54 protein-coding genes and 2 riboswitches (2 of these 56 cut by a window edge) are annotated in these 57,671 nt (G+C 33.8%); of the genes, 8 read left to right on the top strand and 46 right to left on the bottom strand.

What is annotated here, in order from left to right:
- From A8975_RS12725 to A8975_RS12695, 7 genes are all read right to left on the bottom strand, one after another.
- A protein-coding gene (locus A8975_RS12725) for an enoyl-CoA hydratase-related protein (RefSeq protein WP_208325373.1) crosses the window boundary here: on the bottom strand, positions 1-58 show its 5' portion. The gene continues 722 nt to the left of window position 1, outside the view; only the first 58 of its 780 coding nucleotides appear in the window; its start codon is at positions 56-58; its stop codon lies beyond the left edge, outside the window.
- A gap of 59 nt (positions 59-117) precedes the next feature.
- Positions 118-618: a 1,2-phenylacetyl-CoA epoxidase subunit PaaD gene (paaD, locus tag A8975_RS12720; RefSeq protein ID WP_134200955.1), complete on the bottom strand. Its 501-nt coding sequence runs from the start codon at positions 616-618 to the stop codon at positions 118-120.
- Positions 619-653: 35 nt separating this feature from the next.
- A complete protein-coding gene (gene paaC, locus A8975_RS12715; RefSeq protein WP_134200953.1) occupies positions 654-1,409 on the bottom strand; it encodes a 1,2-phenylacetyl-CoA epoxidase subunit PaaC in 756 nt (251 codons plus the stop codon).
- Between the two features lie 98 nt (positions 1,410-1,507).
- Positions 1,508-1,798 (bottom strand): 1,2-phenylacetyl-CoA epoxidase subunit PaaB, encoded by a 291-nt coding sequence (gene paaB / locus A8975_RS12710; protein WP_076620128.1) that lies wholly within the window; start codon positions 1,796-1,798, stop codon positions 1,508-1,510.
- Positions 1,799-2,076: 278 nt separating this feature from the next.
- Positions 2,077-3,033: a 1,2-phenylacetyl-CoA epoxidase subunit PaaA gene (gene paaA, locus A8975_RS12705; RefSeq protein WP_134200951.1), complete on the bottom strand. Its 957-nt coding sequence runs from the start codon at positions 3,031-3,033 to the stop codon at positions 2,077-2,079.
- Positions 3,034-3,104: 71 nt separating this feature from the next.
- Positions 3,105-4,178: a 1,2-phenylacetyl-CoA epoxidase subunit PaaE gene (gene paaE / locus A8975_RS12700; protein ID WP_134200949.1), complete on the bottom strand. Its 1,074-nt coding sequence runs from the start codon at positions 4,176-4,178 to the stop codon at positions 3,105-3,107.
- A 151-nt stretch (positions 4,179-4,329) separates the two neighbouring features.
- Positions 4,330-4,908, bottom strand: coding sequence for a TetR/AcrR family transcriptional regulator (locus A8975_RS12695; RefSeq protein WP_134200947.1), 579 nt, complete (start codon positions 4,906-4,908; stop codon positions 4,330-4,332).
- A 47-nt stretch (positions 4,909-4,955) separates the two neighbouring features.
- Between A8975_RS12695 and A8975_RS12690 the strand changes: the two genes are divergently transcribed.
- Entirely contained in the window at positions 4,956-5,261 is a 306-nt protein-coding gene (locus A8975_RS12690; RefSeq protein ID WP_134200945.1) for a rhodanese-like domain-containing protein, read from the top strand.
- Here the strand turns inward: A8975_RS12690 and A8975_RS12685 are convergent.
- From A8975_RS12685 to gldB, 3 genes are all read right to left on the bottom strand, one after another.
- Positions 5,256-5,870 (bottom strand): DUF4230 domain-containing protein, encoded by a 615-nt coding sequence (locus A8975_RS12685; RefSeq protein ID WP_134200943.1) that lies wholly within the window; start codon positions 5,868-5,870, stop codon positions 5,256-5,258. The genes A8975_RS12690 and A8975_RS12685 overlap by 6 nt on opposite strands.
- A gap of 143 nt (positions 5,871-6,013) precedes the next feature.
- Positions 6,014-6,349, bottom strand: coding sequence for a gliding motility protein GldC (gldC, locus tag A8975_RS12680; protein ID WP_134200941.1), 336 nt, complete (start codon positions 6,347-6,349; stop codon positions 6,014-6,016).
- The gene (gene gldB / locus A8975_RS12675) at positions 6,349-7,308 is read right to left on the bottom strand and encodes a gliding motility lipoprotein GldB (protein ID WP_134200939.1); all 960 of its coding nucleotides are present in this window, start codon (positions 7,306-7,308) and stop codon (positions 6,349-6,351) included. Before gldB ends, gldC begins: the two co-directional genes overlap by 1 nt.
- Positions 7,309-7,400: 92 nt before the next feature.
- Here gldB and nadE point away from each other — a divergent pair, with 92 nt between their 5' ends.
- The gene (gene nadE, locus A8975_RS12670) at positions 7,401-8,189 is read left to right on the top strand and encodes an NAD(+) synthase (protein WP_134200937.1); all 789 of its coding nucleotides are present in this window, start codon (positions 7,401-7,403) and stop codon (positions 8,187-8,189) included.
- A gap of 125 nt (positions 8,190-8,314) precedes the next feature.
- Positions 8,315-8,944 (top strand): response regulator transcription factor, encoded by a 630-nt coding sequence (locus A8975_RS12665; protein ID WP_129761061.1) that lies wholly within the window; start codon positions 8,315-8,317, stop codon positions 8,942-8,944.
- On the opposite strand, the gene dnaG is transcribed toward A8975_RS12665, so the two are convergent.
- Positions 8,941-10,911, bottom strand: coding sequence for a DNA primase (dnaG, locus tag A8975_RS12660; protein ID WP_134200935.1), 1,971 nt, complete (start codon positions 10,909-10,911; stop codon positions 8,941-8,943). The genes A8975_RS12665 and dnaG overlap by 4 nt on opposite strands.
- A gap of 173 nt (positions 10,912-11,084) precedes the next feature.
- On the opposite strand from dnaG, the gene A8975_RS12655 reads away from it, so the two are divergent.
- Positions 11,085-11,957, top strand: coding sequence for a WG repeat-containing protein (locus tag A8975_RS12655; RefSeq protein ID WP_134200932.1), 873 nt, complete (start codon positions 11,085-11,087; stop codon positions 11,955-11,957).
- Positions 11,958-12,175: 218 nt separating this feature from the next.
- Here the strand turns inward: A8975_RS12655 and A8975_RS12650 are convergent, their stop codons facing one another.
- The 4 genes from A8975_RS12650 to A8975_RS12635 form a co-directional block, all read right to left on the bottom strand.
- The gene (locus A8975_RS12650) at positions 12,176-13,252 is read right to left on the bottom strand and encodes a hypothetical protein (protein WP_131508945.1); all 1,077 of its coding nucleotides are present in this window, start codon (positions 13,250-13,252) and stop codon (positions 12,176-12,178) included.
- A gap of 37 nt (positions 13,253-13,289) precedes the next feature.
- Complete coding sequence (locus A8975_RS12645) at positions 13,290-14,081, bottom strand: hypothetical protein (RefSeq protein ID WP_134200930.1); 792 nt, start codon at positions 14,079-14,081, stop codon at positions 13,290-13,292.
- Complete coding sequence (locus A8975_RS12640; protein ID WP_243832985.1) at positions 14,068-14,643, bottom strand: RNA polymerase sigma factor; 576 nt, start codon at positions 14,641-14,643, stop codon at positions 14,068-14,070. Before A8975_RS12640 ends, A8975_RS12645 begins: the two co-directional genes overlap by 14 nt.
- Before the next feature lie 63 nt (positions 14,644-14,706).
- On the bottom strand, positions 14,707-15,684 hold the full coding sequence (locus A8975_RS12635; RefSeq protein WP_129761066.1) for a polyprenyl synthetase family protein: 978 nt from the start codon (positions 15,682-15,684) through the stop codon (positions 14,707-14,709).
- Between the two features lie 157 nt (positions 15,685-15,841).
- Between A8975_RS12635 and A8975_RS12630 the strand changes: the two genes are divergently transcribed.
- Positions 15,842-16,999 carry a T9SS type A sorting domain-containing protein gene (locus tag A8975_RS12630; RefSeq protein WP_129761067.1) on the top strand — a complete coding sequence of 386 codons (1,158 nt, stop codon included), beginning with the start codon at positions 15,842-15,844 and terminating at the stop codon, positions 16,997-16,999.
- Between the two features lie 55 nt (positions 17,000-17,054).
- Here A8975_RS12630 and rlmN read toward each other — a convergent pair whose 3' ends face one another.
- The 15 genes from rlmN to A8975_RS12555 all read right to left on the bottom strand — a co-directional run bounded on the left by rlmN (position 17,055) and on the right by A8975_RS12555 (position 33,400).
- Entirely contained in the window at positions 17,055-18,095 is a 1,041-nt protein-coding gene (rlmN, locus tag A8975_RS12625; RefSeq protein WP_129761068.1) for a 23S rRNA (adenine(2503)-C(2))-methyltransferase RlmN, read from the bottom strand.
- Between the two features lie 84 nt (positions 18,096-18,179).
- Positions 18,180-19,229 (bottom strand): tRNA preQ1(34) S-adenosylmethionine ribosyltransferase-isomerase QueA, encoded by a 1,050-nt coding sequence (queA, locus tag A8975_RS12620; RefSeq protein WP_129761069.1) that lies wholly within the window; start codon positions 19,227-19,229, stop codon positions 18,180-18,182.
- 73 nt (positions 19,230-19,302) lie between these two features.
- On the bottom strand, positions 19,303-20,529 hold the full coding sequence (locus A8975_RS12615; RefSeq protein WP_134200928.1) for a 3-phosphoshikimate 1-carboxyvinyltransferase: 1,227 nt from the start codon (positions 20,527-20,529) through the stop codon (positions 19,303-19,305).
- A 51-nt stretch (positions 20,530-20,580) separates the two neighbouring features.
- Positions 20,581-20,907, bottom strand: a complete 327-nt coding sequence (locus tag A8975_RS12610) for a nucleotide pyrophosphohydrolase (protein WP_129761071.1) — start codon at positions 20,905-20,907, stop codon at positions 20,581-20,583.
- A gap of 2 nt (positions 20,908-20,909) precedes the next feature.
- Positions 20,910-22,931: a DUF3857 domain-containing protein gene (locus A8975_RS12605; protein ID WP_134200926.1), complete on the bottom strand. Its 2,022-nt coding sequence runs from the start codon at positions 22,929-22,931 to the stop codon at positions 20,910-20,912.
- A gap of 3 nt (positions 22,932-22,934) precedes the next feature.
- Positions 22,935-24,854, bottom strand: a complete 1,920-nt coding sequence (locus tag A8975_RS12600) for a DUF3857 domain-containing protein (protein WP_134200924.1) — start codon at positions 24,852-24,854, stop codon at positions 22,935-22,937.
- A 50-nt stretch (positions 24,855-24,904) separates the two neighbouring features.
- A complete protein-coding gene (locus A8975_RS12595; RefSeq protein WP_134200922.1) occupies positions 24,905-25,429 on the bottom strand; it encodes a metal-dependent hydrolase in 525 nt (174 codons plus the stop codon).
- The gene (gene dtd / locus A8975_RS12590) at positions 25,429-25,881 is read right to left on the bottom strand and encodes a D-aminoacyl-tRNA deacylase (protein ID WP_134200920.1); all 453 of its coding nucleotides are present in this window, start codon (positions 25,879-25,881) and stop codon (positions 25,429-25,431) included. Before dtd ends, A8975_RS12595 begins: the two co-directional genes overlap by 1 nt.
- Before the next feature lie 3 nt (positions 25,882-25,884).
- Complete coding sequence (rsgA, locus tag A8975_RS12585; RefSeq protein WP_134200918.1) at positions 25,885-26,835, bottom strand: ribosome small subunit-dependent GTPase A; 951 nt, start codon at positions 26,833-26,835, stop codon at positions 25,885-25,887.
- Positions 26,836-26,915: 80 nt separating this feature from the next.
- On the bottom strand, positions 26,916-28,577 hold the full coding sequence (locus A8975_RS12580) for a hypothetical protein (protein ID WP_134200916.1): 1,662 nt from the start codon (positions 28,575-28,577) through the stop codon (positions 26,916-26,918).
- A 144-nt stretch (positions 28,578-28,721) separates the two neighbouring features.
- The gene (locus A8975_RS12575) at positions 28,722-29,354 is read right to left on the bottom strand and encodes a T9SS type A sorting domain-containing protein (RefSeq protein ID WP_134200914.1); all 633 of its coding nucleotides are present in this window, start codon (positions 29,352-29,354) and stop codon (positions 28,722-28,724) included.
- Between the two features lie 129 nt (positions 29,355-29,483).
- A complete protein-coding gene (locus tag A8975_RS12570) occupies positions 29,484-30,566 on the bottom strand; it encodes a bifunctional 3-deoxy-7-phosphoheptulonate synthase/chorismate mutase type II (protein ID WP_129761074.1) in 1,083 nt (360 codons plus the stop codon).
- A gap of 13 nt (positions 30,567-30,579) precedes the next feature.
- A complete protein-coding gene (locus A8975_RS12565; protein ID WP_134200912.1) occupies positions 30,580-31,431 on the bottom strand; it encodes a prephenate dehydrogenase in 852 nt (283 codons plus the stop codon).
- Entirely contained in the window at positions 31,428-32,576 is a 1,149-nt protein-coding gene (locus A8975_RS12560; RefSeq protein ID WP_134200909.1) for a pyridoxal phosphate-dependent aminotransferase, read from the bottom strand. The genes A8975_RS12565 and A8975_RS12560 overlap by 4 nt, the downstream gene beginning before the upstream one ends.
- Complete coding sequence (locus A8975_RS12555; RefSeq protein ID WP_134200907.1) at positions 32,573-33,400, bottom strand: prephenate dehydratase; 828 nt, start codon at positions 33,398-33,400, stop codon at positions 32,573-32,575. Before A8975_RS12555 ends, A8975_RS12560 begins: the two co-directional genes overlap by 4 nt.
- Positions 33,401-33,682: 282 nt before the next feature.
- Between A8975_RS12555 and gldA the strand changes: the two genes are divergently transcribed.
- Positions 33,683-34,576, top strand: a complete 894-nt coding sequence (gldA, locus tag A8975_RS12550) for a gliding motility-associated ABC transporter ATP-binding subunit GldA (protein ID WP_134200905.1) — start codon at positions 33,683-33,685, stop codon at positions 34,574-34,576.
- Between the two features lie 45 nt (positions 34,577-34,621).
- Here the strand turns inward: gldA and A8975_RS12545 are convergent, their stop codons facing one another.
- From A8975_RS12545 to A8975_RS12470, 16 genes are all read right to left on the bottom strand, one after another.
- Positions 34,622-35,365 carry a head GIN domain-containing protein gene (locus tag A8975_RS12545; protein WP_134200903.1) on the bottom strand — a complete coding sequence of 248 codons (744 nt, stop codon included), beginning with the start codon at positions 35,363-35,365 and terminating at the stop codon, positions 34,622-34,624.
- A 1-nt stretch (position 35,366) separates the two neighbouring features.
- Entirely contained in the window at positions 35,367-36,458 is a 1,092-nt protein-coding gene (locus A8975_RS12540; protein ID WP_134200901.1) for an acyloxyacyl hydrolase, read from the bottom strand.
- Positions 36,459-36,492: 34 nt separating this feature from the next.
- Positions 36,493-37,446: a methylenetetrahydrofolate reductase [NAD(P)H] gene (gene metF / locus A8975_RS12535; protein ID WP_129761081.1), complete on the bottom strand. Its 954-nt coding sequence runs from the start codon at positions 37,444-37,446 to the stop codon at positions 36,493-36,495.
- Positions 37,447-37,641: 195 nt separating this feature from the next.
- Positions 37,642-40,374, bottom strand: a complete 2,733-nt coding sequence (gene metH, locus A8975_RS12530; protein ID WP_410504200.1) for a methionine synthase — start codon at positions 40,372-40,374, stop codon at positions 37,642-37,644.
- A 9-nt stretch (positions 40,375-40,383) separates the two neighbouring features.
- The gene (locus tag A8975_RS12525) at positions 40,384-41,394 is read right to left on the bottom strand and encodes a homocysteine S-methyltransferase family protein (protein WP_134200897.1); all 1,011 of its coding nucleotides are present in this window, start codon (positions 41,392-41,394) and stop codon (positions 40,384-40,386) included.
- A 48-nt stretch (positions 41,395-41,442) separates the two neighbouring features.
- A riboswitch (SAM riboswitch) is annotated at positions 41,443-41,561 on the bottom strand.
- A gap of 59 nt (positions 41,562-41,620) precedes the next feature.
- A complete protein-coding gene (gene cysM / locus A8975_RS12520; RefSeq protein WP_134200894.1) occupies positions 41,621-42,511 on the bottom strand; it encodes a cysteine synthase CysM in 891 nt (296 codons plus the stop codon).
- A complete protein-coding gene (gene epsC / locus A8975_RS12515) occupies positions 42,508-43,239 on the bottom strand; it encodes a serine O-acetyltransferase EpsC (RefSeq protein WP_134200892.1) in 732 nt (243 codons plus the stop codon). The genes cysM and epsC overlap by 4 nt, the downstream gene beginning before the upstream one ends.
- A 134-nt stretch (positions 43,240-43,373) precedes the next feature.
- A complete protein-coding gene (locus tag A8975_RS12510) occupies positions 43,374-44,423 on the bottom strand; it encodes an NAD(P)/FAD-dependent oxidoreductase (protein WP_134200890.1) in 1,050 nt (349 codons plus the stop codon).
- Between the two features lie 2 nt (positions 44,424-44,425).
- Positions 44,426-45,013 (bottom strand): bifunctional precorrin-2 dehydrogenase/sirohydrochlorin ferrochelatase, encoded by a 588-nt coding sequence (locus A8975_RS12505; protein WP_134200887.1) that lies wholly within the window; start codon positions 45,011-45,013, stop codon positions 44,426-44,428.
- Between the two features lie 2 nt (positions 45,014-45,015).
- Positions 45,016-45,786, bottom strand: a complete 771-nt coding sequence (gene cobA / locus A8975_RS12500; protein WP_134200885.1) for a uroporphyrinogen-III C-methyltransferase — start codon at positions 45,784-45,786, stop codon at positions 45,016-45,018.
- Between the two features lie 2 nt (positions 45,787-45,788).
- Positions 45,789-47,879, bottom strand: a complete 2,091-nt coding sequence (locus tag A8975_RS12495; RefSeq protein ID WP_134200883.1) for a HEPN domain-containing protein — start codon at positions 47,877-47,879, stop codon at positions 45,789-45,791.
- A 15-nt stretch (positions 47,880-47,894) separates the two neighbouring features.
- Positions 47,895-48,521 (bottom strand): phosphoadenosine phosphosulfate reductase family protein, encoded by a 627-nt coding sequence (locus A8975_RS12490; RefSeq protein WP_134200881.1) that lies wholly within the window; start codon positions 48,519-48,521, stop codon positions 47,895-47,897.
- Between the two features lie 150 nt (positions 48,522-48,671).
- Positions 48,672-49,079, bottom strand: a complete 408-nt coding sequence (locus tag A8975_RS12485; protein ID WP_131509000.1) for an RrF2 family transcriptional regulator — start codon at positions 49,077-49,079, stop codon at positions 48,672-48,674.
- 27 nt (positions 49,080-49,106) lie between these two features.
- Positions 49,107-50,276: a trans-sulfuration enzyme family protein gene (locus A8975_RS12480; protein ID WP_134200879.1), complete on the bottom strand. Its 1,170-nt coding sequence runs from the start codon at positions 50,274-50,276 to the stop codon at positions 49,107-49,109.
- A gap of 19 nt (positions 50,277-50,295) precedes the next feature.
- Positions 50,296-53,691, bottom strand: coding sequence for a bifunctional aspartate kinase/homoserine dehydrogenase I (thrA, locus tag A8975_RS12475; RefSeq protein WP_134200877.1), 3,396 nt, complete (start codon positions 53,689-53,691; stop codon positions 50,296-50,298).
- 111 nt (positions 53,692-53,802) lie between these two features.
- A riboswitch (SAM riboswitch) is annotated at positions 53,803-53,954 on the bottom strand.
- A gap of 98 nt (positions 53,955-54,052) precedes the next feature.
- On the bottom strand, positions 54,053-55,597 hold the full coding sequence (locus A8975_RS12470) for a hypothetical protein (RefSeq protein WP_134200875.1): 1,545 nt from the start codon (positions 55,595-55,597) through the stop codon (positions 54,053-54,055).
- Between the two features lie 145 nt (positions 55,598-55,742).
- Between A8975_RS12470 and A8975_RS12465 the strand changes: the two genes are divergently transcribed.
- Entirely contained in the window at positions 55,743-56,918 is a 1,176-nt protein-coding gene (locus A8975_RS12465) for a 2-isopropylmalate synthase (protein ID WP_134200873.1), read from the top strand.
- Positions 56,919-56,952: 34 nt separating this feature from the next.
- Positions 56,953-57,671: the 5' portion of a 3-isopropylmalate dehydratase large subunit gene (gene leuC / locus A8975_RS12460; RefSeq protein ID WP_134200871.1), read on the top strand. Its footprint extends 682 nt past the window's final position; the window shows 719 of its 1,401 coding nt (coding positions 1-719); it begins with the start codon at positions 56,953-56,955; its stop codon lies beyond the right edge, outside the window.

The raw sequence follows: 57,671 nt of genomic DNA, 5'->3' as shown, positions 1-57,671 counted from the left end.
ATCGATTTAGTGTGATGTAGGCTATGTTGTTTTCTATTTTTAGTTCTATTGAACTCATAATTTTATAATTATTAATCTTAATGAGATCCTGAAACGAGTTCAGGATGACAAAAGTTGTCACTTCAAACATTTAAAATAATCAAATGGTTCTTGGCAGTCGTTGCACTGAAATTGTGCTTTGCAAGCTGTTGAACCAAATTGACTTATCATTTTTGTATTTGTGCTTCCGCATTGCGGACATTTTACTAATTGTTTTCCTTCCAGCAACACGGACTTGTCAGCTTCTTCATCTAATGGTGCTGCGATTCCATAATCTTCGAGTGCCTTTCTGCCTCTTGGTGTAATCCAATCGGTTGTCCAAGCTGGATGCAAAATCAAATCTACTTCAGCTTTATAACCTGCTTTTTGCATTGCGCGTTTGATATCGTCTCCGATAACATCCATTGCAGGACAGCCACTGTAAGTTGGTGTGATTTCGATTTTTACAATATCATTTTCGATAACAGCAGAACGCACAACACCCATATCCATAATGGATAACACTGGGATTTCTGGGTCTGAAATAGACTCCAGAACCTTTACCAGTTTTGGATTGATATGTTGCTCTGTTGTTGTCATATTTTAAAAGAGATTCCTGCTTTCGCAGGAATTGGTTACCATTCCATATTTGGATAGGTACGTTGCATATATTGTAAATCGGCTAGCAAGTAACCCATATGTTCGGTATGAATGCCTTGCTTTCCTCCTTTTTGAAAATATTTGCTTTCTGGAACGCTTAACGTTGCTTCTTCTAAAACTGCATTTACTTCTTCGTAATAAGCATCTTTTAATTTAGTGACATCTACTCCAACGCCTTCAGCAACCATAGCTTTATCAGCTTCGGTTTGATGGAATAATTCATCGGTATACGTCCATAAATCATTTATTGCGGTTTGAATACGCTTATGGCTTTCTTCGGTTCCGTCTCCTAATCGCTTTATCCAATCTGATGAGAAACGCTTGTGGTAACTCACTTCTTTAATAGATTTTTTTGCAATTGCAGACAGATTTAAATCGGTACTCTTTTCTAATTCGGTTAGCATTAAAAAATGATATACATCGAATAAGAATTGTCTTGCCATTGTGTACCCAAAATCGGTATTTGGCTGTTCCACCAACAAAACATTGAAGTATTCGCGTTCTTTACGAAGCATCGCGATATCATCTTCTGTTCTGCCGTCTCCTGCTATCTTCGCTCCATATTGATAATAACTACGCACTTGTCCTAATAAATCCAGTGACATATTAGTGCACGCGATATCGGTTTCTAAACTTGGTCCGTGACCGCAAAGCTCTCCTAATCTCTGACCGAGAATGAGGCTGTTGTCTGCGATTCCTAGGATGTAGTTGTATAGGTTTTTATTTTTCATTTTTAATCAAATTGAGACCTTTCGACTGCGCTCAAGGTGACATTTAACATAAATAAAGAGATCCTGAAACGAGTTCAGGATGACAAAGCCTTGCTTTGTTACATATGTTTTACGTCGTCTGGTAAATCATAAAATGTTGGATGACGATACACCTTGTCTTGTGCTGGTTCAAATAATTCGCCATTATGCTCTGGATTTGATGCTGTAATATGCTTACTTTCTACAACCCAAATGCTTACGCCTTCGTTACGTCTTGTGTAAACGTCTCTTGCATTTTCTAAAGCCATTTCTGCATCTGCTGCGTGAAGACTTCCGAAATGACGATGTTCTAATCCATTTTTACTTCTTACGAAAACCTCCCAAAGTGGCCAGTTTTTTTTGTTTGACATAATTTGTATGCCTGCGAAAGCAGGTATCTTATTATTTATACTTCTATTTTATTTCTTCTTACGTTCATTTTGTCTTGAAACAAAACGAACCAAAAATTCAAGTTAAAATGAGGAATTTTTCAATCTTGCTCTACAGATTGAAAACCTTAAAATGAAATCTAAATTTCTTCCAAGGCTTCAGAAATTTTTAACGATTTCATTTTCTTATTCTGCATTTCAACGTGCTGACATTTTGCCAACGTATTCTAAAAACCAATAAACACGTACATTTTTATTGATTAAGAGACCTCTTTTTTCAAAGAGGTTGCTTTCTTTTCTGCGTGAGCCATTGCTGCGTCTCTAACCCATTCACCACGTTCCCATGCGCCAACTCTTGCTTTCATTCTTGCTTTGTTCATTGGTCCGTGACCTTTTACGACTTGCCAGAATTCATCCCAATCAATTTCTCCGAAATCATAACTCTGACGCTCTTCGTTCCATTTTAAATCTGGGTCTGGAATTGTTAATCCTAAAATATCAGCTTGTGGCACGGTTTGATCAATAAACTGCTGACGCAACTCGTCATTGGTTTTTCGCTTCAGTTTCCATTTCATTGATTGTTCGGTATGAACAGACATATCATCAGTTGGACCTAACATCATTAAACTTGGCCACCACCAACGGTTAAGTGCATCTTGCGCCATTTCTTTTTGTTCTGGTGTTCCATTACAAAGCTTTAGCATAATTTCGTAACCTTGACGCTGGTGAAAACTTTCTTCTTTACACACGCGCACCATAGCTCTTGCATAAGGTCCAAAAGACGTACTACAAAGTGGCACTTGATTGATAATGGCTGCACCATCTACCAACCAGCCGATAGCTCCCATATCTGCCCAAGTTACTGTTGGGTAATTGAATATGGAAGAATATTTTGCTTTACCCGAATGCAATTGCTCGTATAACTCGTCTCGCGAGATGTCTAATGTTTCGCAAGCACTGTATAGGTATAATCCGTGACCAGCTTCATCCTGTACTTTTGCCAATAAAGCTACTTTACGACGTAAGGATGGTGCACGAGTAATCCAGTTACCTTCTGGTAACATCCCTACAATTTCGGAATGCGCGTGCTGACTAATTTGCCTAATATGCGTTTGACGATATTTTTCTGGCATCCAGTCTTTAGGTTCAATTTTTTCGTCGCGAGCGATACGCGCTTCAAATTGCTCTTCCAGGTTTTTTATTTGTTCTTCACTCATAATTTAGTATTTAGTGAATAGTTTTTAATGTTTAGTGGATTCCGCATCAAGTGCGGAATAACAAATTCTATTTACACGTCGAAATCGACCACCACTTTTTTAGTAGTTGGAACGGCTTGACAGCTTAACACATAGTTTTGTGCGACTTCATCTTCTTCTAGTGCGTAGTTGATTTTCATTTCAACTTCGCCTTCCATTACTTGGCACTTACAGGTACTGCAAACGCCTCCTTTGCAAGCAAATGGCAAATCTGCTCCGGCAGTTAGTGCACCATCTAAAATATTATCATCGTCTTGCTGCATTGTAAAACGGAATTCTTTTCCGCCATCGATAATAACAACTTCGACACCATCAATTTTTTGTTCTGATAAACGCTCAACACGTTTTTTATCTTCTTCGGTTAGACCTTTTACAAATAATTCGAAATGAATTAAATCTTTTGGCAAACCGGCTTCAGCTAGATAATTACTCACGTAATTAACCATATCTTCTGGTCCGCACAAAAACACTTCGCTTGTATCTGGAATATCAATGAATGTCTTGGTGAGCACTTTCATTTTTTCATCATCAAAACGACCATTAAACAACTCAATATCTCGCTTTTCTTTGGTTAGAAAATAATAGATTTCCAAACGACCGAAATAGGCATTTCTTAATTGCTCTAACTCTTCCTTAAAGATAATGGATTTTGCTGTTCTATTGACATAAAACAACTTACAAGTTGAGTTTGGCTCTGCTGCCAAATGCGCTTTAATCATTGAAAGAATTGGCGTAACACCACTTCCTGCTGCAAAAAACAAGTAGTTTTTAGCATTATCTGCATTACAATCTACGCCAAATGTTCCGCTAGGTGCCATAACATCTAGCTCGTCTCCTGCTTTTAATGTGCTATTGACAAAGGTTGAGAATTTTCCTCCTGGAATTTCTTTTACCGCCACTTTCCATTCGTTATCAAACGGACTAGAACATAGCGAATACGAACGACGTACATCTTCGCCATTAATTAATGCCTTAAGCGTTAAATGTTGCCCTTGCGAGAATTTAAATTCGTCTTGCAATGCTTCAGGAATATCAAAAGTTACAACTGATGTATCTTTTGTTTCCTTGTAAATATCTTTTATTCTTAATTTATGAAAATCTGCCATAAGCCCCTTCTGTCCTTCGGACATCTTCCCAAAAAGGGAAGAATTTATTTTATCTTTAATTAAGGTCTGTTTTACACAATTACCCGAAAACGATTTCGAGTCTTGATCTTAAAACTAACACTTGTTAGTTTGCTTGACAAATTTACAAAAATTAATCGATTTTTTTGTTAATACCGTTAATTAACACTTCACTTAATTGTTGAGACAACTCTTCAGGGTTTAAGTCTTCTTTTTTAGGAATCCAGAGATATAAAGAGCGTAAGGTTGATAAAATTGAAAAGAGCATGACTTCGATATTTTCATTAATTATCTCTTCCTTTTTGATGCCTTGTTGGATAATATTTCTGAATTCATCTTCATAATTAGAACGCAGTTGCAAGTAATACTCCAACTTTTCTTCAAGATGCATCCAATCGTTATTAAGAGAAGCCATTCCGTAGGTGTTATGAGAGGTAATGTTCACATGCAGTTTAACAATATCTCTAAGCTTTTCGATATTTGACTTATTGGATTTCTGGATTTCCTGCAATCCAGTAGTAAATTCTTCTGCCAAGGAAATTATTATCTCTTTCAGAATTTGTTGCTTAGAATTTATATGATTGTAAAGACTTGCCGCTTTCATGCCCATTTCAGTTGCTAAATCGCGCATAGTTACAGCACTATATCCTTTTTCTTTAAATAGTTTAGCTGCAGTTTTTATGATTTCGTCTTTACGAGTTTCGTTTTTCAATTTCAAAAGTTAATATTTAACCGTAAATTTATACAAAAAGAAAAACTATGGGATTTTTGGATTTTATTTTTGGCGCAAAAAAAAGACAAGTTGACTTTTACATGAAGAATGGTGCCCAAATACTAGACGTGAGAACGCAACGTGAATGGGACAATGGTCATATTGAAGGCTCCAGACACATACCTTTAGACGACTTAAAAAATCATGTTGACGAATTAAAAGCATTAAACAAACCTCTTGTTGTTTGTTGCGAAAGTGGAGTTCGTTCTGCTAAGGCAGCAAAATTTTTAAACCTCAATAACATTGACGCTACAAATGGAGGTGGTTGGGTTTCTTTGAAAAACAAGCTATAATTTAAGTTTACTGAACACTTCTAAACTTTCAATTGGTGTTTGATTGTACTCTAAAGTCCAACCTAAAGAGTTAGTTAAAATATAAAACTTTGAGAGTTCGCTTAGCAATCTATTCTGTGCATTAGACTTTAAATCGGAAACTTCAATTTTCTTCATTAATTGCTGCTTAACCGTTTTTTTAATTTCGTTATAGTCTTTTGCTTCAAATGGATTGAGATAATCAGCTTGTATATCGTAGTATTCGAAATCTGGGTTGATTTTTATTTCTTCTTTTGGGATAGTTAATATTTGAAGTGTTTTTGTAGTCTCGTCAATATTATATTCAATTTTAGACAAGTCGTAAGCTATAGTTACATCAGCATTTACAACTACCAAAGCTTTTTTTTCAACCTCAATTAAATCGCCAAACATACGCTTGGAATTTTCATATGAGAAGACTTCGCTAAAATGACCTTCGGTCACCACCAGTTTACTGACGTTTTTTAACTGCTCTTGTATTAAAGCTGAATTTTCCTTTAGGATTATTTGCTCTTCTTTTTTATCACCACAATACTTAAAGGTAAAAAGAACAATAAGCGTGATTATGACTCCAAATAAAATTTTTCTCATACCTCTAAAATACAAAAAAGCACTGGTTGCTTCGACATTGAAGCCTAACCAATGCTTTAAATACCTTAATAGATTAATAGCATTACAAACATAACTATTAACTTATTTTCTTAAGTTATAAAAAGATTAAAGTAGTATTAAATTTACTTTTTAAGTTCTAATTTTTCAGCAAAATAATCACAAAAATCTTTCATTGTCGCTGTCATTTTTTCATCTTGAGTTGCTCTATTAAAAGTATCACTCATCGCAACTAGGGTTTGATGGAAAAAGACTTTCATTTCATCAACAGGCATGTCTTTTGTCCACAAATCAATTCTTAGTGTTTCTTGAGCTTTACTATCCCAAACCGATAGCAACATTGCTTTTGCCTCTTCGTTTTCAACACCTCCATCCTTAGCAGTCCATCGAAGCGTTTCAGGAATGTGATTTTCGTCTAATTCAACACTTAACTCTATAGTTGATTTTTTATTTTCACTCATTATCTGTTCGGTTTATATTTTGCATTATTAAAAATTTCAACTGCATCTTTTTGCAGCATATCCATGAAGTCATCGTCATTATTCTCCATGTAGGATTTTACAATTTGCCAACCTATAAATTGCCCTAATTTACCAGGAGACTCAGTATCTAGTTCTAGATAAAACTTAGTAAAAGGCGCTGGCGCAGTAAATCTTGCAGGCAAGCTAGAATCGGTATTATACAATAATTCCTTTGAAATAAAATACCTCCAAATTTGATCTTCATTAGAAATTGCCCACTCTAGTTGCTCTTTGGTGTAACCAATTTTTTCTGCATCAGTTTTAAACGGAATTATCTTATCCATAAAATACAATGCCTTACCAAAATAAATCATTTCGTCTAACAGAGTTTTTCGTTGTGATTGATAAATATACCTGTCAGCATAAGCAGCAGCCAAATCTGGTGTGATTTGAGAAGGCTTCATGTTTTCTGAAATGTATTTTGGAATTCCACCATAAAATTCGTGGTCAGCACCCAAATAAGTATCAAGAGCCACCAGAGCGATTGTATCAGTTACATACACTTTGTCTCTATACCTTACATAATCAGAAAAAGTTACCACTCTTGGCGCTGAAAATGTTTTGTCGTAATACTTTAAATGCTGAAATAGTTTTTTGATTTCGTGCTCCTGAGGCGCAAAATTATTGAACACTTTATCAATCTCAACAAACAACTGCTGTTGTAAAGTATCAGACATTCTATGCGTTAAGACCGAATCGTTTTCGGTTTTTGAAAACATAAACGGAAAAGCCGCTTTTAACTTAGGTAAGTCTTCGGGTTTTGAACTAGCAAACGCTTTATCAAATCGTTCTACAACAACATCAACATCTATCGCAGCAATTTCTTTTTCAACTTTGCTTTCATCTGCACATGAAAACACAAAAGCAAAACCCACAAAAAGTAAAATCAATTTCTTCATAAAAACTTAAACCTTGTTTATTTTTATTACTAATGCGATTAGTTTATTTTTGTTTGCAAAGGTACTATTCTTAGAATTAAATCGTATACAAAATGCAAACAGAAAAAGTTGTCACTCACATTGTAAATTGGTTAAAGGATTATGCAACAAACGCAAAAGTAAATGGATTTGTTGTAGGTATTTCTGGCGGAATTGATTCTGCTGTAACTTCTACGCTATGCGCAAAAACAGGATTAGATATTTTGTGTATAGAAATGCCTATTCACCAAGCGCAAAGCCATGTAACTCGCGCACAAGAACACATAGCACAACTAAAACAACGTTTTTCTAATGTAAAAGACACTAGAGTAGACCTTACTCCTGTATTTGAAGAGTTTAAGACCGAAGTTTCTCTTGAAGGCAAACAAGCTACAGTTGACATGGCATTAGCAAACACCAGAGCTCGTTTAAGAATGACTACTTTATATTACCATGCTGGACTTTTAGGACTTTTGGTTGCAGGAACTGGAAATAAAGTTGAAGATTTTGGTGTTGGCTTTTACACTAAGTATGGTGATGGAGGTGTTGATTTAAGCCCAATTGCTGATTTAATGAAATCGGAAGTTTACAAACTAGGTGAATTATTACAAGTACCTGAATCTATAATGAATGCTGCTCCTAGCGACGGACTTTTTGGTGATGCTAGAAGTGATGAAGATCAAATAGGTGCATCTTATCCAGAACTAGAGTGGGCAATGCAAATGAAAGACGAAGGAAAAACAATTGCTGACTTTGAAGGTCGTGAGCAAAAAGTGTTTGAAATCTTTATGAGATTTAACTCTTCGAATATGCATAAAATGATACCGATTCCTGTTTGCGAAATTCCTAAAAATTTAAAATAATTTTTAATGATTTAACCTTAAAAATGTTAAAGTTGTTGATTTTTTCCTTATTTTTATATCATAAATCTCCCCTTATAGAGCTTAACCATCTTAAGTTCTAACACGAATTTATAATTCAACTCATTATGATAAAGGTATTAGTTGTAGACAATCATCCTATTATTAGAACTGGCTTAAAATTACTTTTTGAGCACAGTCATGAGATTGATGTTATTGGTGGTGTTGGAAGTGGAATCGAGATTTTTGAATTTGTGAGACGCTATCCTGTTGACGTTATTATCTCAGAAATTGACCTTCCAGAGCTTAATGGTATAACTGCGTTACGCGCCATAAAAAAAGAGCATCAAAACCTTAAGGTAATAATGTACAGTCATCATCCTGAAGAAATTTATGCTATAAGCGTACTTAAAGCAGGTGCATCGGCTTATGTATCTAAAACAGTAGATACTGACACTCTTAAAGAAGCTATTCTTAAAGTGCATCAAGGTGATATTTACTTAAGCAACAATATGGCTAAACATCTTACATTTGATGAAGCTAAAAAAACCACAAGCAGACTCTACAAGCGTTTATCTACAAGAGAAGTTGAAGTTTTAAAGTTATTATCTTCAGGTAAAAAGAATAAGGAAATTGCAATGGAATTGGACATTAACGAAAAAACGGTTAGCACTTATAAAGCACGTCTTTTTAAAAAATTGAAAGTTACCAACCTTGTAGATTTAATTCATCAAGCGAAACATTTGGAGCTTACTTAAATTTTACCTCCAACCACTTTTCCAAGTTTTCTAGACAGTAACATTTTAAGCCCTAAATAATCCCTAACATCTTCTAACACGCCTTTTACATTGACATCTTCTCGTAATGTATCGTTTTTATATTCAGCTACTTTTTTATCAATTAAATAACAACGTAAACTCAAAATGGTTTGACTCACCAATTGCGCTATAGTTTCATTTTTGTCTTTAGGTACAATATGGTTTCTTTCCCAATCATGAAGATTGTAACGCTCGTCGTTCATTAAAATAGTTGTGACTTCACTAGCCATATCCTGACTAAGTTTACTCACAAAATCGCGTGTTGAAAAGTCTTGGTTTTGATGTAAATTATCAATTAAAGTATAGTACAGACTTTTAAAGTTTGGGTTAGTAAACTGCATTTCGTCTTCCTGCAAATCGAGGTAAATCTTCTCAAATACTTTACTAGTATTAATTACAGGTTCTAGCTTTAACTCATTGGTATTTTCATCTTCCTTTAATACCAAATCTTCAAAATCTTCGGTTTCATTACCATACAAAAGTAGAATTTCAATAATCTTACGTTCTAGCTCATATTGAATATCAATTTTTTGTTTGGGTTGTTCTTGTCTTACAACTTCAAAAGCTTTTTGTTCCTTTTTGAAATCTTTATTGGCTTGCTGATGTTCTTTTTTACTTATTTGCGCCAAAGTACTAAACAGTACATTTTCGCTAATATCCATAATTCTAGAACACTCCTGGACATAAACTTCTCGCTTAATACTATCAGGAATTTTAGAAATACTATTTACAATATCTCTAATGGTTTCAGCTTTTTTTATTGGATCATTTTTAGCTTCTTCAACTAAAATAGAGGCTTTAAACTGAATGAAGTCTTTAGCATTTTCATTTAAAAACGTGTTGAGCTCTTCATAAGTATTTTGCTTTGCAAAACTATCAGGATCTTCACCATTAGGAAATGTGCAAACCCTTACATTCATTCCTTGTTCAAGGATTAAATCGATACCTCGAAGCGATGCTCTTATACCTGCTGCATCACCATCAAAAAGCACAGTTATGTTTTTTGTTAATCGGTTTATAAGCCTTATTTGCTCTGGTGTTAACGCAGTACCAGAAGAAGCCACTACATTTTTTATTCCTGTTTGGTGAAATTGAATAACATCAGTGTAACCTTCAACCAAAAAGCAATTATCTTCTTTAGCAATACTTTGTTTTGCATGATACAAACCATACAACACTTTACTCTTGTGATATATGGTACTCTCTGGCGAGTTTAGGTATTTTGCAGCTTTTTTATCGTTAGTGAGTATTCTACCTCCAAATCCTAAAACACGACCACTCATACTATGTATAGGAAACATCACACGACCTTTAAAACGGTCAAAAGTTTTATTGTCCTTTACAATGGTAAGTCCTGTTTTTTCCAAGAATTCCATTTGATAGCCTTTTTTTACAGCTTCGTCAGTAAAGGCTTGCCAGTCATCTGGTGAGTATCCTAATTGAAACTTTTTAATGGTTTCGTTGGTAAATCCACGTTCTTTAAAATAGCTTAATCCAATGGCTTGACCTTGGTCTGTTTTAAACATGACTTTTTGAAAATAGTCATTTGCAAACTCGCTAACCAAATACATGCTTTCCCTTTCGTTGGCTTCTTCTTTTTGCTCATTGGTTTGTTCGGTTTCTTCAACGTCAATATTATACTTTTTTGCTAAGTATTTTATAGCCTCAGGATAAGTGAAATGCTCGTGTTCCATCAAAAACGTTACTACATTACCACCTTTACCACTACTAAAATCTTTCCAAATTTGTTTTACAGGTGACACCATAAAGCTAGGTGTACGCTCGTCACTAAAAGGACTCAACCCTTTAAAGTTAGTGCCTGATTTTTTTAAGGTAACAAAATCGCCAATAACCTCCTCTACACGAGCGGTTTCAAAGACATGTTCTATGGTAGATTTTGATATCAACGTTGAAAAAAATTTGCAGACTGTAAATGTACTATAAAACTCCTTGTCTAAAAAATTTAAGCTGAGAGTAAAAACTTGACTTTATAAAATAAAAAACCGAACTTCGTTTAACAGACGATATAAATTATTAAAACAATTCATATCTTTATTTTGCCACACATTTGAGAAAAACATTGAGAACAATAATAGTACTTCTGATTTTAGTTTCGAGCCTTTCATTTGGACAAGGAAACGGACTATATAAGTTCCAATCCGAAAATAGCAAATACGGATTTATGGACAAAAACGGAAAAATTATAGTTAAAGCGGAATATCTAAATGTTGGAGATTTCAGCGAAGGACTTTGCTACGTTTCCAAAGAGGTCATAAAAAAAGGTTACAAATGGATTTTTATTGACACTTTAGGAAATAAAGTTTTCGACATTAAAGATAATTTTCCAGAAACAGAATTTAGCGAAGGATTTGCTCGAATTTCAAGCTTTGAAGAACAATGGTTTGTGAATAGAAACGGAGTTAATGAATTTGGAAAAACTTGGAAAGATGGACACGGAGAATTTAAAAACGGAATTGCATATGTGAGCGACAAAGAATTCTCTGATTTTTATCCAATAAATACAAAAGGAGAAAGAATCGGAACAAAAACTTTTTCAAGAGTAGAGATTTACAACTCAAGAAAAAAAGACAGTATGGGAACAAAAGATAAATCAGAATATAAATCTGATAATTATGTTCCATTTCAAGAAAATGAACTTTGGGGTTTCAAAGACAGTTTAGACAATGTCGTGATTAAGCCAAAGTTTTATAAAGTAGATAAATTTAAAAATGGAGTTTGTGGCGTTAGAGTAAATAAGCGTGATTTTGAAACTGCTAATGACTATTTCCTTGATGCTATTATAAATGAGAGTGGAGAAATTCTCAATGAAATAGAAATGCATTGTTATTTAGGATTTCAAGGAGAGTTAATTGAGTTTTATGGAGCACCTCATTTCGGTGGTGGAGTTCACTATCTAAATAAAAAAGGGGAAAAAATAAAACCAACCGAATAAAAAAAACGTGTGGCAACAACGTGTATAGCTCATTGCGGCTGAATTCCTAATCGGAATTCATTGCAATTTGCTATCTTTCGGTTTCGGCGGAAAATCCTCGCGGATTTCCCGCAACGAGCCATACACAAAACCGTTAAACGAAACCAAATCTTCAGCATTATCATATATTAAAAAAACCTCCAGTTAAGGAGGCTTTTTTACTAACTCAAATAATTGTTTTAATCTAAATCAAAGCGTAAACCCATTGATAAATTGTGTTGGTCAAACGCTTGGTCTTTAAATAAAGGGTTTAAATCGTATTTCATATATAATCCCATACTGCCATAACCAACATAAGCGCCAAGACCATATACAAAATCGGAAGTATTGTAGTTACGCTTTATTTTTTCTTTTACTCTATCTCCATCTTGCTTGTATCTTAGTTTTTGCTGCGTACCAATGTTAAATCCTGCGTAAGCACCAACACCAATTTTAAATTTGTTGTGTGTTGAATAACGGAAATAATCGTCTTTTTCGATTTTTTTAGATGGACCAAATTCAAAATACACTGGCACTACCAAATTAGTTACTCTAAATTCAGACTCTTTTAATTCATACGGAAATTCCTCTAATGTAGTTACGTTACCATCCTGCACAAAGTACCTATCATCTTTTGGCGATAGTTTGTTCCACTGAAAAGAGAATCCGTACTTTAAACGTAAGGCATTTGAGTTTTTAAATACTCTGGTTTTCCAAGCCCAACCTAACTCTACAAATCCTGAGTTCATAAAACCATATTCATCACCTATTTTTTGTCCGTCACCAATAGCGTTGTTAAAACCTGCTGCAAACACTAGGTCGCTAGTTGTGCGTTTGTCGTATTTTCGAAACTTTTTTCTGTTCTTTATTCTAAAACCTGCAAAGCTTTCGCCATCGCCTCCAAAACTGAATCCAAAATAATCTCCTTTATCGTCGTCCAAATTATCATAACCTATTTCATTACGCTTTAGCAACTCTATTTTGTTATCTATAATTGCAATACGATTTTCAATATTAAGCGCACGCTTTTTGGCTACTTCTTTTTTAAGCGCATCGGCTTTTTCTTGAGTAATTTCGCCATTTTCCAATCGAAGATTTATAGCCTCAACTTCTTTTTTAAGATACTCGCGTTCTTCTTCTTCAATTTTTTTCTTTAACTCATCAAGGCTCTCAATTTTAAACTGATTTTTAGACTTTTGAATTGTGTCTTGTGCGTTCATTTTACCTACAACTAGGCATAAGATTACTAGCACTACGCATTTTGTAATAGTGTTCATAACTGTTCGTTTTGTGATTAATGTTTCTTTTTAAGTGTTAATGATTTCGTTCAGCAACTGCAGTTTTTACTGTGTCGAAACTATTTTTAAGAGCATCAAATACTTTTGCTCTAAACGATTGCTCTAGCTCATCTTCAACGTCTTGAAGCAAAGCATCAGCACTTACCGTTCTTGTGGTTTCGTTGTATAATCTGTTTTTAAGCATTTCTCGTTCTGCTTGTTTTAAAAGCGAATCAATTTCGGCATTACTAACTGTAACATCTTCGAGGTTGAGCTTTTTTATTTCGTCAATTACATCGTTTATTTTAGCTTTTTCAAACTCTAGTGAGTTTAAAGGAGTCTCTAAGTGCTTAACTTTTTCTTGCTCTTTAGTAATGGTTGCAGCCACAGCTTCTTTAATTGTAACCGTTGTATTAGGACTTACAATTCTTGTTGACTTTTGCACTACTGCTCCACTTTTTGGGGTAGGAATTATTTTTTCAGTTGAAGTTTTTATGTCTTCAACTTGTTCTACAGCAACAGTATTTTCTTCTTTTTTGCTTTCAACAGGATTTAAAACTTCTTCTTTTACTTGTTCTTCTTTAGTTTCAGTATCTACAATTTCTGGTGTGCTGTTTTCAAATTCTGAATTATTAAAAAACAATGCCGTTACTAAAGCAACACCTACAATGCTTGCTGCAATACCAACCCAAAAATATACTGTTTTGGGTTTTCTTTTATCTTGATTGTCTAAACGTTTTGCCAAAACATCCCAACTTGCCTCAGATGGCTGTATGGTACGCTCCTCAATCTTCTCCTTAAAATTTTCCTCAAACTTAATTGGTGCCATAACTAGATGTGTTTAATTTTTTAATGTTTTCTTGAAGCATTTGTCTTGCTTTGAAGAGTTGCGATTTTGATGTTCCTTCTGATATATTTAATAGTTCTGCAATTTCGTGGTGCTTATAACCTTCTATAGCATACATTACAAAAACCATTTTATAACCTTCAGGTAATTCATCAATCAACTGTTGTAGTTCAGCCATTTCAATTTCGGTATTGATATTATTTGCATAATCGTGAGGCATTGTTACCTCTTCAACCGAAAACTCAATTTGCTTTTGCTGTCTTAAAAATGATATTGCTTCTCGTACCATTATTTTTCTCAGCCAACCTTCAAAACTTCCCAGGTTTTTAAAGCTCTTTAAATTTGTAAATGCTTTAAAAAACCCATTTAGCATTACCTCTTCCGCTTTTTGAACATCTTTTATATAATACCTACAAACACTCAACATTTTAGGCGCATGTATTTCGTACAACACATGTTGCGCTTCGCGATTGTTTTTCGCAGCTTTACTGATAAGCTCAGTGTTATTATTATGCAATTGAATAACTTTCAAAATAGCTTTCATAAGGTCTTCTATTTATAAAGACGAAAGTTTTTTTAAAATGGTTGCCTGAAGTATGAAAAAAAATTATTTTTTTCTGTCAATCACGTAATTCACCATAAGTTCTAGTGAATCTTTAAATTCAGATTTTGGATATGTATCAAGAATTTGAAGTGCTTCTGTTTGAAACTGTTTCATTTTATCAATTGCATATTCCAATCCTCCATTAGCTTTCACAAAAGCTATAACCTCTTTAACACGCTTTGTGTTTTTGTTATGATTTTTGATGGAGTTTATTAACCATTTTCTTTCCTTATCTGAACTGTTGTTAAGCACATAAATGAGTGGCAAAGTCATTTTTTGCTCTTTAATATCGATTCCTGTAGGCTTACCGATAGCTTCATCTCCATAATCGAACAAGTCATCTTTAATTTGAAATGCCATCCCAATAAGCTCACCAAATTTTCTCATGGTTTCTACTTCGGGTGAATTTGGTTTTACCGAAGCTGCACCTAAACTGCAACATGCCGCAATAAGTGTTGCTGTTTTTTGACGGATAATCTCGTAATAGACATCTTCAGTAATATCAAGCTGTCTCGCTTTTTCAATTTGAAGCAACTCACCTTCGCTCATTTCTCGAACAGCTACTGAAATAATTTTAAGTAAATCAAAATCATTATTATCAATTGACAGCAACAATCCTTTAGACAATAAAAAATCACCTATAAGTACTGCAATTTTATTTTTCCAAAGTGCATTTATAGAAAAGAAGCCTCTACGTCTATTACTATCATCAACAACATCGTCATGCACTAAAGTAGCAGTATGAATCAATTCAATTACCGAAGCACCTCTGTAAGTTCGCTCACTAACTTCGCCATTTTTAATCATTTTAGCTACTAGAAACACAAACATAGGTCGCATTTGCTTCCCTTTTCTATTAACAATGTAGTGTGTAATTCTGTTGAGTAATGCAACCTTAGAAGACATTGACAAACGGAACTTTTCTTCGAAAAGATCCATTTCATAAGCGATAGGTTGTTTTATTTGTTCTGTAATTTTCAATTAAAAAGCTACTAAAATTGATAACAACAAACGTACTAAAAAAGCTTGTGATATGCTATTTTAGGTGTTTTTTAGTTTTTCTTAACATAAAAGAGTAGGATAACTATTCATTATTTGGTAGCTTTAAAAATTCTATTAATCATATAAATACTAGCTTATGAAAAAAATTACTTTATTACTTACTTTATTTTTTACTTCCTCTATAATTTTTGGACAGGTATTAATATCTGAAGATTTTGAGGGCGGACTTACAGTACCTACTGGTTGGGTTAATAATGATATAAACGGAGGAGGAAATGTATGGACCTTTGATAACACAGGTCAAACTCCTGCTGGTTTTACAACTCCAAACAGCTACCTCTATGATCCTGCTGGCTTTTCTGGCTCTTATGCCATTTTTAATAGCGACGCTTATGGTGGTGGCCCAGAAGAAGCAGCATTAGAAAGCCCTACATTTGACTGTTCGACATTAACAACTATCAAATTAAGCTACAATCACTTTTACCTATCTGGATATAGTGGTTATGGTTATGTTGAAGTTTACAATGGATCTAGCTGGATAACAGTTGCAACATATGATGATGCTGCCGCCGCAACAGATGGATACCTTTATGGAAGCGAAATTATTGATGTTAGTACTGAATTAGCTGGCGTATCTAATGCCCAAGTAAGGTTTAGATGGGTAGGAGACTACTCTTGGTGGTGGGGTTTTGATAATGTTGTTGTACAACAACCAACTGTTTCAGCTCCTGATGCTGTTATCGAACCAAGTCCTGCAGATGAAGCAACTGATGTTCCTCTTGTACAAGATGACATTGATTATCCCAACAAAATATATTTCTCTTGGACAGAGCCTACTACTGGAGATCCAGCAACTAGCTACAGACTAGTTCTTGGTACAGAAAACCCTCCTGTACAAGAATTTAACAATTTCCCTAATGGAGATTTCATATACAATATTTCTTTCGACACAACTTATTACTGGCAAATTATTGCTGTAAATATTGGTGGCGAAACCGCTTCTGAAATTTGGAGTTTTACAACCGAAGCTGACCCTACCGCTTCTATTGATGAAGTTACAAACGATACTTTCTCACATTTCTACAACAAAGACACAGACGTTTTAACTTTAGAATCTTCTAGCACTCCACTAGAACATGTTGAAATTTTTAATATTCTTGGTCAACAGGTAATTAACAATAACTTAAGTTTAAATAGAGAGACAATTAATATGTCTGATTTAAAAGACGGAATTTATTTAACTAAAGTTACTATAAACGGAAACACCAAAACTATTAAAGTCTTAAAGCAGTAATGTTTTAAAACCTTATGAAAAATCAAAAGAGCGACTATTAAGTCGCTCTTTTTTTTTATGTTTTATTTGCTAATTGCCCACATGCTGCATCAATATCCTTACCTCTAGATCTCCTTACTGTAACAGTAATATTATTGGCTTCGAGCATATCAATATACATTTGCAATGCTTTATTATCTGCTTGCTGAAACTCACCGTCGTCAATTGGGTTGTATTCAATTAAATTGACTTTACTTGGCGCAAATTTGCAAAACTCAATAAGTGCATCTACATCTTTTTTAGTATCGTTAATACCATCCCAAACCACATACTCATAAGTGATTCTGTTTTTGGTTTTAGCATACCAATACTCTAATGCTTCACGTAAATCTTTTAATGGAAATGTTGCATTAAACGGCATAATAGAAGTACGAACCTCATCAATTGCTGAATGAAGTGAAACGGCTAGCTTAAACTTCACCTCTTCATCAGCCATTTTTTTAATCATCTTAGGAACTCCTGAAGTAGAAACTGTAATTCGCTTTGGAGACATCCCTAAGCCTTCTGGAGAAGTAATTTTATCAATTGCTTTTAGTACGTTATTATAATTCATGAGTGGTTCTCCCATTCCCATAAATACAATATTACTCAAAGGTCTATCAAAATACAGTCTGCTTTCATTATCAATAGCAACAACCTGATCAAAAATCTCATCAGGATTTAAATTTCGCATACGCTTTAATCTAGCAGTAGCACAAAATCTACAGTCTAAACTACAACCTACTTGCGAAGACACACATGCAGTAGTTCTTGTTTTGGTAGGAATAAGAACCGACTCCACAACCAAACCGTCGTGTAAACGCACAGCATTTTTAACTGTACCATCACTACTACGTTGCATTTGATCCACCTGAATATGATTGATAACAAAGTTATCCTCCAACATATTTCTGGTGTCTTTGGAAATATTGGTCATATCTTCAAATGTGTGAGCTCCTTTGTTCCAAAGCCACTCATACACCTGGTTTCCTCGAAATGCTTTATCGCCTTCTTTTACAAAAAAGTCTCTAAGCTGTTCTTTGGTAAGCGCACGTATGTCTTTCTTTTTAATCTCCATAGATACTGCAAAAGTAATAAAAGCTACATATAAAAAAGCCTTACATTTAGTAAGGCTTTAATAATTATCGATTTATATAATATATTAAAGAATTAACATGGCGTCTCCATAAGTGTAAAAACGATATTTTTCTTTAACAGCTTCTTCGTAAGCTTTTTTCATGAAATCATGACCTGCAAAAGCAGAAACCATCATTAATAATGTTGATTTTGGTGTATGAAAATTAGTAATCATACAGTTAGCAATACTAAAATCGTAAGGAGGAAAAATAAATTTGTTTGTCCATCCTGAAAACTCATTAAGCGTACCACTAGACGATACTGAACTTTCAATAGCTCGCATAGATGTTGTACCTACAGCACATACACGTTTTTTAGTTGAAATTCCCTTATTGATAGTCTCCACAGCATCAGGACCAATAAAAATTTCCTCGCTATCCATTTTATGTTTAGAAAGGTCTTCAACCTCAACAGGGTTAAATGTACCTAAACCAACATGAAGTGTAATTTCTGGCAACTCAACACCTTTAATTTCTAAACGCTTAAGTAAGTGTTTTGAAAAGTGAAGACCAGCAGTTGGAGCTGCTACAGCACCTTCGTTTTTAGCGAAAATAGTTTGGTAACGCTCTTCGTCTTCTGGCTCAACATCTCTTTTAATGTATTTTGGTAATGGAGTTTCACCAAGCTCAGTTAATTTATTTCTGAATTCTTTATAAGAACCGTCGTAAAGAAAACGCAATGTTCTACCTCTAGATGTTGTATTATCAATAACTTCAGCTACTAAAGTATCGTCATCACCAAAGTATAATTTGTTTCCAATTCTTATTTTACGAGCAGGATCAACAAGAACATCCCAAAGGCGTTGTTCTTCGTTTAACTCTCTTAACAAAAACACTTCAATTCTTGCTCCTGTTTTTTCTTTATTACCATACAAACGTGCTGGAAACACTTTTGTATTGTTTAAGATCATCACATCTCCTTCATCAAAATAATCGATAACGTCCTTAAATAGTTTGTGTTCGATTGTTTGTTCTTTTCTATTAAGTACCATTAATCTTGCCTCATCTCTAATATCAGATGGTCTGTCGGCTAGTAATTCTTCAGGGAGTTTAAAGTTAAAGTGCGATAATTTCATTTCAATGTTTTATTTTTTGCAAGTGGCAAATATACAATCTCAACATAGGGTTTGTCAAGTAATTCAAAGATTATTATTGGTTTATTTGAAAACCTATAGATTTTAAATCGTCCCAAAACGTTGGATAGGACTTTGAAACTACCATAGCATCTTCAATTTTTAGCTCAGTTTTTAACGCTAATGGAGCAAATGCCATTGCCATTCTGTGGTCGTTATATGTTTGTATAGTTGCTAGTTTAAAATTGCCATCAAACGGTTTTAGGTGAAGCGTTTCGTTGGTTACTTCTATATCTCCTCCTAGTTTTTCTATTTCATTTTTAAGCGCAACCAATCTATCTGTTTCCTTTATTTTTAGGGTATGCAATCCTTCTAAATCACATTTTACACCTAAACCTAATGCTGTTACTGCAATGGTTTGTGCTATATCAGGTGATTTTACAAGGTCAAAAGCAATACCTGGTTGATGCTGAGATGTTTTCTCTAAAACTATTGAAAGCCCTTTAAAAAGGGTTTTAACACCAAATGCTTGGTATAATTCAGCTAAAACTGAATCGCCTTGTAAAGAATCTTGTTTATATGAAGATAATTCAACTTGAGTTCCAATAGGACTTAACGCAACAATACTATAAAAATACGATGCTGAAGACCAATCGGACTCCACAACTATTGTTTTATCCCCTGAAACCTCCTTTAACGGATTTACTGTAATGACATTATTTTTGAAAGATGTTTCAACTCCAATTTGATTTAACAAATTCAAGGTCATGTTTATATAAGGAATTGAAGTGATTTCGCCATTTAAAGTCAACTCTAAACCTTGCTCTAGCTTAGATGCAATTAACAATAGTGCAGAAATATATTGACTACTTACATTAGCTTTTAAGCTAATTTTATTTTGAGTAAGCGCTTTACCTTTTATGAGCAATGGTGGACAACCAGAATTCTCCAAATAAGAAATATTAGCCCCTAACTGATTCAAAGCTTCTACAAGAATTTGTATTGGTCGTTCTTTCATACGTTGTGACCCTGTTAAAGTCACTTCTTTACCTTCTTGAGTGGCAAAAAACGCTGTAAGAAAACGCATTGCTGTACCAGCATGATGTATATCTATTACTGCATTCGAATTTGAACTCAGCGCTTTAGACATTACTACACTATCATCGGAATTGGATAGGTTTTCAATTTTTATTTCAGGATATAACGCTTGTAGTAGCAACAATCTATTAGATTCACTCTTTGAACCTGTTATTGTGATACTAGAAACTGTTTTTATTTGTGATTTGAGTAATTTGATGTTCATTTTGAACTGATAAAACACATCGAGAAAACTCGATGTGTCAATTATAAATTTTTATTTTAACTTTTGATTATTGTGATGTCTATCGTGGTCTCGCTTGGTTTTTTTATCCATTTTTTTATCAAAAGCTGCCTGCAAATCTATTCCTGTTTGATTTGCTAAACATAATACAACAAAAACCACATCAGCCAATTCTTCACCTAAATCTTTATCCTTATCGCTTTCTTTTTCGCTTTGCTCTCCATAACGACGTGCAATAATACGAGCTACTTCACCTACCTCCTCAGTAAGTTGTGCCATATTGGTAAGTTCGTTAAAGTAACGCACTCCATGTTCTTTTATCCAATCGTCAACTATTTTTTGAGCGTTTTCAATATTCATTGTTATATTTTTTTAAGCACTATTTGTTCATTTTGCTTTTCAATCATTAATTGATAAAACTCTTTAAACTGCTTGTATTCGGTTGGCAAAATTAAGGTTTTATTAAGTTCAAACGTTATAACAAACTGAATATAACTTCCATTTTTATTAGCCATGTAAGTAAATACTCCGTCTGAACCATTAAACTGATACTTAACACTTTCTGGCAATACATCTAATTCATAACCTTCAGGAATCATCATATTCACCATATATTTATCTGAAATTGGATACACAAAATCTATAGGATATATTCTTGTGTCTTGCTTAAATGGGTTTTCTTTAGAAGCTAAGAATAGCATTGGCTTTAAATACAAATCTCCTCCAACATCCTCTATAGCTTCATCAATATTAAAGTCATATGATAATAAAACTGGCTTATCTACTTCGTTTATTTGGCTAAGATTTAAATCTGAAATTTCAATAAGCCCTTTATTTTTCTCTAATGTTTCTATAACTTTCTCATCACCATATCCATCATATTTATTTCTTAACCTGTTGGCTTGATAGTTCGTATATTGATGTCTTATTTTGCCATTTATTGAAAGGTCTGTTTCTAATTTGGCGTTTAAAGAAACCATTTCGCTTGAGCTTACTTCTGGTATTAGGTTAATCCAATCAGAACTCCCATCCTCTTTTATTAATCTACCTAACCAGTTAAGAGTATTTGTAGGTAAAATATCAATGGTACCATGTTTTCTTGTAGCGTCTATTAAAATTATTTTGCCATCAACATTAACAGCAGATATAACATAATTAAATCCTGATCTTGTTGGGACTAATGGAATTCCATTATTTTTTGTACTTACTAAAACCGGATTAGCATCCATACCTGCATATCTTAGCATTGAGGTTAGCATTAAATTTATGTCAGCACTATTACCAACTCCATCTTTATATGCTTTTGATACACCTTGCTCAGCAGTATAACCATAATATTCATTCCATTTTACTTTTGACTTAACAAAATCTAAAATCATGGATACCTTTTCTATTTTATCATCCGTAGGCTTACTAGACATTAATGTCTCTAAATCTTTTTTAAAGTAATTATTTTTACTTAATTGATCTCCAAAATCTGAATCGTCATAGATTGTATTTGTTACCTTTTCCCATGTTGTAGAAAGGTATTCTATAGGCTGATTTGGAAGCTCTATACGCTCTAACTCAACCAATAATCTTGATTGGTAATTTGCCAAATTGTCCACATAATTCTCATCTTTTAATGGAGGAATATTAGAAAGATTTGCTTCAACCACATTATCGTTAAAATCAATTTTTGAAGAACTATAGTTAGCTAATCCACCACCTCTTGATTGAGATCTTTCTCTACTTGTTATAGTAACACTTCTACGCTTTTTTGTTTCAGTTAATTGCGGAATATAAGTTGCTCTTGGGTTTAAAAATGTCTTATAAATTAAATACTCAGGTGTGTTTAGTGACAGTTCAAAATTTTTGGTTGGTATCATTTGTTGAAATGCAATATCATCTATAGAAAACAATTGTGATTCTATAGTGTATTCTAACTCTATAACACAGCCTTCTTTAAGGTTTGGCATTGTAAACTTGGTTGTTTTACGATACTTATTGGTGTCTTCATCAAAAACATCACTATTCTTTAGTTTATCTTTTATGATTTTACCTCCTTCAATATTGTATGTGTAAGCTTTTAGTCCTATTAACTTTTCAGAGGAAGCACTACTTGCTCCATCATAAAGACTTATCATTTTTGTAGCATAATCAAAACCTTCTTTATTATAAATCTTTATTCGCTCTTGTATTTCTGTGCTTTGAATAAATCCCTTACCTTGTATGTAGTCAAACATTATCTTTTGTTTCTTATAGAGAATAGCTGCAGTTGCTTCAGGATATTCTGGGTGTTGAGTTTCTAAAAGTTCTTCTTCACTAACTTTCCCAAACTTATAGTTTTGACAATACGTTAATTGTCCTATAAATAACAAGAAAATAATAACTGTTTTTTTCATTTTTTATAAATTAGGTTTTAATACTATTTTTGCTTTATCATTTTTAGTTACTTCTATCCAAAAATCTCTATAATCATTATACTCACTTTGTGAATAAATCCCTTTATTTAGCTTAAGTTCTCTTTTGTAGAACAGCTCACTATCTGAATGTTTTGAAATTGACATTGAATAACTTCCAAATTTAGTTTCAATAGATACCGAATCAATTAATGCATCAGCCATAAAACCATTTGGGATAGTAATTATGTATGAATCCCTGTTAATGTAGCCTCTTTCAATTTCAAAAGGAAGCTTTCTTTTAGAATAACGCTTCGGAATTGATTGTTCTCTATTAAAAAAATTTGGTTGCAATAAGAGCCTATTCCCTACCTTAGTAGCATAACGCTCAGCTTTCATTTGAATAGTTTCAGTAAAAACAATGCTATCTCTGTCATCATTATAGCTCATTGAGTCTATGGTCAAATCACCTAAATATCCCCATTTTTCTTTATAAAAAAGCTTTTGGTCTTTTTCTAAAAGTCCACGAGTATGAGCTAGATAATCGTATCTAGCACCAAATGCACTAGAAGTAATTTTGGCATCAATAGATCCATTAGGGTTTAAATTGATGGTAGAATTTGTTTCTAAAAGATTTTTTTCTGCATCGTAAACCTGAGTATGAACTATTTTTCCTCCCTCTGGTGTAATGACAAATACATCTCTATCATCAGTAAAATTTGCATTATAACCAAATGGAGAGGTTTGACTTGTACATTCTAACCAAATGTCTCCATTTGGTGTTGGAAGATTTAATATTACATGATTTGTTTGACCCAAAAAAGTCACAAACTCCTTATCAATATCAACAGTACTTCTAGAAGCATATACTCTTGAATAATTTGTTTTTACACCCACTACATCCATAAGAGCTTTGGTGTAATTGGTTAGCCCTTTACAGTCACCATACTTAACCTCATCTACTTTTGAGGCTTCAATGGGCTGTATGCCTCCAATACCTTCTTGCACGCTTATATATCTTGTTCTTTGCTGAACATAGTTGTATACTACTTTGGCTTTTTCAATAGGATCATCTATTCCCATAACCAATGCTTTTATTTCAGATTTTGTTGTTTCAGGAAGTTCAGTTCTACCTACTAACAATTCATCATACATCCATTTCCCTAAGCTTGTCCAATCATTAGACTCTCCATAAAAACCTTCATAGTAAAACTTATTTAAAGCAACTCCTAAATGAGGGCTAATGTTCTTAAAATCAGGACTATAAATCTCTGATTTAATCGCTTTTATGTTATCTACTTCGTAAAGTAAATTATTGTCTTGGCTATTGTTTACTATTTCATAACCCTTAAAATTATACTCTTTTTGTTTAATATCAATCCCTGTTTCATAAGCAATTTCGTATACACTTTTTTGCGTACTTACATAATACCCTTCTAATGGATACCAACTAGGTATAAATGCAGTATTATTTGTGTTAGTCTCATAATAAAACTCTATGGTATATGGATATTCAGTTGGTGTGTAGTTTAAATATTTAACTCTACTATCTTCATAAAGTGAAAAATCGTTTGCTGCAGAAACATCTTCAAAATCAGATTTTTTAAACTTTTTTATTTGATTTCCAAATTGGTCATAAACTTTAGCTTCAATTTTTTTAATATCTATTCCTTTATCATAACTCACATAAGCTTCAACATTACGGTTACCAGCTTTATTTAAAATTGTAACTATTCTTTTATGAGCTACACTTAAACTTTTCAAAGAAGAAATCTCAATCTTTTTATGATTATATCTAACAACCGCATTTGCTTCAGTTGTAAGTTCAGATGGAATAGTTGCTACAACCAATAAGCTTTCGTTCTGCGCATTTGAAAAAAATGAAATAGAGAAGAAGGCAATGGCAAGAAGAATTTTTGTAGGCATAATAAATTGTTAAAAACCAAAAATATAAATATTTACCAAAGCGCAAAAGATTAATCTTCTTTTAATAACCTATTTATTAATAATTTAAAAATCAGTATTAAAGCACATGGTAAAAACACATATTTGAGTTCGCTAAAAATGACTTGTAATCCCCATTCTGAAAAAAATCTTTCCACTCCTATTGGAGATACTTTTATCACTTGATACGAAAAAAAATAACGCTCATTATCAAACGGAATAAAAAAACCAACACCTTTTCCACCTGTTGTTAATGCATCTAAAATCCCATGAGACAATGTACTGAAGAGTATCACTAAGAAATACAGCATTTTCCTTTGCTTACCAAACAACACGCAAATGCATAAAGCCCAAATAATTGCAAATAAAATGGAATGAGTAAATCCTCTATGTCCAAAAGGCGATTCGTATGGAACTCCGAAATTAAAAGCTAACACATCTATATCTGGAAGAATTGAAGACAATATTGCTAAAACCACCAAGCCAATTGAAGCTTTATTGGAAGCTACTTTTGCAATTGTAAATGCTGCAATACCATGTCCAAATATTGAAGCCATTACTCTTTATTCTTAGTATCTATAATAATTGTAACAGGACCATCATTGAGCAGTTCTACTTTCATGTCTGCACCAAATTCACCTGTTTGAACTGTTGTTCCTAAATCAGTTTCCATTTGTTTTACAAACTCCTCATACAAAGGAACAGCCACATCAGGTTTTGCTGCTTTTATATAGCTTGGTCTATTTCCTTTTTTTGTGCTTGCATGCAAGGTAAACTGGCTCACAACAATTACATTACCTTTAACATCCATGACAGACTTATTCATAACTTCATTTTCATCTGCAAAAATGCGAAGGTTAGCAATCTTTTTAGATAACCAATCAATATCTTCTTTGGTATCCTCATCAACAATTCCTAACAGAATTAAAAGCCCTTGATTTATATTGGCAACTTTTTCTCCTTCAATCGTTACACTTGCTTTAGATACTCTTTGTATTACTGCTTTCATAAACTATTCGTTATCCCAGTTATCAGTTCGGTAATGTTCGTCTTCACCTTCTAAAATCTGTAAATAACTTCGGTATCTTGAGTAGGCAATCTCATCATTTTCGAGTGCGTCTTTTACAGCACATTTAGGCTCTTCGAGATGTAAACAGTTATTAAATTTACAGTCTTGTTTCAACTCAAAAAACTCAGGAAAATAATCGCCAACTTCTTCCCTATCCATATCTACAACTCCAAACCCTTTGATACCTGGAGTATCGATAATTTTAGCTCCAAAACTTAAATCGAACATTTCAGCAAAAGTTGTAGTATGCTGACCTTGCATGTGTTGTGTTGAAATTTCTTTGGTTTTTAAATCCAAATCAGGTTCAATTGCATTAACTAATGTTGATTTACCAACACCTGAATGACCAGCAAACATGCTCGTTTTATCTTTCATCAAAGACTTAACCTTATCAATATTTTTTCCTGTAGTTGCCGAAATACCGATACATTCATAGCCTATTTTTCGGTACACATGCGCTAGGTATTTTACTTCGTCTAGTGTGTCGTCGCTATAAGAATCGATTTTATTGAAGAGTAAAATAGTTTTTACTGAATAAGCTTCGGCTGTTACCAAAAATCGATCTATAAAACTTGTAAATGTTGGTGGATTATCAATAGTTACTAATAAAAACACTTGGTCAACATTTGACGCTATAACATGTGTTTGTTTAGACAGGTTAACCGATTTACGGACAATATAATTTTGCCTATCGTGAATGTTATTGATAATACCTGTAGTTTCGTCGTTATTGGTTTCCAGTTCAAAATCTACAACATCGCCAACAGCTATTGGGTTAGTACTTTTTATCCCTTTTATACGAAATTTACCCTTTATGCGACATTGATAAGCTTCGCCTAAGTTGTTTTTTATGGTATACCAACTACCTGTAGATTTGTAAACTGTTCCTGTCATTAATACAAAGATAATCTATTCGTGTATCATTTTAATAAAGAAAGACTGCCAAATGACAGTCTTTATTAAGTAATGTGATTTTAATCAACTATCATTCTTCCTAACTTGTCTTTAGATTTTCTTGAAGAGTAAATGATATATTCTTTATTGTTTTTTAAATAAAAAACTCCAGGTCTTAAAATTAACTGGTCCTTTTGTAATTCTTCAGGATCAACTCTATTGATTTCTCCATTATCTTTATCAAAGACAAAGGCTGTTGGTATTGCTTTATTATAGTTTCCTAAGGCTCTTATTTTTTCAATATCGGTAATTCCCATATTTTTTTTATTATCATTAAAAACAACTATAAGCTCTCCATTAGTATAAATAGGAATTGCTCCTAAATATTCAGGACCTTTACCTAATACAGCTACTGGTATCATCACACCAACACCAACAGTAAAATTAGAATTTCCTGAAAAGCCATACACACCAACTGACATAGTAGTAAAACTTGCTTTTTGATCTTTTGCAATAACATTAGCCCACTCTACTGAACCATCAGCATTTAAAGATGTTACAATAATTTCATTTGTTATAAATGTAATAGGCGTAAAATTAACACCTAAACCTCCTATACCAATCCCTGAAGAACTTCCTATAATAGATTGCCTGTACTCAGCTAGAAAAATTAAGCCTCCATCTTCCTTTTCAATTAAACTGTGCGTAACATAAAATGGCGGAATGTCTTTATCCTTTTTAGCTCTTCGCTCACCTATAAGTTTTACTTTAGTATCAAAATCGAAAACATTAAACTTTAAATTGGTTACTGTATTTGAAGACATATCAATTGTGCCAGAATAAACACCTTTTAATTTCCAATTTGCTCTTCCTCTTTTATTAACACTAGAATAAAACCCTACAAGATTTAAGGTGTTATTTGCAGTCATTAACATTTCACAATTAATAACTTCTTTGCCTTCAAAGTCTACATTAATTACTTCTTTAGTATAAGCATTTTTCTTTTTGTATGCGTGAACTTCAAATTTTTCAATATTCTTTTTTGCCTTTTTATCTCTATAACTTTCGTTAATTACTAGAAATATATCTTCATCAAACGTCACATCAAAATCTGAAATTGTAAACTCTAAATCTCTTCTATCGGTAAACTCTACTTGTTCCAAATGAGACGTCACAACATGCATGTTTTGGTCAATTAGCTTAATTTCATATTGCATAATTTCTTCTTTATCGAACAATGATGCATGCATGATTAATAATTTATCTCCTAAAGGTGCATGTTTAAAATAAAACGCTCCTTTTTCTCTATTTTTAGTAACTTGAGTTGAAAATAATTTTTTCTTGTTTTTTGTCAACTTACCATCTTCAGAGATTTCAACTGATAATAAATTGTATACTTTACTTTTTTTATCGTAAACACTTCCAATGATATATACTTTATTGTTTAAAACCGCAATCTCTTCAAAAACAGGCTCCTTATTAATAAAATCATCCATTTCAATTTCATTTACAGAAATTAAAGCCATATCAGCTGAGTCAAATACTTTTATATAGAAGTTTTTCCCTTTTGTAGCTAAAGTGTAAATTTTACCATTTGTTTCACCAGCAATCCTAACTATTTTTTCTTTATCAGCTTCAATTTCTTTTCCATGAGTAATAGTAATAGGCCCTAATTTGCCTTGTGCATTTACTGAAAAACTAATGATAGCTAACAGCAAAAAAAGCATGTTTTTTTTAATCATAATGTGTAAGTCTAGTTGTTGAGTAGAAAGATTTTTCTTTCAGAGTTTCAAAAATAGTTTTTTTATTGAACTTAACAAGTTGAACAAAAAATAGTGCTTTGCTACATATTTCAATTAGCTGAAACGTAATTTTTAAGGTCTTTTTTATCCTTTAATTATCCTTTTGGTTTCTAGCCAAGTTCCATCGGCTTTTATGTTTACTAAATAAATTCCTGATTGATATCCTGATAAGTCGATTTGCCCTTTTTTGTTAAAGTTACTCCATTGCAATTTTTGTATTTGTCTTCCAGAAAAATCATGAATTAAAATCTCAACGGTTTGGTAGTCTCTTTGAGAAACAAAATTAAAAACACCAGTACTTGAAGGATTTGGATAAATTTTTGGTTCAACACCCTTAGCTTCTTCACAAATGTGTTCACAGCTAATATAACATACACAGCACGTAAGGATTGTTCTACAACTTGAATCAAATGCCGTTACTACAACCTCATCAAGAGATTCATAACCATCTAAAACCACATCAAAGTCTTTAATGTTTTGCAAATGCACGTCTTTAGGTAAGTAGCCTAAAAAGGAAACCTGTAATGTATCAGTAGGTTTAGCTTCAATTGTAAATTTACCGTTCTCATCAGCAATAACACCTTTAGAGGTCTGCTTTACTATAACATTGGCAAAAGGCAACACTCCTTCTGTATCATAAACGGTTCCGCTAATACTGTTTTGACCAAAAAAAGAGAAAGAAAGACTGAAAAATAAAAAGAATACTGTTGGTTTCATAATAGTGATAGTTTGATTAATGATTCAAACCTAATTGATATTACAACTATCTAAAACCCATAATGAGTAAACACTACTTTTGAATGAGAAAACGCATAAAAAAAGCCTCTTGATGAGGCTTTTTATTAATTATCCGTTAATGATTTTTTCCTGATGGTTAATCGATTCTTGGTGAATAGCTTTAAATACTCTTAAGATAAACTCTTCACTAAGATTTTTTTCTTCGCCTTGTAAAATCATTTTTCCTAATATTTCGTTCCATCGTTTAGACTGAAGTACTGCCACGTTTTTAGATTTTTTAAGTGCTCCAATTTCATCAGCAACCTTCATGCGTTTGCCTAACATTTCAATAAGTTGATGGTCCACCACGTCTATTTGCGTACGTAAGGTATTAAGCTTGTTATTAAACTCCGCAGCATCTTCAGATTCCTTTCTTATTTTAAGGTCCTTTGTGTACTGAACAAGCGTTTCAGGTGTAATCTGTTGTGCAGCATCACTCCAAGCGTTATCTGGGTCGTGATGTGTTTCAACCATAATTCCGTCGTAATTAAGATCTAATGCTGTTTGGCATAAATCGAAAATAATATCTCTTCTTCCAGCAATATGCGAAGGATCTAAAATTAATGGCAAATCAGGGAAACGATTTTGTAAATCTACTGCCAATTGCCACTCTGGATTGTTTCTGTACCTTGTTTTTTCATAAGTTGAAAATCCTCTGTGAATTACACCCAAGTTTTTAACATCTGCAGTGTAAAAACGTTCAACAGCTCCCAACCATAAAGCCAAATCTGGATTTACAGGGTTTTTTATCAATACGGTTTTGTCTGTTCCTTTTAAAGCATCAGCAATATCCTGAACAATAAAAGGACTAACAGTTGTTCTTGCACCAATCCATAAAATATCAACATCGTGCTTTAATGCTAAATCAACATGGTGTGCATTTGCAACCTCAGTTGTGGTTAACATTCCTGTTTCTTCTTTAGCTTTCTGTAACCATTTAAGACCCAAAGCTCCAACACCTTCAAAGTTTCCTGGTCGCGTTCTTGGTTTCCAAATTCCTGCTCTAAGTACTGTTGCATCACTGTCTTTAAGTTGGTGTGCAATTTTTAGTACTTGCTCTTCGGTTTCTGCGCTACATGGTCCTGCAATTACTAACGGATGGTCTAATCCGAAATTATCTAACCACGATCTTAATTCTTTCTTGTTTTCCATAACATTTCCTTTTTTATATAATTCCGTTTAAAATATCTTTTATATGATTTGTATTTTTCATTTCGCTGTGAATAGCCTCAAAATTGTCAGCTTCCATAAATTGTTTGAATTTTGACAGGTTGTTGATATACTCTTCTAGAGTTTCAACTACGTTAGCTTTGTTCTGCTTAAAAATGGGTGTCCACATATCTGGTGAACTTTTTGCTAAACGCACAGTACTTTCAAAACCACTTCCTGCCATATCAAAAATATCGCGTTCATTCTTTTCTTTTTCAATAACTGTTTTTCCAAGCATAAACGAGCTAATATGAGATAAATGCGACACATAAGCTATGTGTTTGTCATGCGCTTTTGGGTTCATATAACGAATACGCATACCAACATTAGAAAACAATTGCAATGCTTTTTCCTGTAGCTTAAATGCTGTTTTTTCTACTTCGCAAATAATCATAGTTTTACCATTGAATAAATGTTGTTTTGCAGCCTTAGGTCCTGAAAACTCAGTACCAGCAATTGGATGTGCAGCCAAAAAATTTCTACGATTTTTATGTGTATCTATAACTTCACAAATGGCTTCTTTGGTAGAACCTACATCAATAACCAATGTGGTATCTGACACTAAATCCAGCACCTTTGAAATATGCTTTACAGTAGCATCAACAGGAATTGAAACAATAACCAAATCGGCATTTGAGATTTCATTTAATTCTGCTTTTTTATCAATTACTTGAAGTTCTAATGCTTCGTCTAGATGCGTATCACTTTCATCAACACCATAAATAACAGCATCTTTGTAAACACGCTTTATATCTAGCGCAAAACTACCTCCTATTAATCCTACTCCTATTACAACTATTTTTTTCATTTTACTCTTGCAATTGCTTCTTCAATTTCTTCGGTTTCTGCACATAACGAAAACCTTATGTATCCTTCTCCATTACTTCCAAAAATGGTTCCTGGTGCAATAAAAATGGAATCGTTTTTTAAAACTGTGTCTATAAATTCTTCTGACTTTACAAACTCTGGTAATTTTGCCCAAACAAACATTCCTGTTGCGTTTTTATCATACGTACAGTTCAATGCTTCGGCTAGTTCCCAAACTAGTGTTCTTCTTTTTTCATACACACTATTTAGGCTTAAGTACCATATATCAGAACAGTTTAACGCTTCAATAGCGCCTTTTTGGATACCATAAAACATACCAGAATCCATGTTACTTTTCACTTTTATGATACTGTCTAAATACTCTGATTTTCCCATAACCATACCTACTCGCCATCCAGCCATATTAAACGTTTTACTCAACGAGTTAAGCTCCAAACAATGGTCTTTGGCATTTTTATATTTAAGAATGCTTCTTGGAAATTGGTTTAAAATAAAACTGTACGGATTATCATTAACTACAAGAATATTATGACGTTTTGCAAACTCAATAACATCTTCATAAAACTTATTAGGCGCAACAGTTCCTGTTGGCATGTGTGGGTAATTAATCCACATGATTTTCACTTTACTTAAATCGTGTGTTTTTTCAAGTTCAACAAAATCTGGCAACCAATTATTTTTTTCCTTTAAATCATAAAACAAAGGTGTAGCTCCTACAAGTTTAGTTACCGAAGTATATGTAGGATATCCAGGATTTGGTATTAACACGCCATCGCCTTCATTTAAAAATGCCATTGAAATGTGCATAATCCCTTCCTTACTTCCCATTAATGGTAAAATTTCGGTTTTAGGGCTTAACGACACACTAAAGTGTTTTTTATAAAAATCTGCCATCGCTTGCCTTAACTCTGGCAAACCTTGATAGCTTTGATATTTATGCGCTGTAGCATCATGCATACTATCAACAATAGCTGATACCACTCTAGATGGTGGTTGCAAATCTGGACTACCAATTCCTAAATTAATGATAGGCTTACCATGCTCTTTCAAAAGGTTAACTTCCTTAAGCTTTCTAGAGAAATAGTACTCTTCAACGGTATGCAATCTGTCAGCTACTGAAATCATAACTTTGCATTTTTATATTCTCCTAATATTTTTAAATCCTGTGCCATAATCTGTAAAATAGATTTTGCTTTTTTAAAGTCTTCGTATGCTTCAAAAGTTACATCCACAAAAAAGGCGTATTTCCAAGGTGAATTTATTTTAGGCAACGACTGTATTTTGGTTAAATTCAATTTACAATCGCTCATTACATTAAGCACAGTTGCCAAACTACCTCGTTTATGGTCTAATTCAAATTTGATAGACGCCTTATTGATATCACTTTCAGAAATCTCAGAGTTTTGCGTCTTTACAATCACAAAACGTGTTTCGTTATGTTTTATGGTTTGTATACTTTCTGCTAAAATCTCCAATTCAAACAATTCAGCAGCCAACCCACTAGCAATAGCTGCAACGCCTTTTAAATTTTGCTCTTTTATGCGTTGCGCAACCTCAGCTGTATCTTTATCCTCAATAAGCTTTATATGAGGATATGCTTTAAAAAACTCTTTACACTGCAACAACGCCATAGGATGCGAATACACTTCTTCAATAGCACTTAACGATTGGTTAGGTAATGCCATAAGGTTGTGTTGCACATCAAGATAATGCTCTCCAATAATGTGTAAATTATGAGTATCAATTAATGCATAATTGGGTATAATTGAGCCAGCTATAGAGTTTTCAATAGCCATAATAACCGTATCACTTTTTCCTGAAAGTAAGCTATTTACTGCTATATCAAACGACAAGCACTCATCGATAGCCACAGTATCATCAAAAAATTGTTTAGATACAATATGATGAAATGACCCTTTAATACCTTGTATTGCTACTGACTTTATCATAAAAAAAAATCCCGATTTTCATCGAGACTCATATTAAATTTAGTTACCTTAAATTATACATACAACGTCTCGCTCTTTTCGCTAAAAAAGAAATAAAACCAGTTGTAATATGTATAATTGTTTGTCTTCATTGTGTTTATGAAGTTGCTAATGTAATTAATATTTTCACAAATCAAAATACTTAAAAAACTTTTTTACAGTTATTATTTAACTTTTTAAAGATTATACAGTAATGTATTACATAAATTATATAATTGCTATTTTTGAATAAACATTTCTTTTATGTCTATAGAGGTTGAACACATTTCAAAAACTTACGGAAACCAAAAAGCGCTTAACGCAGTGTCTTTTAAAGTCAATAAAGGTGAAATTGTTGGTTTTTTAGGTCCTAATGGAGCAGGAAAATCGACGATGATGAAAATCCTTACGACATATATTGAAGCTTCTGATGGTGTTGCTAAAGTGAGCAATTTTGATGTAAACACAGCTTCTAAAGAAGTTCAAAAGCGCGTTGGATACTTGCCTGAGCACAACCCTTTGTATTTAGACATGTATATAAAAGAGTATTTAAGTTTTAATGCTGGTGTTTATAAAGTTGAAAAATCTAGAATTGACGAAGTTATAGCACTTACAGGTCTTACTCCCGAAGCGCATAAAACAATAGGTCAACTTTCTAAAGGTTACAGGCAACGTGTAGGTTTAGCCAATGCATTGTTGCATAATCCTGAGGTTTTAATTTTAGATGAACCTACTACAGGATTGGACCCAAACCAATTAATTGACATACGTCACCTTATCACGTCTTTAGGTAAAGAAAAAACAGTTTTCCTATCTACTCACATTATGCAAGAAGTTGAAGCAATGTGCGATAGAGTTATTATTATCAATAAAGGTGAAATTGTAGCCGACAAAACACTTAAAGACCTAAGAGACGAAAAAGTTCAAACGGTTATTGTTGAATTTGATTACAGAGTTGAAGAAGCGTTTTTGTTGAAGCTCCCAAAGGTTACAAAAGTTGAAAACACTTTTGATTTTATTTACGAAATCACGTTTTCAACTACTGAAGATATGCGCTCTCATGTATTTGACTTTGCGCATGATAACCAGTTGAAAATCCTTCAGCTTAACCAAAAAAATGCGAGTCTGGAAAGTTTGTTTAGGGAGTTGACGAGTTAAAAAAGCCCTTCCTAACCTTCCCAAAGGGAAGGAATTTAATACTACTCAAAAAATAAGCGCTCCTGTATACAACGTTTCCACCTCAACAATTGGTGGTTGATTTACTGAAATCAAATTTCCTGTACCAAGAAGTTTACCTGTTAACTCTACTTGCGGATTCACAATCATATCATTACTTCCACGATGATACACATCAACATTTTGAGCTATAAGTTGTTCGCCTTCAAAACGACCTGCTCCAGAATAAAAACCTACAAATAAATTGTTAGTTACTCCTGAAAGGTAAAAAGATGCGATATTGTTAGATGTAACTCTAACTTGGTTGCTATTAAGTTCCATTCTAAAATCGCCAACTGTAAACGTTCCTGGTGCGTTAAAATCTTCTGACAACAGCGATAAATTGTTATAGTTTAAAACACCTTCAGACTGTATTTCAAACTGAGTTGAGCTTCTTATTTCAGTAATATTTGGTGCAGTAACATACACTTTTGTTGCAGCGTAGTCTCTTACTAAATTGCAAGTATTATTATCTGAAAGTATAAGTTGTGCGTTTTCAACTTTTACTTCAACATCAGACAGTAAGTTTTCACCAGTTTCAATAATAATAGTGGTTTCAGCATCTTGTTTTAAAATCAACTGCACATTTCTATTCACCAAAATTTTATCAAAAGTTGCAACTTCTACAACTTCTTGCACAATGGTTCCTGTGGTTTGAAAACAGTCGCTCGCATCCTCTCTATCACAAGCAAAAAGCATTATAAAACTTACTATGTAAACTATTTTTTTCATCTTACAATCGTATTCCTACACCTAACTCAACAGCTTCGGCTTTTGCTCCATGAGATTTTAAAGTTAGTGCTCCAAATATTTTATCTCCAAAATAACGCTTCATTCCCACTCTAAAATAGGTTCTACCTTCAAAATCGTATGGATAATAAACATAATACCCTAACTGGGTTACTACAGACAGTTTATTAATAAACAACTCATGACCAGCAAAAACACCAATACGTTTCCAGTCTTCATCTCCACTAACGTTATCTTCAGGAAAAGCAACAGATTTATAGTAAATCAATTCTTCCAAGAATTGCGAGAAAAACACATCTACTCCTAACTGCACTGCACTTTTATGGCTTAAACGTTTATCAGCATAAGCAGACACAACTAAAAAAGGATATTGACCACTACCAACTACATCACTTTCGTTTATTCCACTTCTTAAAGCAAAATTAAACTTTATGGATTCTGTGAATTTTTCTTCTAAAAGGTTATAGATATACTCAGGAGTTTCTTCTTCTAAATTATACGTCAATCCAACATTAAAGGTTATGGAATTAACACTAGTATTTGGTGCTTTTACATTAGCGTTTGAATAATGAATAAGACTTAACCCTGTTTGAAACCCAAACCTATCAAACAAGCGTTCTTTTTTATAGTTGAGCATTAAATAGGTACTACTCAACAAACGAGAACCAAACGCTATATTTTTATGATTATCAACCTTATCATAAGGGTTGGTTGTATAGGCTAACCCTTGACCAATTCGCAACATTAAATTCCTTTTAAAAAAGTAAAAGTTATAATGCGCGTACAATGAATAATTATTTCCTAAGACCTCATTTTTTAAATTTTGATAAGCAAATGACACACCATAATCAGGATAGTTGTAACGTTGCTCCCAAGCTTGATGACCAAAGGTTTTTTTATTCCAACTTAAAATAAAACCTTCGGGATGCCCATTGATTAAATGAAGAATATCATCATTATGAAGCGCAATATTACCTTTAAAATAATTGACATCAAAAGTAGATGTTGTTTGCTTTTCCTGTGCAAAAATAAAAGCACAACAAAACAAAAAAGTATAGGTAACAAGCTGCTTCATAGTTTAATTTAGTGAAGCAAAAATAACAGAATATTTAGAACAACCGCTCCGCAATGGCTTTTATGTTATCACTTTTACCCATTGAGTAATAATGTAATACTGGTACACCTGCATTTTGTAATTCTTTAGATTGTTTAATTGCCCATTCTACACCTACTTGTCGCACAGCTTTATTGTCTTTACAATCCTCAACAGCATCAATTAAGTCTTCTGGTAAATCTATTTTAAATACTTGTGGTAATAATTGTAAATGTTTTTTAGTCGCAATTGGTTTTATCCCTGGAATTATTGGCACTGTAATTCCTGCTTGTTTCGCAGCTTCAACAAATTCAAAATATTTTTTATTATCAAAAAACATTTGTGTCACGACGTAATCCGCACCACAATCTACTTTGTGTTTTAAGCGTTTTAAATCGCTTTGTAACGAAGGTGCTTCAATGTGTTTTTCTGGATAACCAGCAACACCTATGCAAAAGTCAGCTTTATCGCTAGCTTCAATAACATCGTGCAAGTATTTTCCTTTATTCAAATTTTGAATTTGCTCAACCAATTCGCTAGCATATTGATGACCTCCTTTTGAAGGCTCAAAATACTTTTGATGACTCATAGCATCACCTCGTAATGCCATAACATTATCAATTCCTAAATAGTGGCAATCTACAAGTAAATATTCGGTTTCTTCTCTACTAAAACCGCCACATAACACGTGCGGAACTGTATCAACGTTGTATTTGTATTTTAAAGACGCACAAATACCAACGGTTCCTGGTCGCATACGCGTGATTTTTCGATCTAACAAACCGTCTTTTTCTATATAAACATGTTGCTCCCTAGACGTTGTTACATCAATAAATGGTGGCTTGAATTCCATTAAAGGGTCAATATTGTTGTATAACTCTTTAATGTTACTTCCTTTTTGTGGAGGAATGATCTCAAAAGAAAACAAGGTTTTTCCTTTGGCTTGCTTTATATGTTCGGTTACCTTCATAGTCTATGTTTGGCACCAATCTTATCGTATTTTAAGCCGATAAATATGCAACCAACAAAGACAATCCAGTGATTAAAATCAACTGAAAAGCAAATCGTATTTCTACTTTAAATTTTGTCATTTTTATAGCAAATTTGTTGCTGCAAGATTAGTGATTTATTTAATATCGAATATTAATTTATTTGTAATTATTAGTTAATTTTCTGACAAGTTTGGATTCAGCCACTTTTGAGCTTCTTCGGTTGACATACCACGCCTTTTGGCGTAATCTTCTAATTGGTCTTCAGTGATTTTTCCTAATCCAAAATATTTAGCTTCTGGATTTGCAAAATAATAACCGCTTACACTGGCTGCTGGCCACATCGCAAGACTTTCGGTTAATTTTACACCAATAGTTTCTTCAACTTTTAAAATGTCCCAAATGGTCTTTTTCTCTAAATGATCCGGACAAGCTGGATAACCTGGAGCAGGACGAATACCTTTGTAACTTTCGGCAATTAAATCTTCGTTGGTTAAATGGTCTTCAGAAGCGTAGTTCCAATGTTTGGTACGTACTTCTTTGTGTAAATATTCTGCGAAAGCTTCAGCTAATCTATCGGCTAATGCTTTAATCATTATGGAATTATAATCGTCGTGATTCGCTTCAAATGCTTTGGCCAATTGTTCGGTTCCAAAACCAGCCGACACACAGAAACAGCCTACATAATCTTGAATACCTGTGTCTTTTGGTGCGATAAAATCAGCCAACGCAAAATTTGGAATGCCTTCGCGCTTTTTTAATTGCTGACGTAAGGTTAGGAATTTTACTGTGTCAGATTGAGCGCAGTCGAAATCTTTAGTAGATGCTGAATCAAGTTCAGCATGACAATCTTCGATTATCACCTCAATGTCATCATCATTTACAGTATTTGCAGGAAATAATCCAAAAACCGCTTTTGCTTTCAATAGCCTTTCATCAAATACTTTTTGAAGCAATACTTTAGCGTCTTTAAACAATTCGACAGCTTGATTGCCAACAACATTATCGGTTAAAATATCTGGATATTTTCCGTGTAAATCCCAACTTCTAAAAAATGGTGACCAATCGATATAATCTTCTAAAATCGTAATATCAAAATCTTGAATATCTTGTATTCCTAATTGTTTTGGTTTTACAATTTCGGTTGTTTTCCAATCGATTTTAAACTTTCGATCACGCGCTTCTTCAATAGAGACATATTCCTTTTGCTTACCGCGTTTTAAAAACTGCTCACGGAATTTTTCATATTCCTCACGAATCTGTTCTTTGTAAACAGTGTTATCCTTTTGCAACAGATTTCCAACAACAGTTACAGCTCTAGACGCATCGTTGACGTGCACAACTGTGTTGGAATAATGTGGTGCAATTTTCACTGCAGAATGCGCTCTAGAAGTTGTTGCGCCACCAATTAACAACGGAATGTTAAAACCTTGTTTTTCCATTTCTTGAGAGACGTAAACCATCTCGTCCAACGATGGTGTAATCAAGCCACTTAAACCAATAACATCGACGTTTTCCTTTTTGGCAGTTTCAATGATTTTTTCTGGCGGAACCATGACGCCTAAATCCACAATTTCGTAATTATTACAACCCAAAACTACACTCACAATATTTTTACCAATATCGTGTACGTCGCCTTTTACGGTTGCCATTAAAATTTTACCGTTAGAGCGTTGCGAATCGTCTTTTTCAGCTTCAATATAAGGCTGTAAATAAGCGACTGCTTTTTTCATCACTCGAGCGGATTTCACCACTTGAGGCAAAAACATTTTTCCGCTTCCAAACAAATCGCCAACCACATTCATTCCGGTCATTAAGTGACCTTCGATAACTTGAATAGGTTTGTTTACTGCTTGTCGCGCTTCTTCTACATCTTCAACAATAAAGGCATCAACACCTTTTACTAAAGCGTGTGTAATACGATCTTGCAAAGGTTCGCTTCGCCATTCTTGCACCTTTGCTACATCGTCTTTTTTCTGTCCTTTTACGGTTTCGGCAAATTCTAGTAAACGTTCGGTTGCATCGTCTCGTTTATCAAAAAGTACATCTTCAACGTGTTCTAATAAATCCTTCGGAATTTCGTCATACACTTCCAACATGGTTGGATTAACGATTCCCATATTCATTCCGTGTTGAATCGCGTGATATAAAAATGCTGCGTTAATGGCTTCACGCACGACATTGTTTCCTCTAAACGAAAATGATACGTTACTTACACCACCAGAAACGCTGGCGTAAGGTAGATTTTCTTTAATCCATTTTGTTGCATTAAAAAAGTCTAAAGCATTTAAACGATGCTCTTCCATTCCGGTTGCAACGGGAAAAATATTTGGATCGAAGATGATGTCTTCTGGTGGAAAATGAACTTGATTTACCAAAATATCGTAAGAGCGTTTACAGATTTCTATCCTACGCTCATAGGTATCGGCTTGACCATCTTCATCAAACGCCATAACAATCACAGCTGCACCATAACGCTTGATTAGTTTTGCGTGATGAATAAAAGTCGCTTCGCCTTCTTTTAAACTAATAGAATTTACAACCGATTTACCTTGTACGACTTGCAAGCCAGCTTCTATAATTTCCCATTTTGAGCTGTCAATCATAATGGGCAAACGTGCAATATCTGGCTCTGATGCAATTAGATTTAAGAAGGTTACCATTGCATGTTTTCCGTCAAGCATACCTTCATCCATATTGACATCTATGATTTGCGCGCCACCTTCTACTTGGTCTCTCGCAACATCTAATGCTTCGGCATAGTTTTCTTCTTTTATTAATCGTAAAAATTTACGCGAACCAGTAACGTTAGTACGCTCGCCAACGTTTATAAAATTACTTTCTGGTGTTATGATTAACGGTTCTAGACCTGATAGTTTTAGGTATTTCTTACAGTCACTTTCTTTCATTGACATAGATTAAGAGATTCCTGCCTGCGCAGGAATGACACGTGGTTTGTAATTAGCAGCAACTTTGGCAATCGCTTTTATATGTTCTGGTGTTGTGCCGCAACAACCACCAATAATGTTTATTAAATCATCTTTAAGGTAGTTTTCTATAAGCTGTTGCATTTGTTTGGCTGTTTGGTCGTATTCGCCAAAAGCATTTGGCAATCCTGCGTTTGGATGTGCTGATGTGTAAAAATCGGTCTCGTGAGATAAGCGTTTTAAATACGGTTGTAATTGGTCTGCACCAAGTGCGCAATTAAAACCTACACTTAACAACGGAATATGTGATATTGAAATTAAAAATGCTTCTACAGTTTGCCCAGATAAAGTTCTACCAGAAGCATCAGTAATGGTTCCTGATACCATAACCGGAATGTCAATATTACGTTCTTCCTTAACTTCTTGAATGGCGAATAAGGCTGCTTTGGCATTTAGCGTATCAAAAATAGTTTCGACTAACAAAATATCACTTCCGCCATCAATTAAAGCTTCGACTTGTTGTTTGTAAGCAATGCGTAATTCATCAAAGGTTACTGCGCGATATTCTGGTCTGTTTACATCTGGACTTAAACTTGCCGTACGGTTTGTTGGACCAATACTTCCAGCTACAAAACGCGGTTTTTCAGGATTGGCTTTTGTGAATTCTTCAGCAACTTGTTTAGCTATTTTAGCGGATTCATAATTTAATTCGTACACCAAATCTTCCATATGGTAATCTGCCATACCAATAGTTGTACCAGAGAATGTATTGGTTTCTACTATATCTGCGCCAGCTTCGAAATACTTTCTATGTACTTCGGCAATAGCTTCTGGTTGTGTTAGCGATAATAAATCGTTATTTCCTTTTAATGGATGTTTAAAATCTTTGAATCTTGAACCACGAAAATCGTCTTCAGTAAAATTATAGCGCTGCAACATGGTTCCCATTGCGCCATCTAAAACTAAAATTCGGTGTTGTAATATTTTGAAAATGTCTGACATTTTATAATTTTTAAAATGTCATCATGAAAAGAGAGAAGAATAATTCTCGGGTTATCTGTCCCAAAAAAATGGGTAGAATTTAGCACCTTCTTAAATTTCTTATTAAAGAAAATTAAGGGTTGCTAAGGCTTCAACGGGTCTATTCCCTCTGCCTTTCGTGATAACAAACAATATTAATTATGAACTATGGGACAAAGTAACGTAATAAAAAATTGAATAGCAATATTTATTCAAATAAATCTGAAGACAAATATCTATCACCTATATCGCAAATGATTGCCACAATAACACCTTTATCTATAGTTTGCGCTATTTTTAAAGCTGATGCTACAGAACCACCACTACTCATACCTGCAAAAACACCTTCTTGTGTTGCTAGTAAATTAGCTGTTTTTTTTGCGTCTTCTTCACTTATTTCTACAACTTGATCTACTTTTTTAGGATTGAATATTTTAGGTCTGTAAGCTTCTGGCCATTTTCTAATTCCCGGAATTTTTGCACCATCTTTAGGTTGCGCACCAACTATAGTTATGTCTGGATTTTGTTCTTTTAAGTAAGTAGATACGCCCATAATAGTTCCTGTTGTACCCATTGCAGAAACAAAATGTGTGATTTGTTTATTGGTATCGCGCCAAATTTCTGGACCTGTAGTTTTGTAATGCGCTTTCCAGTTATCGTCATTTGCAAACTGGTTTAGCATAAAATAGCCTTTTTCTTTATGAAGTCTTTCGGCTTCGTCACGAGCGCCTTCAATACCAACTTCGGAAGACGTTAAAATTAATTCGGCACCATAAGCACGCATGGTTTTTATTCGCTCTTCGGTAGAATTTTCAGGCATTACTAAAATCATATTTACGCCTAATAATTTCGCAATAAAAGCTAATGCAATACCTGTATTACCACTAGTTGCTTCAACCAAAGTATCGCCAGGTTTAATATCTCCACGTTTTAAAGCTTCGCTTATCATATTAAATGCAGCACGATCTTTAACGCTTCCGCCTGGATTTTTTCCTTCAAGTTTTAAAAATAGTCTTACACCATCTTTTTTTAGGATGTTTTGCACTTCAATTAACGGCGTATTTCCTATTAAATTAGTTATTGATTGACTTTGTATCATGATGGTCTTGTGCTTATATTAATTTCTGACTTATAGGTCACTAATGAGTTTGGCGGAACAGATTGCGTAATCCATACATTGGCACCAATTACGCTATTTTTTCCTATTACAATATCGCCTCCTAAAATAGTTGCGTTGGCGTATATTGTTACATTATCTTCTATGGTTGGATGACGTTTGGTTTGCGACAAACTTTTTTTAACCGATAATCCACCTAAAGTAACACCTTGAAATATCTTGACATTGTTTTTGATAATACTAGTTTCTCCAATTACAATTCCTGTTCCGTGATCTATAAAAAATGAATCGCCAATGGTTGCTCCTGGATGAATATCGATACCTGTTTTTCCATGAACACACTCGCTCATCATTCTAGAAATAATAGGTAAATCCATTTTAAATAATTCGTGACTCATCCTATAAATTGCTATGGCATGAAAGCCTGGATATGCTAGATAAATTTCTTGCAAACTCTTACAAGCTGGATCATTTTTTTCGGCAGCTTTGGCATCTAACTCAATTTTCTTTTTTATCGTTGGAAGCATACTTTCAAAAGTACTCCAAATGACTTCAGAGTCTTTATCTGTAATGTCTTCAACAACTGTTTTAAATATAGGCTTTAGCTGTTTCAGTTGTTCTTTTTGTCTTACTTCATCATCAAACAATGCATAGAACAATTGCTTTGTTACATCTGAAACGGTCTCTTTAATTCGTAAATTTATCTGCATGTTTTTCTTATGAATGCTAAAATTACTATTCCATTTTTAGTTTATCACAAGCTTTAAGATTTTATTAAAATAAAACCTCGTAGTAAAAAAATTTCACCACGAGGAATTACAACTAAATATACAGCAACTAATCATTAATCTATTGCTTGCACAACTGCTTTTGGCGCTTCTTTTCTGGTTCCATCAAAACCATCAACACCACTAACGGTTGTGTACTTTAAAACATATTTTTTACCAGGATTGATAATTTTATAAGCTGATTGACACATTAATGTTGCTTCGTGGAAACCACATAAAATCAGCTTTAATTTACCTTCGTAGGTATTAACATCTCCTATAGCAAAAACTCCAGGAATATTGGTTTGATAATCTAACGTATCAACTTTTATGGCGTTTTTTTCAATCTCTAATCCCCAATCTGAAATAGGCCCAAGTTTTGGTGATAGACCAAACAGCGGAATAAAATGATCTGCTTCTAAAAGTATGTTTTCACCTTCTTTTTCGATAGTTACACCTTCAACATTTTGATTACCATGAATGGCCGTAACTTCAGCTGGTGTAATTAAATTAATCTTTCCTAAAAGTTTTAACTCTTTTACTTTTTCTACAGAATCTAAAGCGCCACGAAACTCGTTTCTTCTGTGAACCAAAGTCACTTCAGACGCAATATCAGCAAGAAAAATACTCCAGTCTAAAGCCGAATCACCACCACCAGAAATCACCACTTTCTTGTTGCGATACACTTCTGGGTCTTTAATCATGTATTCAACACCTTTATCTTCGTAAAATTCTAGGTTTTCAATTTTAGGCTTTCTAGGTTCAAAACTTCCTAATCCACCAGCAATTGCTACTACTGGTGCATGATGTTTTGTGCCTTTATTTGTTGTTACAATAAACGAACCGTCTTCTAACTTTTCTATGGTTTCTGCACGTTCTCCTAACGTAAAACCAGGTTCAAACTGTTTGCCTTGTTCCAATAAATTTTTGGTTAAATCGCCTGCTAAAATTTCAGGAAAACCAGGAATGTCATAGATTGGCTTCTTTGGGTAAATCTCTGAACATTGTCCACCTGGTTGTGCTAATGCATCTATTAAATGGCATTTTAATTTTAATAATCCTGCTTCAAAAACGGTAAATAATCCGGTTGGTCCTGCGCCTATTATTAATATATCGGTTTTAATCATGTTTAAATCTGTTTGTTTGAAATTAATGTTTTAGTCACATTGTTTAGGGTTTGAACTTTATGCTCAAAGTCGCCTTTAATTGTTTTTCTAAATCGGTTTAAATTTTGCACCAAATCGTCTATATTTTCTGGAATGACATCTTCAAAAAACTGTCTTAAACGTTTTGCTGTTGTTGGTGATTTTCCGTTGGTAGAAATAGCTACTTTTACATGACCTTTAGTAACAATACCTCCTAAATAAAAATCGCACAACTCTGGTGTATCTGCTACATTTACCAAAATATGATTAGCTTTTGCATCGTTATAGATTTGCTTATTTACTTCTGGTTTGTCTGTCGCTGCAATAATTAAATCTTGATCCAATAAAAACGAATCGTGATAAGACATCTTGATTAACTTAACATCAAACTGCTTTGCTAATGTTATAACATCTGGTCTAAAAAAATTAGCTACCATTGTTACTTTAGCATTTGGACTAGATTTTAATAAAAACGTTAGTTTTTCTAAAGCCACATAACCACCACCAACAATTAGCGTATTAATGCTATGCATTTTTATAAAAATTGGATATAAATTATTTCTTTCATTCATAGTTATGCTACTTTTAAAGTTTCTACTTGTTTAGCGATTGAATTAAGCGCAACACGCTGTTTTACAACATCACCAACAACAATAATTGCTGGATTAGACAGTTGCTGTTTTTTAACTACATCGCAAATTGTATTTACAGTTCCAATACCAAATTTTTCATCTTTTGTTGTTCCGTTTTGAATAATTCCTACTGCAGTATTTGATTTACCTTCGGATGAAAACACGTCCATAATTTGCTGTAGTTTTCCCATTCCCATAAGGATTACCACTGTTGCGGTAGATTTTGCTGCAAGTACAATATCATTAGACATATTATGTGATTTGGTTGTACCAGTAATGACCCAAAAACTTTCTGAAGCACCACGTTTTGTTAACGGAATACCTTGAAATGCTGGCACTGCCAATGCTGAAGAAATACCAGGTACCACAAAAGTTTCTAAACCAAAAGGTTTTACATAATCTATCTCTTCTGCTCCACGACCAAACACAAAAGGATCGCCTCCTTTTAGTCTTACAACATGTCCTTTTGTTTTTGCTCGCTGAACGATTAACTCATTAATTTGTTCTTGTTGATAAGCATAACAACCTTTGCGTTTACCAACAAAAATCAGTTCTGCTTTTTTTGACGCATAGTCTAGCAAATCTTTGTTTATTAGAGCATCGTAGAGAATTACATCTGCCGATTGAATTGCTTTAATAGCCTTAAGCGTTATTAATTCTGGATCGCCAGGTCCTGCACCAACTATTGTTAATTTTGGAATTATTGTCTTCATCATCATGCTACTTTTTGATCGTTTTCACGATAGGTTTTTACTGTTTTTAAAAAGGCTTCGGCACTTTTAAAATATTGCTCTGCAAATGCTTTACTTGGTGCATTTTCTTTAATTTGAAATACTAACTCTGAAAATGATACGTCTAGCGGAATACGCTTTGTTGCTACAAAATCTTCATCAAACTGCTTAATAATTCCTGCTTGAGAATTGGTAGATTTATTTTCTGTTAGCAATATTGCTTTAGCTGAATTTACAAACGCATTATACGTGTGATAAATAGCATGAGAATACACGTTGTTCTCTAACGCTTCTTTTGCCAGCTCAAGTTTTTCTTCACTTTCTAAAAATAAAGTTGAAATTAAATCGATAACTACACCAGCACATTCGCCAATACCAATTGCTTTTTCATAAACTTCGGTATTTCCCCAATCGATAAAATCGTCTTGAGTTAAATTGCTTACGTCCGATAAGTCTGTAAGCATATCATAAAAATACATTTGTCCTTTGTCTTGATAGTAATCTTCAAACGACAGGTTATTTGCGTTAATTTGAAAATCGTCTAACAAACGACGTAGCGCTATTGGTGCACGACGACTTGGTACTTTTACTACTTTGTCAGCAAAAACACCTTGACCGTTACCTTTGTTTGCTCCACCTAAAAGTACTTGCAATGCTGGTGCAACTAATTTATCTGGCGTACGAATTGACATACCTTGAAATCCAATATTTGCCATATTGTGTTGCCCACAAGCATTCATACAACCGCTAATTTTAATTACAAGATCTTTGTTATTTAAGTATTGCGGATATTCAGTTTTAATGACGCGCTCTAATTCTTCAGCAATTCCTGTACTACTTGCTATTCCTAAATTACAAGTATCTGTTCCTGGACAAGCTGTAATATCTACTGCTTTGTTATAACCAGCTTCTGCAAATCCTAATTTGGATAATTCTTGATAGAAATGTGGCAATAAATCTTCCTTAACAAACGGAATTAATATGTTTTGGCGTAAGCTTAACCGTATTTCTCCTGCTGCATAATCTTCGACTAAATTAGCTAACAATCGTGCTTTGTCTGTATAAAAATCACCTAACAACACCTTTATTCCTATCGCGACATAATCATCTTGCTTTTGTTTGATAACATTGGTGTTTTTCCAAGTTTGAAAAGCTTTTTCATCTTTTATATCAACTTCGGGAGCAGTAACATTTACTGGTTTTGAAACTGGATAATTTTCTGCATCAATTGGAACAGATTCAAATTCTATTGCTTTTTGCTCTTCTGCTACAAGGCGCTTAAATTCTTCTAAACCAATATCTTTTATTAAGAATTTCATACGTGCTTTTGCACGACTTTTACGTTCGCCATAACGATCAAAGATGCGCAAAACACCTTCCATTACTGGAATAATTTTATCACTAGGCAAAAATTCATAAAACACATCGGCATGTCGTGGTTGCGAACCTAATCCGCCACCAAGCATTACTTTAAAGCCACGTACATTGTTTTCAACTTTTGCGATAAATCCTAAATCGTGCATGTAAGACAATCCTGTATCTTCTTCTGAAGCTGAAAAAGACACTTTAAACTTACGTCCCATTTCTTGACAAATTGGATTACGCAAAAAGAACTTAAACAAAGCATCTGCATAAGGAGACACATCAAAAGGTTCGTTTACGTCAATTCCGGCAGTTTCGCTTGCTGTTACATTTCTTACCGTATTACCACAAGCTTCACGAAGGGTTACATCGTCACGTTCTAATTCTGCCCAAAGCTCTGGCGTTCTATCAAGATCTACGTAATGAATTTGTATATCTTGTCTAGTTGTAATGTGCAACCTTCCGCGAGAATATTCGTCTGAAACATCTGCAATTCGGCGTAATTGTTTACTTAACACCTTTCCGTAAGGCAATTTTATACGAATCATTTGAACACCTTGCTGTCTTTGCCCATAAACACCACGAGCAAGACGTAAGCTTCTAAACTTTTCTTCATCAATGTTTCCATTATGGAATAGCTCAATTTTTCTGGCTAATTCTATAATGTCTTTCTCTACAACTGGATTTTCTATTTCTGTTCTAAAACTCTGCATGGTGCGTCGCTTTTTTTATTGTAAATGAATTCCGCACTCTCTACTTTGAAGTGCTTTTATTGGGTCGAAATAATCGACGTTTTTGGTTAAATTATGCTTTGTTACGTAAGCGTCTAAATCGGCATCTGTCCAATAGTAAAATGGGCTCACTTTTAAAATGCCGTTTTTACTTAAGCTTAAAATATCTTTCTTATTTCTTAACTCGGTTTGTCTTACACGAATATTCGTAAACCATACTTCAGGATTGTGTTCTTTTAAAGCTCTTTTGAAGGGTTCTAATTTTACAACTTCTGAAAACTGATCGAAATTATCATCTTCTAATGATGGAAAACCTATAGTTTTTTCAACCTCTTCTTTACTCAATAACGATTGATACTTGCGAAGATTTAAATGATACTTCTCTGTAATATTTTTAGCATGTTCATAAGTACTTGGTTGATTGTATAACGTATCGCACCAAATAACCTTTATGTCTTTACTATGCTTGGTTATGGTACTTAACAAAACTTCAGAGTATACGCCAAAACTTGTTGTTACTATGTTATTGTTTGTTAATCTCAATGCCCAATCAATGATTTCATCAGGTGTTTTATCTTTTAATACTCGGTTCCAATATGCTATATCTATCGTTTGTCCTATCATCTATTTTTTTATTTTTACTATACTCCTATCGGAATAGTAGGAATTAAAAACAAAACTATATAAAAATATTTACCTAGCAGGTATTATTTAGGTTAAAATTTGAATAAAATCGTTAAAGTTATCCTTTGCGTTAATTAAAAAAGTGTTGATTTACAGTAAATCTGCCAATGATTTATTGTTGAAAATTTGCAGTGTGCTATCCCTAACTTCAATCATTAAGCTATGAACAGCACAGGCTGTTTCGTCTGGACAATCATCGCATTTTTCATAAAAATTCAAACTCACGCATGGCACCATAGCAATAGGACCTTCAAGGATTCTCATGATTGGTGCCATTTTAATATCCTTGGGATCTTTAAGAAGATAATAACCTCCATTTTTACCTTTTTTAGATCCTAAAAACCCATTCTTACGAAGCGTTAATAAAATACTCTCCAGAAATTTTCTAGAGATATTTTCACTTTCGGAAATAGCACTGATTTGAACAGGTTTGTTTCCTTCCTGTCGTGCTAAATACGTTAGCGCTTTTAGGCCATATTTGGTTTTCTTTGAAAGCATAAATTCAAAGATAACCAAAATCTGTTATCAACCTAACGCTTGGTTTAAATCGGCAATAATATCCTCATAATGCTCCAACCCTACTGACACACGTACCAAACCATCTGAAATTCCAACTTCAAGTCTATCAACTTCATTCAATTTACTATGTGTTGTTGATGCTGGATGCGTTGCAATACTTCTGGTATCTCCTAAATTTGCTGATAATGACAATAGTTGCAATTTGTTTAAAAACTGTCTTCCGGCTTCAACACCTCCTTTTATTTCAAAAGCTACAATATTACCGCCTTTTTTCATTTGCTTTTTAGCTATGTCATATTGTGGATGCGATTTTAAAAACGGATATTTTACCAATTGCACATTTTCATGCGACTCTAAAAACTCTGCTACTTTTAACGCATTTTCACAATGTCTATCAACACGAACAGAAAGTGTCTCCAAGCTTTTTGATAATACCCATGCATTAAATGGTGATAATGCTGGACCTGTATTTCTTGAAAACAAATAAATTTCTCTAATCAAATCGGCTTTACCAACAGTAACACCACCTAAAACACGACCTTGACCATCTATTAATTTAGTTGCTGAATGAATAACCAAATCTGCTCCAAATCTAATAGGGTTTTGTAAATATGGTGTTGCAAAACAGTTATCTATAACCAATAGTAAATTGTGTTTTTTAGCGATGCTTCCCAGCAACTCTAAATCTAAAATATCAACCGCTGGATTGGTTGGCGTTTCGGCATAGAGAATTTTAGTATTTGGTTGAATAAGGCTTTCAATTTTATCAATTTCATTTACTTTGAAATAGCTCGTTTCAATATTCCATTTTGGTAAAAATTTGGTAAACAAACTATGTGTTGATCCAAAAACGCTTCGGCAAGACACCACATGATCGCCAGCATTTAACAAAGCAGCAAATGTTGAAAACACAGCCGACATTCCTGTTGCGTATGCATAACCAGCTTCAGCACCTTCTAACTTGCAAATTTTATCTACAAACTCTGACGTGTTTGGGTTTGTAAATCGGCTGTAAATATTACGCTCTTTTTCTTCGGCAAATGAAGCACGCATATCTTCGGCATCTTCAAACACAAAACTACTGGTTAAGTGCAATGGTGTTGAATGCTCTAAATACTGCGAACGCTCCATTTGTGTGCGTATCGCTTGGGTTTCAAAATGGTTTTCTTTGCTCATTATCTTTAGTTTTTTTCTTTTAATTAATATGTTTTGAAAGGCGTAAAATATCTCCAAAAACACCTCTTGCAGTAACTTCTGCGCCTGCTCCAGCTCCTTGAATTACAATAGGATGTTCGCCATACGATTCGGTGAAAATTTCAAAAATAGCATCAGCTCCTTTTACTTGCCCTAAAGCACTATCTTCAGGAATTGACACCAATTTCACTTCTAGATTTCCTTTGTCTTGTTGTAAATCTCCAGATAAATCACCAACATATCGCAGTACATGATTTGGTTGTTGTTTATCTTTTACATTCTGAAATTCTGAATCAAGAACATCTAATTGCTGTAAAAATTCTGCAACCGAAATATCACGATATGCTTCAGGTATTAAATTTTGAACAGCAACATCATCAAACTCGTTTATCAAATCCAATTCGCGAGCTAGAATAAGTAGTTTCCTTGCCACATCATTTCCTGAAAAATCTTCACGTGGATCTGGTTCGGTAAAGCCTTTATCAATCGTTTCTTGAACAATGGTGCTAAATGGTTTATCCTGAACCGAAAAGTTATTGAACAAGTAACTTAACGTTCCTGAAAACACACCACGAATACGTGTAATATTCTCACCAGATTCATGTAATAATTTGATAGTATCAATTAGCGGTAAACCTGCGCCAACCGTAGTTTCGTACAAGTATTGCTTGTTGTTTTCTTTTAAATGTTGACGTAAATCTGCATAAAAATCATGCGAAATGGTATTGGCAATTTTATTAGACGATACCAAATCGAAACCTGCTTCTACCAACGGTTTATAATTCTCATGAAATGCTTTGCTTGCTGTATTATCAACAGCAATAAGATTTTCAAAATGATGGGCTTTGGCAAACTCAATAACATCTTGAATACTATAATTTTCTTCAGCTGAAGTAATCTCGGTTTTCCAGTTTTCTGAAACGCCATGTTTAGCCAACAATAGTTTTTTAGAATTGGCAATGGCGAACACATTTAAGTTAATGCCTTTACGCTTTTCAATCTCTGTTTTTGATTTTAAAATTTGATTAATCAGAGCGTCACCAACCAATCCGTGACCAAAAATAGCGATGTTTATCTTTTTTGAAATTCCGAAAATTTCCCCATGAATTACATTTACAGCTTTATGTAATTGTGTCTTTTTAACCACCAAACTCACATTACGTCCTGTAACCGTATTGTTAAACAACAACGGTGTAATTTGATTTTTAATTAACGCATTGAATGGCTTATGAAACGAACTTAACTCGATACCGATTATAGAAATCACCGCAACGTCATCTACCACTTCAATTTTATTGACATCTTTTGAGTAAAAATCGGTTTCAAACTCACGTTCTAGAGCAATAACCGCTTGTGTAGCTTGCGCGGAATTTATCACCAAACCAATACCTCTTTCAGAAGATCCTTGAGATACAATACTCACACTAATTCCGTAATTGCTCAACGCTTTAAAAATCCTCGCATCAACACCAACTTTACCTAACAAACCACGACCTTCTAAATTTATAAGTGCAACATCTTCTAGAACTGACAAAGACGTAACCTCTTTGTTGCTTGATTTTGATGTGATTAACGTCCCTTCATCTTCAGGATTGAACGTATTTAAAATACGAAGATTGATATTCTTTTCAACTAGCGGAATAATAGTTTTAGCGTGTAAAACGCTTGTACCGAAGTTCGCCAATTCGTTAGCTTCGTTAAAGGATAACTCCCTGATTTTTTGGGCATCTTCTACCAAATCTGGATTTGCTGTATAAATACCATTTACATGTGTGTAGTTTTGCAATTCTTCGGCATCTAAATAGTTTGCCAATAATGACGCTGAATAATTGCTTCCATTTCTTCCCAACAAGGTCGTTTCTCCATTTTGATTAGAGCCGATAAATCCTGTTACAACGTTTACAGTTGTACCATTATAGCTTTTAAAATGCGCCAAAACATTGTCTTTAGATTGCTTATCTTGAGGTTGTGCATTTATATAATCAGCATCTGTTTTTATCAAAACTCTAGCATCTGTTGGGTTGGCATTAATACCTTTTGATTTTAATAATTCTGAAATCAATTTCACAGATAATAATTCGCCATAGGATAGTACTTGCGCTTTAATTTTATCGCTATAATCACCAAGCAGCTTAACGCCTTCAAAAATATTGTTCAATTCTGAAAATTCTTCAGTAAAATCAATACTTGACAACGGTTCTGTTTGATAACTTTTAAACGTTTCAAAAGCAGTTTGATAGTCTTGTTTTTTGGCAGCTTTCTCCAAAATAGCTTCTAAAGTATCAGTTGCTTTCCCTCTAGCCGAAACCACAACCGCAATACGCTCGCCTTCTTTTACTTTATGCTCTATAATTGACAACACGCGGTTTAATCCGTCGCCATTAGCAAGCGATTTCCCTCCAAATTTTAATACTTTCATTCTTTTATTTTTGGTTTCAGGTCTAAAAATGCCTTCTATAATCTGTTCTAATTGTTCAAATTCTATTAAAAATGCATCGTGTCCGTGACTGGAATGAATTTCACTATAGGTCACATTAGGATGCGTTAATGCCAATTGGCGTTGTGTTTCGCGGTTTTCTTCAGCGGTAAAAAACAAATCGGAATCTACACCAACAATGGCAATGTTAGATTTTATAATATCCAATACATTTACATTATCGCCTCTACCACGTGTAACATCAATGGTTTTTAGTAATTGATTCATGAGTTTGTAAGCCGATAGTTGAAAACGCTCTTGCAATTTTTTTCCGTGATGCAACAACCAACTTTCCACATTAAAGATTTCTAAATCATCATTTTTACTACGTTGAAAACGCTCTTTAAACGATTGTGGCGTTCGGTAACACAACATCGCGTGCATGCGTGCATCGTGAACCGGATTATTAGAGTTTACCAAAAATTGCTCTTGGATTTGGCAGTTGGCAATCAACCAATCGGTAGATTTCCAGTCGGTTGCCACAGGAATTAAATATTCGGCTAGATTTGGTGACAAAAACGCCATTTCCCAAGCAATTCCACCACCAAGTGAACCTCCAATTAACGCAAAAAGCTTATCAATTTGTAGTGCTTTTAAACCTAAAAGAAATATGTTTGCGATATCTCTTGCTACAAAATCTTTGTAGTTTTCAACCACAAATCCGTCGTAACCATTTCCTGGAATATTGAATGCTAAAATGGTATATTTTTGAGTATCGATAACTTTGTTATCACCTATTAAATCTGTCCACCAACCATCTTTACCAGCAACATTACTATTTCCGGTAAGTGCGTGATTTACCATTACAATGGGTGCTTCTCCTAAAGGTTTTCCAAAGGTTTGATAAGACAATTTAATTGTAATGCTCACATTGCTTTCTAGCAAGACATTGTCTAATAAAACATATTTAAGTTTGCTCATGTTTGATTTATAAATTTTAAAAAATCAAAAAGTCAAAACACCTCTTTTGTGAGGACTTAAATAGAATATGTTAAAAAGAAATTACGTAATTACAGGACTGTAATTAGTTTTGTGTTATCTATCTAATTGAAATTTTCGATTATACTCGAAATAACAAAAAGTAGAATTTAGCACCTTCTTAAATAAAGATTCCTATTTCCATAGGAATTTAAGGGTTGCCAAGGTTTCATAGGGTCTATTCCCTCCACCTTTCTTGATAACATTTCAATAAGTAATTTGAACTTTGTGAGTGCAAATATTCAGTTAGAAAATTTTAATATCCAAATAATTTTGATTTTTTTTATAAAATCTCTTTAAAAAATCAGGCGTATTGTTCTAAATATTTCTCTTTAATAATCTGTGCTACAGGCTTGTTTTCAATCTTACTTTCTAACCAAGAAATAATATCAAGATACAAAAATGCACGACGCTCATAAGGATGATTTTCGTATTGCTTAAGCTGTTTATGAAACTTAACAAATGCTTTTTTAATATCATGCGGAAAAATATCTTGAAGTCCTCGAATAAACCTAATCATTTCTTTTTGAACCTCGTTTAAATCGTTGATTTTCAGTAGATACTTATAAGTATCTCTTAATAAACGCTCCAAATGATAATCTAAACCTTCTTCATAATGCGCCACAACGTTTAAAACACGAGAAAAACACTGTAAATCCTCACGCATAGAAAGCGATTTATTAGAAATTATCTTATTTAAATAATGAATACATTCTCGATTATTTCCTGCCCCAAAATGCATACTCGCAAACTTGTAATAGAAAATCATGGTATGGTGTTCATCTATTCTATCTTGATATTTTGGTAGTGCTTTTTCAATTTTAGGAATTAACTGCAAGCCTTCGTGAAAACTACCATCTACAAAATAGTAATTCACACTATTTACATTGTAATACAAGAATGATAAGGCTTCTACATTCTCATCTTTATTGAAAGATGGCGTATTTATAATATCTTCAAATTTATCGAGGTATTCTTTAAATTTATCTTTGTTTTTTATGTAAAAAAGTGACTCCAACAAATAGTTATTTCCTTTTATAAAAAACACAGGATTTAGGTGAATCATTTCAGGATTTTGCTCAAAAAGAGACACCCATTTTAAAGCAAATTTATAGCAGTTTAAAAAATCTTGCATTAAAAAACTATACCACAAATAGGCTTTATACAACCATAGTTTTTCTCTAAAACCTAACTGTGAAATGTCATATTTAGGTAATCTGGCGTTAAAATAGTCTTGTATTTCTTTAGCATCATCTTGATTTTTAGCGTAACCAAATTTTAGGAAAAGTCCGTATAACTGCAAAGATAAATTTGAGAGTTTACTGGCAATCACATTGGCTTGACTTAACTCTTTGGCTTGTATTGTAAGTTCATCTGCACGACCACTGATACTACGTGTAATATACTGTGACTCAATAACCTTTTCTAGCTCTACAATTTCATAAGCTAGATTTTTTTCTTCATGCTGTATCGCAACATCTTTAGCTTTATCTAAAATTTTCAATGCCTGCTTATACAAACCTTTATGATACAAAATAGACGCAAAATCCAGCTGTTCTCTTATTTGAGAACGTGTGTTTTGGTGAGACGGACTCAAACGCAAACTAATTAAAATTTGCTTGTACAAATGTGCTTTTACATTAGCTAATTGCTGCTTTTTAATATTGGCATTTTTTAAAATAGCAACCTCATCATACAATGACAACTTATCCATAACATTAAACAAATTCAAAAATTTTGAATCATCATTCACACCCAATCTGCCAACATACAATTTAAATTGGCGTTTTTCAGATTTGGTCATGGATTTTACCAACGAAAACAAATTATCTTTTTGGTCTTTAGTCATCAAACAAAATAAATATTAACTAATTGAAATACAGTGTTTTAAATTAAAATAATACGTTTGAACATCGTAAACAAAGTTGCGAGTTTATACGCTATCATAAATCCAAAGTATAAATTCGTAAGACAATACAAAAATTTATTTTTTAATGTCTAAAGATAAAGTACAAATTTTCGATACAACACTTCGCGATGGTGAGCAAGTACCAGGTTGTAAATTAAACACAAGTCAAAAACTGGTCATTGCTGAACGACTAGACATGTTGGGTGTTGATATTATTGAAGCAGGTTTTCCTGTGTCTAGCCCTGGAGATTTTGAAGCTGTTGCTGCCATAGGAAGAATTGTAAAAAACGCTACCGTTTGTGGACTAACACGTGCTGTTGAAAATGATATTAAGGTCGCTGCCGAAGCTTTAAAAACAGCTGTTAGACCAAGAATACATACAGGAATAGGCACATCAGACTCACATATAAAATTCAAATTCAACTCTACGCGCGAAAAAGTTTTAGAACGTGCATATAATGCTGTAAAATACGCTAAATCGTTTGTAGAAGATGTAGAGTTTTATGCCGAAGATGCTGGACGAACTGATAACGAATTCCTTGCTAAAGTTTGTGAAGTTGCCATTAGTGCTGGAGCAACGGTTTTAAACATTCCTGATACTACAGGCTACTGCTTACCTAGTGAGTATGGTGCCAAAATAAAATATTTAAAAGAACATGTAAAAGGCATAGACAAAGCTATTTTATCTTGTCATTGCCATAATGATTTAGGATTAGCCACAGCAAATTCTATAGAAGGTGTTATTAATGGTGCTCGCCAAATAGAATGCACTATTAATGGTGTTGGCGAACGTGCTGGTAATACAGCTCTTGAAGAAGTCGTCATGATTTTAAAACAACACCCTTATTTAAATTTAGACACAAGTATTGTAACACAAGAACTTTATGGCATTAGCCAATTAGTACAAGAACAAATGGGTGTTTACTCTCAACCTAACAAAGCGATTGTTGGCAGTAACGCTTTTGCTCACAGCTCTGGAATTCATCAAGATGGCGTTATAAAAAACCGTGAAACTTACGAAATTATAGACCCAAAAGATGTTGGTGTTACCGAGTCTGCTATTGTACTTACAGCTAGAAGTGGTCGAGCTGCTTTAGCGTATCGCGCAAAAAATATTGGTTACGAACTAACCAAATTACAGCTTGATGATATTTATCAAAACTTCTTGGTTTTTGCAGATAAGAAAAAGGAAGTCAATGATAGCGATATTCATCAAATTATTGAAACAAGCAACGTGTATCAACAAATCATTTCGGCTTAATTAAAAAAGAGTACCGCTTTCGCGGAAAACAACTATGGGAAAAACATTATTCGATAAAGTTTGGGATGCACATGTGGTCGATTCTATTGAAAACGGCCCTCAAATTTTATATATAGACAAACATTTAATTCATGAAGTTACGAGTCCGCAAGCATTTAATGAGCTTGAAGAACGTAACATTCCTATTTTTAGACCAAATCAAATTGTAGCAACTGCAGATCACAATACACCAACACAAAACCAACATTTACCAGTAAGAGACGAATTATCCAGAAACCAATTAAAACAATTGGCTGAAAACTGCGATAAAAACAACATTACACTTTACGGTCTTGGTCATAAATACAACGGTATTGTTCACGTTATGGCTCCAGAACTTGGTATTACGCAACCTGGAATGACTATGGTTTGTGGCGATAGTCACACCTCAACGCATGGTGCTTTTGGAACCATTGCTTTTGGTATTGGCACAAGTCAAGTTGCACAAGTTTTTGCTAGTCAATGTTTGCTTTTAACAAAACCTAAAAGCTTACGTGTTTCTGTAAACGGAACCCTAAAACCTGGTGTATTACCAAAGGATGTTATTTTATACATCATTTCAAAAATTGGTACAAATGCAGGTACTGGTTATTTCTGTGAATATGCTGGTGATGTTTTTGAAAACATGAGTATGGAAGGCAGAATGACTGTATGTAATATGAGTATTGAAATGGGAGCTCGTGGTGGCATGATTGCGCCAGACGAAACTACTTT

Origin of the sequence: Meridianimaribacter flavus, assembly GCF_004366715.1 — a bacterium.
Taxonomy (GTDB): Bacteria; Bacteroidota; Bacteroidia; order Flavobacteriales; family Flavobacteriaceae; genus Gaetbulibacter_B; species Gaetbulibacter_B jejuensis.
Note: the sequence above shows the minus strand (reverse complement) of the source record. Positions and strands in the feature narration are given on the sequence as shown.

Bases quoted from the DNA above. Each gene is read 5' to 3' on its own strand.
- paaD (WP_134200955.1), bottom strand. From the start codon at position 618: ATGACAACAACAGAGCAACATATCAATCCAAAACTGGTAAAGGTTCTG.
- paaC (WP_134200953.1), bottom strand. From the start codon at position 1,409: ATGAAAAATAAAAACCTATACAACTACATCCTAGGAATCGCAGACAAC.
- paaB (WP_076620128.1), bottom strand. From the start codon at position 1,798: ATGTCAAACAAAAAAAACTGGCCACTTTGGGAGGTTTTCGTAAGAAGT.
- paaA (WP_134200951.1), bottom strand. From the start codon at position 3,033: ATGAGTGAAGAACAAATAAAAAACCTGGAAGAGCAATTTGAAGCGCGT.
- paaE (WP_134200949.1), bottom strand. From the start codon at position 4,178: ATGGCAGATTTTCATAAATTAAGAATAAAAGATATTTACAAGGAAACA.
- A8975_RS12690 (WP_134200945.1), top strand. From the start codon at position 4,956: ATGGGATTTTTGGATTTTATTTTTGGCGCAAAAAAAAGACAAGTTGAC.
- A8975_RS12685 (WP_134200943.1), bottom strand. From the start codon at position 5,870: ATGAGAAAAATTTTATTTGGAGTCATAATCACGCTTATTGTTCTTTTT.
- gldC (WP_134200941.1), bottom strand. From the start codon at position 6,349: ATGAGTGAAAATAAAAAATCAACTATAGAGTTAAGTGTTGAATTAGAC.
- gldB (WP_134200939.1), bottom strand. From the start codon at position 7,308: ATGAAGAAATTGATTTTACTTTTTGTGGGTTTTGCTTTTGTGTTTTCA.
- nadE (WP_134200937.1), top strand. From the start codon at position 7,401: ATGCAAACAGAAAAAGTTGTCACTCACATTGTAAATTGGTTAAAGGAT.
- A8975_RS12665 (WP_129761061.1), top strand. From the start codon at position 8,315: ATGATAAAGGTATTAGTTGTAGACAATCATCCTATTATTAGAACTGGC.
- A8975_RS12650 (WP_131508945.1), bottom strand. From the start codon at position 13,252: ATGAACACTATTACAAAATGCGTAGTGCTAGTAATCTTATGCCTAGTT.
- A8975_RS12645 (WP_134200930.1), bottom strand. From the start codon at position 14,081: ATGGCACCAATTAAGTTTGAGGAAAATTTTAAGGAGAAGATTGAGGAG.
- A8975_RS12640 (WP_243832985.1), bottom strand. From the start codon at position 14,643: ATGAAAGCTATTTTGAAAGTTATTCAATTGCATAATAATAACACTGAG.
- A8975_RS12630 (WP_129761067.1), top strand. From the start codon at position 15,842: ATGAAAAAAATTACTTTATTACTTACTTTATTTTTTACTTCCTCTATA.
- rlmN (WP_129761068.1), bottom strand. From the start codon at position 18,095: ATGGAGATTAAAAAGAAAGACATACGTGCGCTTACCAAAGAACAGCTT.
- queA (WP_129761069.1), bottom strand. From the start codon at position 19,229: ATGAAATTATCGCACTTTAACTTTAAACTCCCTGAAGAATTACTAGCC.
- A8975_RS12615 (WP_134200928.1), bottom strand. From the start codon at position 20,529: ATGAACATCAAATTACTCAAATCACAAATAAAAACAGTTTCTAGTATC.
- A8975_RS12610 (WP_129761071.1), bottom strand. From the start codon at position 20,907: ATGAATATTGAAAACGCTCAAAAAATAGTTGACGATTGGATAAAAGAA.
- A8975_RS12605 (WP_134200926.1), bottom strand. From the start codon at position 22,931: ATGAAAAAAACAGTTATTATTTTCTTGTTATTTATAGGACAATTAACG.
- A8975_RS12600 (WP_134200924.1), bottom strand. From the start codon at position 24,854: ATGCCTACAAAAATTCTTCTTGCCATTGCCTTCTTCTCTATTTCATTT.
- A8975_RS12595 (WP_134200922.1), bottom strand. From the start codon at position 25,429: ATGGCTTCAATATTTGGACATGGTATTGCAGCATTTACAATTGCAAAA.
- dtd (WP_134200920.1), bottom strand. From the start codon at position 25,881: ATGAAAGCAGTAATACAAAGAGTATCTAAAGCAAGTGTAACGATTGAA.
- rsgA (WP_134200918.1), bottom strand. From the start codon at position 26,835: ATGACAGGAACAGTTTACAAATCTACAGGTAGTTGGTATACCATAAAA.
- A8975_RS12580 (WP_134200916.1), bottom strand. From the start codon at position 28,577: ATGATTAAAAAAAACATGCTTTTTTTGCTGTTAGCTATCATTAGTTTT.
- A8975_RS12575 (WP_134200914.1), bottom strand. From the start codon at position 29,354: ATGAAACCAACAGTATTCTTTTTATTTTTCAGTCTTTCTTTCTCTTTT.
- A8975_RS12570 (WP_129761074.1), bottom strand. From the start codon at position 30,566: ATGGAAAACAAGAAAGAATTAAGATCGTGGTTAGATAATTTCGGATTA.
- A8975_RS12565 (WP_134200912.1), bottom strand. From the start codon at position 31,431: ATGAAAAAAATAGTTGTAATAGGAGTAGGATTAATAGGAGGTAGTTTT.
- A8975_RS12560 (WP_134200909.1), bottom strand. From the start codon at position 32,576: ATGATTTCAGTAGCTGACAGATTGCATACCGTTGAAGAGTACTATTTC.
- A8975_RS12555 (WP_134200907.1), bottom strand. From the start codon at position 33,400: ATGATAAAGTCAGTAGCAATACAAGGTATTAAAGGGTCATTTCATCAT.
- gldA (WP_134200905.1), top strand. From the start codon at position 33,683: ATGTCTATAGAGGTTGAACACATTTCAAAAACTTACGGAAACCAAAAA.
- A8975_RS12545 (WP_134200903.1), bottom strand. From the start codon at position 35,365: ATGAAAAAAATAGTTTACATAGTAAGTTTTATAATGCTTTTTGCTTGT.
- A8975_RS12540 (WP_134200901.1), bottom strand. From the start codon at position 36,458: ATGAAGCAGCTTGTTACCTATACTTTTTTGTTTTGTTGTGCTTTTATT.
- metF (WP_129761081.1), bottom strand. From the start codon at position 37,446: ATGAAGGTAACCGAACATATAAAGCAAGCCAAAGGAAAAACCTTGTTT.
- metH (WP_410504200.1), bottom strand. From the start codon at position 40,374: ATGAAAGAAAGTGACTGTAAGAAATACCTAAAACTATCAGGTCTAGAA.
- A8975_RS12525 (WP_134200897.1), bottom strand. From the start codon at position 41,394: ATGTCAGACATTTTCAAAATATTACAACACCGAATTTTAGTTTTAGAT.
- cysM (WP_134200894.1), bottom strand. From the start codon at position 42,511: ATGATACAAAGTCAATCAATAACTAATTTAATAGGAAATACGCCGTTA.
- epsC (WP_134200892.1), bottom strand. From the start codon at position 43,239: ATGCAGATAAATTTACGAATTAAAGAGACCGTTTCAGATGTAACAAAG.
- A8975_RS12510 (WP_134200890.1), bottom strand. From the start codon at position 44,423: ATGATTAAAACCGATATATTAATAATAGGCGCAGGACCAACCGGATTA.
- A8975_RS12505 (WP_134200887.1), bottom strand. From the start codon at position 45,013: ATGAATGAAAGAAATAATTTATATCCAATTTTTATAAAAATGCATAGC.
- cobA (WP_134200885.1), bottom strand. From the start codon at position 45,786: ATGAAGACAATAATTCCAAAATTAACAATAGTTGGTGCAGGACCTGGC.
- A8975_RS12495 (WP_134200883.1), bottom strand. From the start codon at position 47,879: ATGCAGAGTTTTAGAACAGAAATAGAAAATCCAGTTGTAGAGAAAGAC.
- A8975_RS12490 (WP_134200881.1), bottom strand. From the start codon at position 48,521: ATGATAGGACAAACGATAGATATAGCATATTGGAACCGAGTATTAAAA.
- A8975_RS12485 (WP_131509000.1), bottom strand. From the start codon at position 49,079: ATGCTTTCAAAGAAAACCAAATATGGCCTAAAAGCGCTAACGTATTTA.
- A8975_RS12480 (WP_134200879.1), bottom strand. From the start codon at position 50,276: ATGAGCAAAGAAAACCATTTTGAAACCCAAGCGATACGCACACAAATG.
- thrA (WP_134200877.1), bottom strand. From the start codon at position 53,691: ATGAGCAAACTTAAATATGTTTTATTAGACAATGTCTTGCTAGAAAGC.
- A8975_RS12470 (WP_134200875.1), bottom strand. From the start codon at position 55,597: ATGACTAAAGACCAAAAAGATAATTTGTTTTCGTTGGTAAAATCCATG.
- A8975_RS12465 (WP_134200873.1), top strand. From the start codon at position 55,743: ATGTCTAAAGATAAAGTACAAATTTTCGATACAACACTTCGCGATGGT.